Origin of the sequence: Chromohalobacter sp. 48-RD10 (genome assembly GCF_029889785.1) — a bacterium.
Lineage (GTDB): Bacteria > Pseudomonadota > Gammaproteobacteria > Pseudomonadales > Halomonadaceae > Chromohalobacter.
Map to the genome: position 1 here is coordinate 1 of NZ_JARANX010000016.1, position 45,820 is coordinate 45,820.

The following is a 45,820-nucleotide window of genomic DNA, read 5'->3' on the forward strand; positions in this document are numbered from 1 at the left end:
ACTACGCTGCTGGGCCTGCGAATAATGCGCCGTGCGATACACCGGCGCAGGAGGAAGCGACTCGATGCTACCCTCCGGCTGCTGGCGCAGGGCATCCAGGTGCGCGTCCAGGGCGGTCATCTGGGCATCGCGACAACCGCCCAGCAGCACCATTCCGACCAGCGCCGCAAGCAGGACATCCCAGCGCCTGGAGGTCGTCAGCCATTCAATCATCGTCACGCCCCTCGGCCTTGGGATCAGCGTCTTCGCGATAGCTGTAGGTACGGGCCAGTAGCGACAGACGCAGCGTATCGCCATCGCCCACTGGCGACAGCGAGAAGTCATGCAGGGTCACGATACGCGGCAGTGCCGCCACGCTGGACAGGAAGGCGGCAATGTCGTGATAACCGCCTCGTACCTGGATATCGAAGGGCTGCTCGATGTAGAAGTCTTGCGGCACCGGCGAGCGCAACCGGATCGACTCGATGGCGAGTCGATGGTCCTGCGCCGCATCGCTGATGTCATCCAGCAGCGCCGGGACCTCCGTATCGGAGGGCAGCATTTTCAACAATGCTTGCATGCGCGTGTCGAGCTCCGCCATCTGCATGCGCATTTGCTCGAGATTAGACGCCTGATAGGCACGGGTTTCATATTTCCGGAGCAGCTCGCCCTCGCGCCCCTGCAAGCTCTCCAGAGTTTCCTGGCGCGACGCGGCGACGTACCACTGAGCCACCCAGAAGACGGCCAGAAACAGCACTACCAGGCACATCGCCTGCAGCAACGCCGGCCAGGTACCGGCTTCCTTGAGATCCAGGTCGCGCCACTCGACCTCGCGCAACTGCCGCCACTGTGAGCGCAGACTCATGGCGCCTCCTTGGCATCACGGCGAGGCGTACGCGCCTCGACACTGAGGTTGAAACGCTTCAGCGTCGCATCGTCGCCGGCCGACTGCACGTCGGAAAGCACCGGCGTGCCGAAGTCTGGCGAGGCGGCCAGTTGCCGCAACTGCTCGGACACACGTCGATTGGAACGCGCCAGACCACTCAGCTCGAGTCGCTCGCCCTCCCGCACCAAGCGGTCGTAATGCACGCCATCGACCAGCGTTGCCGCCAACTGATCGAAGATGCGCACCGTCTGTGGACGGCTGAACTGCAGCTCGCGGATCAGGCCGATCTGCTCGAGCATCCGTCCTCGCAATTCGCGATAGTCCTTGACCGTGTCGATGTCTTTTTCGAGTGCTTCCATGCGGCGCTCGATCAGGGCCAGGCGGCCACGCTCGGCATCGATCCCCGCCTGATACCAGCGCGATACCCCCAAGGCGCAGAGCAGTGCCAACACCGCTACGCCTACCAAGGCCATGTAAAAGCGCCGCGTACGCCGCTGCCGATGCGCTTCACGCCACGGCAACAGATTGATTTCGATACTCATCGCCGCCCCCTCATCGCCAGGCCGCACGCAGTGAGCATCGCCGGTGCATCGCTGGCAAGCGCCTGCACGTCGACGCGTGACGCCACCCGCATACGCTCGAACGGGTTGGCCATCACTACCTTCAGCCCGCTTTGCGCCTCGAGGCGTTCACGCAGCCCCGGAATGACACTCGAACCACCCGCCAGAATCAGGCGCTGGATATCACGCGGCTGTCCCGAGGTATGATAAAGCTGCAGCGAGCGGCCGATTTGCTGAATCAGCATGTCGATGAACGGCGTCACCACCTCATGCCCGTAGTCTTCGGGCAAACCACCGCGTTTCTTGGCCAGTCCCGCCTCTTCGAGGCTCAGGCCGTAGCGCTTTCGGATCTCCTCGGTCAAGTGACGACCGCCCAGCACGTTGTCGCGGGTATAGGCGATGCGCCCGTCGATGAGCACATGGAAGGCGTTCATGTTGGCGCCGATATCGACCAGCGCAGCACACTCTCCCGCCTGGCCAGACGGCGTCTCGTCACGCAGCAGCTCGCTGGCCGCACGCTCCATGGCAAAGGATTCCACGTCGACCGCGGCGGGCTCGAGGCCGGCACGGCGAAGAACGTCGGCAAGATGGTCGACGTCCTGCAGGCGACACGCCACCAGCAAGACATCTTGCTGGTCGGGGTAGCGAGCGTTGAGTCCCACGCGCTGGAAATCGAAGGCGACTTCATTGAGCGGAAACGGGATATGGCGCTCGGATTCGAGCTGAATGCGGGCCTCGACCTCATCGTCGCTGAGGGTCACCGGGTAGGTCAGCGTCTTGGTGATCGTGGCACTGGCGGGCACTGCCGCCACCGCGTGCCGTGAATACGGACGCGCATGCTCGACCGCACGCGTCAACGTCGCGGCCACCTCGTCGAGATCGCGGATGCGCCGCTCCACTACCGCGCCTTCACGCAATGGGCGCACGGCGTAACTGGCGATACGCTGGCCCGCCCCCGCATGATCGAGCTCGATCAATTTGACGGTGGCCGAGGTTATATCCACCCCCACCAGGCCCTGCTGGGATTTTTTAAACCGCCACACTGTCATACCCCTGCAATATTCTTCGGCATGGCGTGGCGCTCGGTATTGTCGTTCATCGAGCCAACCCGCTGCCCCTGTAACGGGCAAGCCGCTTTGTTATCAGCGTGCCACACTATCGTATGAGGCACGCCACATTGCGTAAGGTTACATTATGTATACTGCCGTGACAGTCGATTTGCATCAACGCTAGCCCCCATGCGGCTGCGTTCTTATAATGCCAATGGCAAAGGATTGCACCATTCATTGCGGCCAGACCGCCACCCGAGACGACGGAAAACGCCTTTTCATGAAGCTTTTCAAACGCTTGTTAACGTCCATCCTATGGCTAATTGTGTCTTTGGGGCTGGGCTGCGTACTGGCCATCATCGGCGCCGGTATCTATTTCGCCCCGGGCTTGCCCGATGTTCGTCAATTGCAGGACTTCGAACTGCAGACACCGCTACGCGTTTACACGCGTGACGACAAGCTGATCGGCGAGTTCGGCGATCAACGCCGCATGCCGGTCAGCTACGATGACATTCCCCAATCCTACATCGACGCGCTGTTGGCGGCCGAAGATGCCAGCTTCTTCGAACACCCCGGCATTGACCCCAAAGGGCTTGCTCGCGCGGCGATGGAGCTTGCCACCAGTGGCAACATTCAATCGGGGGGTAGCACCATCACCATGCAGGTAGCGCGTAACTACCTGTTGACGCTGGACCGTACTTTCACGCGCAAGATTCGCGAGATCCTGCTGTCGCTGCAGATGGAACAGGTACTCGACAAGCAGGAAATTCTCGAGCTCTACGTCAACAAGATCTATCTCGGGAATGCCGCCTACGGCATCGGGGCGGCCGCCGAAGGCTACTACGACAAACCGCTTGCTGAGCTCGACTTGCCGCAACTGGCCATGCTCGCCGGCCTGCCCAAGGCCCCCTCGGCGCTCAATCCCCTGAACAACCCCGAGCGCTCGTTGATTCGCCGCAACTGGGTATTGCTGCGCATGCGCGAACTCGGCTTCATCGACCCGATTCAGTACCAGGCCGCCGTCAAGGCCCCGGTCACGGCTCACCGAGCGCATTCGCAGTTCGAAGTCGAGGCTCCCTATGTCGCCGAAATGGCGCGCCAGTATGCCGTGGAACGCTTCGGTGACGATGCCTATACCGACAACTACCAGATCAAGACGACCATCGACAGCCGCATGCAGGCCGACGCGCGCGACGCGTTGGTCAACGGGCTCATCGATTACGATACTCGCCATGGCTGGCGTGGCCCCGAAAAAACCGACATTCCCTCCAGCTTGGTGGAAGCCCAGGACCGCACGGATTCTCAAGGGCTCGAAGAAGAGTTATCCGAATCTCCCGAGGTCATGGAAACCGCACGCCAGGCTGCCAAGAGCAGCGAAGAGTCGGTCGAGGGAATCGACGGGGATGTCAGCAACTGGGTCAAGGTGCTCGACCGCACCTCCCGGCATGGCCCACTGGAGCCGGGTATCGTCGTGGAAACCGAGGGTCGCCAGATGCGCGTCCTGACACGCGAGGATGGCGTGGTAACACTCGGCTGGGACGGGCTAGACTGGGCGCGCACGTACCACAGCGCCGAGTGGCGCGGCGAGACACCGGACAACGCCGAAGCCATCGCCCAGCGTGGCGACCTGATTCGCGTCATGCACACCGAGGATGGCGACTGGCGTCTCTCCCAGGTACCAAGCGCCCAGGCCGCGATCGTCATCATGGATCCTCAAACCGGCGCTATTCGTGGCCTTCAGGGTGGTTTCAGCTTCTCGTCGAGCAAATTCAATCGCGCCATCCAGGCGCAGCGCCAGGCAGGCTCGATCTTCAAACCCTTCATCTATCTCGCCGCACTACACAACGGGATGAACGCCGCCACGATCATCAACGATGCGCCTGTGGTCATGTCCGATGTCGGCGGCGACTGGCGTCCCGAAAACGCCGAGGGCAAATTCCGCGGCCCCACACGATTGCGTGTCGGCCTCTACCAGTCGCGCAACCTGGTCACGATTCGTGTGCTGCAGTCGCTAGGCCTGGATAACACGCTGGAATTCCTGACGAACTTTGGCTTCTCCAAGGACCGGCTGCCACATGGCCTTTCGCTCGCCCTGGGCAGCGCGTCGCTGACACCGCTGGAAATGGCCAATGCCTATGCCGTGCTGGCCAACGGCGGCTTCAAGGTCGCGCCGTGGTATATCCAGTCGGTTACTCATGGCAGCAAGAACGCGTTGGTTGAAGAGGCCAACCCCGTGGTGGCATGCCAGGAGTGCGACCCCGACCAGAAGACCGTCGCACTCGACGGTGAAACCCGCCGCATCGCCGAGCGCGTAGCCACGCCCGAAGAGATGTACATCATCCGCGACATGATGCGTGACGTCATCGAAAAGGGCACGGGACGCGGCGCATTGGATCTCAACCGTCCTGATATCGTCGGCAAGACCGGCACCACCAACGATCAACGTGACGCCTGGTTCTCGGGCTTCAACGACGACCTGGTGGCCACCGTTTGGGTCGGCAAGGACGACAATTCCACGACCGGTGAATACGGCTCGCAAGCCGCCTTGCCGATCTGGAAGTCGTTCATGGGGCAGGCGCTTCAAGGCCAACCCGAAAGCATGCCCTCGCGCCCCGACGATATCGTCAAAGTCCGCATTGATCCCGAGACCGGACTGCGCCTGCATAACGACCAATCGGGCGGCATGCAGGAAATCTTCCGCAAGGACAATCTCCCCGACTACAAGCCGCGTTCGATCCAACCCGAACTCGAGGACAGCAGCGGCTCACAAGGTACCGGCACTTACGATGCCATTTTCTAGTCGACACTCCATGGGTGGCCTTGCAGGCCACCCCCATGAACGCGCCAGCTCCCACGCCACTGACCGACAACCGTTTTTGAAAGGGAGTCCATCATGCTCGTGTCGCGAGACTCGCGATGGCTATTGCTGATCATGCTGTTCGGTTGTGCCATTCCGGTGCACGCCGATCTGTTCTACGCACCGCCTGCACCGCAGGACGATGCCCCCAAGATGAGCGGCGAGGCCGAACTCGGCTATACGCACCTCTCCGGAAACAGTAACAGTCAAACATTGCTCGCCAAGGGACGCCTCACCTGGCTGACGGGTCGCCATACGCATACTCTGCGTGGCGAGACGCGCAGCGTTCAGGAAAACGATGAAACCAGCACCGAGCAGTACCTGCTGGGCGGCCGCGAGCGTTATGAGCTGGAGGGCCCTCACTACCTGTTCGGTTTCGGACGCTGGGAAAAAGATCGTTTCAGCGGTTACGACTTCCAGTTCACAACTATCGGTGGCTATGGCCGCCAGTGGCTCGACGGGCCGACGCACACACTGTCCACGGAATTCGGCCCAGGCTATCGTCACGATGCCTACCAGGACGGCGATGAAGACGATCTGGGCTTGGCCTATGCTGCACTCGACTATCGCTGGAACATCTCGGAAGGCGCCTACTTCGAGCAGGCAGTTTCTGTAGAGGCGGCCGAACCCAACACCACGACGCGCTCGATTTCGTCGCTGACCTCCCAGCTCAATTCGCACCTGGCGCTCAAGATGTCTTTTGAGGTCAAGAACAACACGAATCCACCGGATGGCGCCGAAGCCAACACCGATCGCACTACCTCGATGTCACTGCTCTACAGCTGGTGACACCGACCAACGCAGCCCCACAACTACTAAGGGCCGCTCCCCTGAGCGGCCCTTAGCTATCATGCCTGTTCGGCGCGCGACTATAGCGGCCCGTAAACGTCCTTGATGCTGGTCAACGGATAATGTGCCGGATAGGGTTTGCGTGCCACGCCGCTATCTACCGCCGCTTGCGCCACTGCCGAAGCGACTCTGTCGAGCAACCGGGAATCCAGCGGCGTGGGAATGATGTAACCGCGCCCGAACTCCAGCGATTCGATGCCATAGCCATCCAGCACCTCGCGGGTCAACGGCTCACGCGCCAGGTCCTTGAGGGCATGCACGGCCGCCACTTTCATTTCTTCATTGATACGCGTGGCGCGAACGTCCAACGCGCCACGGAAGATGAAGGGAAAGCCCAGCACGTTATTGACCTGGTTAGGGTAATCGGAACGTCCGGTGGCCATGATCACATCATCACGAGTCTCGTTGGCCACGTCCGGATGAATCTCGGGGTCGGGGTTGGAGCAAGCAAAAACCACCGGACTTACCGCCATTCGCTCGAGCTGCTCGGGCTTGAGCAGGTTGGGACCGGACAGCCCCACGAAGACGTCGGCGCCCTCGATGGCATCATCCAGCGTACGCCGCGACGTCTCGGTGGCGAACATTCCCTTGTACTGGTTGAGATCGTCACGCTCACTGTGCACCACGCCTTTGCGATCGAGCATATAGATATGCTCGGCGCGAGCGCCACACGAGACCAGCAGATTCATGCAGGCGATGGCCGCCGCGCCCGCGCCCAGGCAAACGATCTTGGCATCTTCGAGGGGCTTGCCAGCAATATCCAGGGCATTGAGCAGCCCTGCGGCCGTGACGATGGCCGTGCCGTGCTGATCATCGTGGAAGACCGGAATATTGCACTGCTCGATCAACGCTTGCTCGATCTCGAAGCACTCCGGCGCCTTGATATCCTCGAGATTGATGCCGCCCCAGGTATCGGCGATACGTGCCACGGTATCGATGAAGGCCTGCGGGCTCTCGGCATCGAGCTCGATGTCCACGGAGTTGATGCCCGCGAAGCGCTTGAACAGCACGCCCTTGCCTTCCATGACCGGCTTGCTGGCCAAGGGGCCTAGATTGCCCAGACCAAGGATTGCGCTGCCGTCGGAGACCACGGCTACCAGATTGCCCTTGCCGGTATACAGATAGGCGTTTTCCACGTCCTTGGCGATTTCGCGACACGGCTCGGCCACCCCGGGGCTATACGCCAGGGCCAGATGTTTCGATGTCTCGGTGGGCTTGGTCAGTTCGACGGATAACTTGCCGGGAGTTGGCTTGGCGTGATACTCCAGCGCTGCCTGTCTTTTTTCGTCACTCATGAGCTTTTTCCAATCGTCTGCATGGAGGCATGATCGCCAGAATATAGAAAAAGACTTCGCCAAACAACTTGTGCCAAGTTCGCGACATTAAAGACTTTTAAGCGAACTTTTGAAGCAATTGCCATCCATTTATTGAAACTTATGCCCGACTAACCAGGCATAAAACAAACCTTATCAGAGCGTCGTTTTCGACTTTTCAAAAATAAAAAAACCCGCCATTTGGCGGGTTTCTCGAACGTCGGCGATAGCGCCTACATAACGGCTTCTTGAATCAGCCGCGCTTGATCGCTGCACCGAAACGCTTGTTGAAGCGCTCGACACGACCACCGGTGGTCGCCTGCTTCTGCTTGCCAGTGTAGAACGGGTGGCACTGCGAGCAGACATCCAGGTAGAAGTCGTCTTTGGCCGTGGAGCCCAGCTCGAAGGTCGCGCCACAGGAACAGGTGGCGGAGACCTTCTTGTATTCGGGATGAATCGCTTGTTTCATTTTGCTGCCTCACGCTATGGTGCGCCGCCACCTGGTCGATGCCAGGCACCGCACACGGGTTGATAAAGATGCAACCGATTGATTCGGCATGCGACCCTGACGATACTCGCCTTGGCCCACAGCCGAAGGGGCACATATTATAGCAGCGCCTTGACATCGCTGAAAAGGCACGTAGCGCCTGCAACGCCATGTGCCGCCACCCTTTCGGAGGACTCTTGTCGAGCACCGATCATACGCCGCGACTACTCAGAGTTGCCCTGCCCACGCCGTTGCGACGCCTCTTCGACTATCGCCCCTGTCGCGAGACTCCCGCCTGTGGTTGGCGCCCAGGGCTTCGCGTCAAGGTGCCATTCGGACGTCGCCAGCTCATCGGCGTAGTGGTCGAGTGCCCCGAACGCAGCGACGTGCCGGACGCACAGCTCAAGGCCGTGCTGGCGTGTCTCGACGATGCTCCCCTGCCCGGTGACTGGTGGTGGTTGTGTCGCTTCACCGCACGCTACTACCAGCATCCGCTGGGCGACACCATCACCCAGGCACTCCCTGTCGCCTTGCGCCAGGGACGGCCACTGCAGGCCCGTCACCAGGAGCGCTGGATAGCGCGCGACGGCGATACCGGCACGCTCGAACGCGCGCCTCGCCAGGCCGAACTGCTGGCGATGCTGCGCCAGCACCCACGCGGCTTGATAACTCGCGCGGTCACCGCGCAAGGCTTCACCCGCGCACAGCTCGAAGGCCTGCAGGCCAAGCATCTCGTCGAGTGCCACGAAGAGCGACTGACGACCACCGAGGAAGAATCCAGCTCGCAGCTCGCCGAACCCTCGTTGCCACTGACCCGCGAACAGGCGGGCGCCCTTGCCGAGATTCACGAAGGTCTCGAGCGTTATCATCCGTGTCTGCTGTACGGCGTCACCGGCAGCGGCAAGACCGAGGTCTACCTGCAGCTCATCGAGGCGGTGCTCGCGCGAGGCCGCCAGGCGCTGGTGCTCGTGCCGGAGATCGGCCTGACACCGCAAACACTGACCCGTTTCCGGCAACGCTTTCGAGTCCCGGTGGTCGCTCTGCATTCGGGACTCACCGACCTCGAACGTCTGGATGCCTGGGATGCCGCGCGTACCGGCCGAGCCCCGATCGTCATCGGCACCCGCTCGGCGGTCTTCACTCCCCTGGCCGCTGCCGGGGTGATCATCATCGACGAGGAACACGACGGCTCCTTCAAACAACAGGAAGGCCTGCGCTACCACGCCCGTGACTTGGCCATCGCCCGCGCCCACCGCGAGAACATCCCCATCGTGCTGGGCAGCGCCACACCAGCACTGGAGACCCTCGCCCAGGCCCGTAGTGGCCGCTACCGCCATCTGCGTCTGACGCAACGCGCCAACCGGCATGCCCCGGCACGTCTGGAGCTGACCGACCTACGCGGACGCCATCGTCAGGGCGGCTTGATCGCCCCCGCCATCGAGGCAATCCGCCAGACCCTTAACGCGGGCAACCAGGTGCTGGTTTTCATCAATCGGCGCGGTTTCGCTCCCTCTCTGGCATGCCACGCGTGCGGCTGGCTAGCCGAGTGCCCACATTGCGATGCTCGCATGACGCTGCACCGTCAGCCCCAGGAACTGGTCTGCCATCATTGCGACTTTCACCGCCCGCTGCCCGATGCCTGCCCGGAGTGCGGCAGTGGCGACCTGCGCCCACTGGGCAGCGGCACCGAACGCACCGAGGAAACGCTGGCCGCCTTATTTCCCGAGACGCCCGTGCACCGCATCGACCGTGACAGCACTCGGCGCAAGCAAGCCTTCGAGGAGATCCTGCGCGAGATTCGACGCGGCGAGCCCAGCCTGCTGGTCGGCACCCAGATGCTCGCCAAAGGCCATCACTTGCCGCATGTCACGCTGGTGGTCGTGGTCAACGCCGACGCTGGCCTCTACGCCAGCGACTTCCGCGCCCTCGAACACAGTACTCAACTGCTGGTGCAGGTCGCCGGTCGCGCTGGCCGCGCCGAGCATCCTGGACGCGTGCTGGTCCAGACCCTGCATCCCGACGACCCCAACCTGCGCCTGCTCGCCGACAGCGGCTATGAAGCGCTCGCCGGCCAACTGCTGGAAGAGCGTCGCCTGGCCGGCCTGCCCCCCTACCGCCATCTCGCCTTGGCACGTTTCGAGGCGGCACGCGAGACGCACGTCGCCGACGTCGCCGGCAACGCCGCCGAGGCGCTGCGTGAATGGCTGGCCGCCCAGGGATCGACCGTCACCTGCCTGGGCCCGGTACCTGCGCCCATGGAGCGCCGCCAGAACCGCTACCACATGCAAGTGATGCTCTCCGACACGCGACGCAGCAGCCTGCACCGCGCCTGCGCCTGGCTCGTGCAATGGCTGGAGAATCATCCCGATGGCCGACGCGTGCGCGCCTCGCTGGACATCGACCCGCAAACCTTGAGTTGAGCCACCCCCGACAGTGCGTCTGCCTCCGCCGGCGGGTATGGCGCGCTTGGGTTTAAAGGCGGCGGCCAATCGCCGATAATGACCGACCCAACGCTCTTAGCGCAGCCTGGCGCTCGCCGGCCTGTCGCGCGCCAGACACAGGACATCGGAATTTCATGAAAGAGACCATCATCGAGCTGCTCGAGGCCGCCGGCACGCAGCTCAAGCAGCAAGGCATTCTGCCCGCGGACACCCCGCTGACCGTCAAGGTCGAGCCTACCAAGGACAAGGCCCATGGCGACTACGCGAGCAACCTCGCGCTGACGCTGGCCAAGCCAGCCGGCCGCAAGCCACGCGAGCTGGCCGAGGCGCTGGTCGCAGCGCTGCCGGAAAGCACCGCCATACGCCAGGTCGACATCGCCGGCCCCGGATTCATCAACTTCTTCGCCGCCACCGAGGCCATCGCTCAGGTCGTGCCCAGCATTCTGGATGCTGGCGATACCTTCGGGCGCAGCCTGAGTGGCCAGGGCCAACAGGTGCAGGTGGAATTCGTCTCCGCCAACCCCACCGGGCCGCTACACGTCGGCCATGGGCGTGGTGCCGCCATCGGCGACTGTCTGTGCCGGCTTCTGGAAGCCACCGGCTTCGATGTCACTCGCGAGTTCTACTACAACGATGCGGGTGTCCAGATCCACAATCTCGCCCAATCGGTGCAGGCCCGCGTGAGAGGTCTCACGCCAGAGACCGCCGAGTGGCCCGAGAACGGCTATCGCGGCGCCTACATTGTCGATGTCGCCAAGGCGTATCTGGCCGGCGAGACGATTACTGCCGATGACCGAGAAGTCACCGGCAAAGGAGATGCCGACGATCTCGATGCCATCCAGGACTTCGCCGTTGCCTACCTACGTCGCGAGCAGGACCTCGACCTCAAGGCGTTCGGTGTCGCGTTCGATGTCTACTTCCTGGAGTCCTCGCTGTACAACGACGGCAAGGTGGACGCCACGGTGAAAGCGCTCGTTGACGGCGGCCATACATATGAAGAAGACGGCGCGACCTGGCTGCGCACCACCGACTTCGGTGACGACAAGGATCGGGTGATGCGCAAGAAAGACGGTGATTACACCTACTTCCTGCCGGACGTCGCCTACCACCACGACAAGTGGCAGCGTGGCTTCACCACCGTGATCAACGAGCAAGGCGCCGATCACCACTCCACGGTCACCCGGGTGCGGGCCGGCCTCCAGGCGCTGGAAACCGGCATCCCCCAAGTTTGGCCGGACTACGTGCTGCATCAGATGGTGCTGGTCACGCGCTCCGGGGTCGAGGTCAAGCTCTCCAAGCGTGCCGGCAGCTACGTGACCCTGCGCGATCTAATCGATGAGGTGGGCCGCGATGCCACCCGTTTCTTCCTCGCCGCACGGCGTGCCGATTCGCAGTTGACCTTCGATATCGATCTTGCCCGCTCACAGTCCAACGACAATCCGGTCTATTACATCCAGTACGCTCATGCGCGCGTGTGCAGCATGATGCGCCGCGCCGAATCCGACGCCAAGGCCTTCGATCATGCGCTGGGCATGCAGCATCTGAATCGGCTCGACACCGGGCAGGAGAAAGAGCTGATGAACCGCCTGGCACGCTACCCGGAAGTCGTCGAACGGGCCGCCCAGACCCGCGAGCCACAGCAGGTTGCCCAGTACCTGATGGACCTGGCCTCCGATTTCCACACCTGCTACAACGCGGTCAAAGTCATGGTCGACGACGATGAATTGCGCAATGCCCGATTGGCACTGGGCCTGGCCACGCGGCAAGTGCTGCGCAACGGCCTCGACCTGATGGGCGTCAGTGCACCCGAGGAGATGTAAGCATGGCTCGTCGCCCTGCCCAGAAAGGAAAAAGCAATTCTCGCGCTACGTCACGCGGCGCCACCAGTCGCAAGCGCCAGACCAAGTCATCGCGCGCGGGACTCCCTGGATGGCTATGGGGCGTAGTCGGCTTGATCGCCGGCTTCGCGCTCGCCCAATACTTCCAGCAGTCGGCCCCGGAACCGGTCGCCACGGTAATGCCCAAGTCCTCCAATAGCGCCTCGTCCGGCAGCGATTCGGCGGGTAATACAGGCGATGGCGCCTCATCAAGCGGTACTGCCAACGAGGACGCCGCCGAGTCGCGCATGCCGACCTTCGAGTTCTATACCTTGTTACCGGAATCGGAGGTCATCGCACCCAAGGTGGATAACACCGCAGTGCCCAGTCGCGATGGCGAGAGATCGCCGGACACCAGCGACGACCGTGCTGACGACCGTGCTGACGAGGTGGTGGCCGATCCTTCAGCCGATGGGCTCAAGTACATGCTGCAGGCGGCCTCGTTTCGCAAGGTCGCCGATGCCAAGCGTCTCGCAAGCCGGCTTCAGGATCTCGGACTGATCGCCAAGATCACCGAAGTGCAAACCTCCAACAACGAAACCTGGCATCGTGTTCAGGTCGGCCCCTACCAAGACACGAATGAGCTGACGCGCGCCCAGGATCTGATGGTGACACAAGGCATCGAGCCACTGCTGATCAAGCTGCAGAACTGAAGGAGTGACCGGGCGGCTTGATTTCCCTGTTTGCCGCCCGCATTACCGTAAGCACAATGGCATGCGTCGCCACCGTTTTATCGCCTGGGGGCCACAGGCGCCTCGGCAATCAAGTCATCGGGTGCCCGACACCCCACAAGGAGCTCCCATCCATGACCACGATCGTATCCGTACGTCGCGGCGAACATGTCGCCCTCGCCGGCGATGGTCAGGTTTCGCTCGGCAACACGGTGATGAAGGGCAACGCCAGCAAGGTACGCCGCATTCACCATGGCAAGGTGCTGGCCGGTTTCGCCGGCGGCACGGCCGACGCCTTCACCCTGTTCGAGCGCTTCGAGGCCCAGTTGGATAAGTACCAGGGACATCTGGTCAAGGCCGCCGTCGAGCTTTCCAAGGAGTGGCGCACCGACCGTGCCCTGCGGCGTCTGGAAGCGATGCTCGCCGTGGCCGACAAGAACGCTTCGCTAATCCTCACCGGCAATGGCGACGTCGTCGAACCCGAACGCGGAATCATCGCCATCGGCTCCGGCGGCCACTACGCCCAGGCCTCCGCACGCGCCCTGCTCGAGAACACCGAGCTCGACGCGCGCGCCATTACCGAGAAGTCGCTCGAAATCGCCGGCGATATCTGCGTCTTCACCAATCAAAACATCACCCTAGAGGAGCTGTGAGTCACGCTCACCGCTCCCGGGCAGCATAGGGCTTCGTCATGACACAGATGACTCCCCGCGAGATCGTCCACGCACTGGATCAGTACATCATCGGCCAGCAGGAAGCCAAGCGCTCGGTGGCCATCGCCCTGCGCAATCGCTGGCGCCGCATGCAGCTCGACGACAGTCTGCGCGGCGAGGTAGTGCCCAAGAACATCCTGATGATTGGCCCCACGGGGGTCGGCAAGACAGAGATCGCCCGCCGCCTGGCCAAGCTGGCCGGGGCGCCATTCATCAAGATCGAGGCGACCAAATTCACCGAAGTGGGCTATGTCGGCCGCGACGTCGAGTCGATCGTCCGTGACCTGGTCGAGATGGCCATGAAGATGGTCCGCGAGCAGGCCAAGGAAGAAGTCGCTCACAAGGCCGAGGACGCCACCGAAGAGCGCATTCTCGACGCACTTTTACCCCGGCCGCGCGGCAGCGAGTACGACCATGCCCACGACGACTCCTCGACACGTCAGACCTTCCGCAAGAAACTTCGCGAAGGTCAGCTCGACGACAAGGAGATCGACATCGAGGTCACGCCTCAAGGCGGTAATGTCGATATCTCTGCGCCGCCGGGCATGGAAGAGATGACCAATCAGCTGCAAAGCATGTTCTCCAACATGGGCAAGCAGACGTCGGAGTCGCGTCGCGTGACCGTCGAGGAAGCAAGGCGATTGCTGCACGACGAAGAAGCCGCCAAGCTTGTCAACGAAGAGCAAATCAAGAACCGCGCCATCGAGGCGGTCGAGCAGAACGGCATCGTCTTCCTCGACGAGATCGACAAGGTCGCCAAGGGGGGTGACTCAGGCAGCGGCGGCGATGTCTCCCGCGAAGGCGTACAGCGCGACCTGCTGCCGCTGATCGAGGGGTCGACGGTGTCCACCAAGCATGGCATGGTCAATACGGACCATATCCTGTTCATCGCCTCGGGAGCGTTCCACCTCTCCAAGCCATCGGACTTGATCCCCGAATTGCAGGGGCGCCTGCCGATCCGTGTGGAACTGCAAGCGCTGACGCCGGATGACTTCAAGCGCATCCTCACCGAGCCATCCGCAGCACTGACCCGACAATACCAGGCGCTACTGGCCACCGATGGCCTGGAGGTGAACTTCACCGATGAAGGCATCACGCGCATCGCCGAGATCGCCTGGCAGGTCAACGAAGGCACCGAAAACATCGGCGCCCGGCGTCTGCATACGGTGATGGAACGCCTGCTCGAGGAGCCATCCTTCCAGGGAGGCGACATGGCAAGCCCGCTGACCATCGATGCCGCCTATGTCGACGAGCAACTCGGCGAACTAGCCACCGACGAAGACCTGTCGCGGTACATTCTCTAAGACGCGGCTACGCCGCTCGAAGTCGGAAGACCGGCGCTTCGCGCCTCGGAAGAAGGAAGAGGAACCTCTACCCTGACGTACCTCTTCCTTCTTGCTTCTTCCGTCTTCCTTCTCACCGGAGGTGTTCATGTCCGCACCCGTTCCCACACGCATCCATTACCACAAGCAAGCTCGCGAGCTAGAGCTCGGCTATGCCGATGACACATCCTACCGTCTGCCGACGGAGCTGTTGCGCGTGTTCTCGCCCTCCGCCGAGGTTCGCGGCCACGGCCCGGACACCGCTGTCCTGCAGGTTGGCAAGAAGGATGTCGGCCTCCAGAACATCACCCAGGTCGGGCGTTATGCCCTCAAGCTGCACTTCGATGATGGCCACGACAGCGGCCTGTACAGCTGGGACTACCTCTATGAAATGGCCCACCATCAAGAGCAATGGTGGGCCGATTACCTGCGCCGTCTCGAGGAAGCCGGTGCCTCACGCGAGCCTTCCACCATCACCATCAAGGAGTTATAAGACACCCCGGCGTGGCGACAAACGCCGGGGCCGACGTTACAATACAACTCCACTTCCACGCACCGCGCGGGCACTCCACGCCTGCCCAAGGAAAGGTCATGGACAAGCGCACGACCCACTTCGGTTATCAGGAAGTTCCGATCGAGGAGAAAGCCGACCGGGTGGCGCAAGTCTTCCATTCGGTCGCCGCCCGCTATGATGTCATGAACGATCTCATGTCGTTCGGCGTGCATCGCCTCTGGAAACGCCTGACGCTCGAGCGTGCCGGTGTCCGCCCCGGCCATCACGTGCTCGATATCGCTGGCGGTACCGGCGACCTTGCGCTCAAGTTCTCGCGCCTGGTCGGTCCTCGCGGTCGTGTGGTCCTCGCCGACATCAACGCCTCGATGCTGCATGTGGGCCGCGACAAGCTGCTCGATAACGGTGTCGGCGACAATGCCGAATACGTGCAGGCCAATGCCGAAGCGCTGCCCTTCGCCGACAACAGCTTCGACTGCATCACCATCGCCTTCGGCCTACGCAACGTCACCGACAAGGAGGCCGCGCTGCGTTCCATGGCGCGCGTGCTCAAGCCTGGCGGCCGCCTGTTGATACTGGAATTTTCCAAGCCGGCGAGCGCTGCGCTGTCGCGCCTCTACGACGAATATTCCTTCCGCGTCTTGCCGCGTATGGGCGAATGGGTCGCCCAGGACGGCGAGAGCTATCGCTACCTGGCCGAATCGATTCGCATGCATCCCGATCAGGAAACCCTCAAGGCGATGATGGAAGACGCCGGGCTCGAACGTGTCGAGTACACCAACATGACCGGGGGCGTCGTCGCCCTGCACCGTGGCATCAAACTATGAGGCCGTCATGCCGGTGATGCTCACTCCCCTGCTGGCCAGCGCGGAAACGTTGATCAACGGGCTGCTGGCACACGATCCCGCTTCGCCCTCGCGCTTGGAACAGCTTGCCGGACAGTGCATATCGCTGCGTCTGGAACGCCCGTCCCTGGCGGTGCTGGTGTGTTTCGACACCCACGGCATCACCCTGCTCGCCCAGCACGATCCCGACGAGGCCGATAGCGACGTGGTCGTCGAGCTGGATGTCGAGACCCTGGGCGCGCTGCTGAGTGGCGAACGTGTCGAGGCGCTGATGTTCGCCGGGCGGCTGTCGGTGCGCGGACGCACACATGTACTCGAACGCGCCAGTCAGTTGCTCAGTGATCTGGAAATCGACTGGGAAGCCGAGCTCGCAAACTGGCTAGGCGACATGCCCGCGCATAGCCTGTCGCAAGGCTTGCGACGCCTGAACCGCTTCGGCCTGCGCACACGCGGCGAGTTGCGACGCGACGTGCATGAATACCTGACCGAAGAAGCACGGCTACTGCCCAGTCGTACGCAATGGGAGATCGCCCGCGAGCATCTGACGCAACTAGGCCTGGCCACCGACCGACTCGAAGCGCGCCTGGACCAGCTGGTCCGCGAAATCGAACGTCGCCGACAGGAGGAGCACGCGTCGTGAGTTTGCGGTTGTTTCGTATCGGCTGGGTGATCGCGCGTTTCCGCCTCGACACCCTGATTCCCGCAGCGCGCCTCCCCGGCATACTGCGCGTGGCGATGAAGCTCTCGCCACTGCGCTTGCTGCCCACCGGAGCGCATACTCGGGGCAAGCGCCTACGCCTGGCGCTCGAAGACCTGGGCCCGATTTTCGTCAAGTTCGGCCAGATGCTATCCACCCGCCGTGATCTTCTACCGCCGGATATTGCTGACGAACTCAAACGTCTACAGGATCAGGTACCGCCGTTTCCCGGCGAGCAGGCCCGTGCGCTGGTAGAAGAAGAACTCGGCATGGACATCGATGCCGCCTTCGCCGAGTTTACTCGCGACCCGCTTGCCTCGGCCTCGATCGCCCAGGTGCACGGCGCGCGCCTGCACAGCGGCGAAGAGGTAGTGGTCAAGATCATTCGCCCCAACATCGATGGCGTGATACGCAAGGACATCGGCCTGCTGTATACCTTCGCGCACCTGCTCAAGCGTGTTCCCGAAGCCAAGCGTCTACGTCCCGTCGAGGTCGTTGCCGACTACGAGGCCACGCTGTTCGATGAACTGGATCTGCACAAGGAAGCGGCCAACACCTCGCAACTCAAGCGCAACTTCCGCGATTCGCCGCTGCTTTACGTGCCGGCGATTCACTGGTCGCTGACACGCAAGCAGGTAATGGTTCAGGAGCGTATCCACGGCATTCCGGTGGCCGACATGGACGCCCTGCAAGCGGCCGGCATCGACTTGCGCCGACTCGCCGAGCGCGGTGTGGAGATCTTCTTCACCCAGGTGTTTCGCGATAACTTCTTCCATGCCGACATGCACCCCGGCAATATCTTCGTGTCCGCCGACAATCCGCACGATCCGCAGTACATCGCCATCGATTGCGGGATCGTCGGCAGCCTGACCCGCGAGGACCAGGATTACCTGGCCCGCAACCTGCTCGCTTTCTTCCGCCAGGACTACTACGAAGTCGCCGTATTGCACATCGAATCGGGCTGGGTCGGCGAGGACACCCGCGCCAACGAGTTCGCCGCCGCCATTCGTGCGGTCTGCGAGCCGATTCTCGAGAAGCCGCTCAAGGACATTTCCTTCGGCCAGGTGCTGCTGGGGCTGTTTCAGACCGCGCGGCGCTTCAACATGGAAGTCCAGCCGCAGTTGGTGCTGTTGCAGAAAACGCTGCTCAACATCGAAGGGCTCGGCCGCCAGTTGTACCCGGACCTGGACTTGTGGAGCACCGCCAAGCCTTACCTGGAACAGTGGATGAAGGAGCGCGCCGGGCCACGCGGCTTCTGGGACGCCTTGACCAAGCACGCGCCCGAACTCTCGCGACAGTTGCCCGAGCTGCCCGTGCTAGCCCACCAGGCCCTCACCCGCAATGAAGACAGCCACCGCCAGCAGCGCCAGCAAACCGAGGCGCTCAATGCCTTGCGGCGGCGCTTGCGCGGTGCCGGAACACGGGCGCGACGGCTACGCTTCGGAACGCTGTTGGTTGCCATCGCTTTAGCTTGGCAGCCTCTCTGGGAATGGGCGCATAATCAGCCCTGGCCAGTGCTCACCGCCGCCGCGCTCGGCCTGCTATTGATTGCCTGGCGTTAACATCCCCTCTCAGCGCGCAATGTTGCTGCTATCATCTACCCATCATCCTCTTTGTCTCGGAACCGTCACATCATGAGTGATACGCTTTCCCAGCTATCGGACGTCCTGGCCGCACGCCGCCATGCCGCCCCCGACAGCTCGTACGTTGCCAAGCTCCATGCCCAGGGCCTCAACAAGATCCTGGAGAAAGTTGGTGAGGAGGCTACCGAAACCCTGCTTGCCGCCAAGGATGCCGAACACGGCGACGATAAAACGCGTCAGGCATTGGTCGCCGAAACCGCCGACCTGTGGTTTCATAGCCTGGTGATGCTGTCGCATCTGGACATCGATCACCAAGCCGTTCTGGACGAGCTGGCCCGTCGCTTCGGCGTCTCCGGCCTGGACGAGAAGGCGGCACGACAATCACGCTAATCGGCTCGGCCACATCCGAGCATGAAGGAGAGCTCCCATGTTAGGTGGAATCAGTATCTGGCAACTGCTGATCGTTCTCGGCATCGTCATCCTGATCTTCGGTACCAAGAAGCTCCGCAACCTCGGCAGCGACCTGGGAGGCGCCGTTAAAGGCTTCAAGAGCGCCGTCGGCGAAGAGGAACAGCAAAAAGCGCAAGACGACGAGGACACGAGGCAGCAGCGTGTCGAGCATGAGGCAAACGACGAGACGCTCGACACCCAATCGAAAGCCTCTCCATCGTCCAAGGCCGACGAAACCTCCGAGCGGAAGTAACCGCCATGTTCGATATGGGCTTTCTCGAACTGATGATCATCGGTGTCGTGGCCCTGTTGGTGCTAGGGCCCGAGCGTCTGCCCACGGCGGCGCGCACCGTGGGCCTATGGATCGGCAAGATCAAGCGCACAGTGTCCGGCATGCAGCGTGAAATCAACGCACAGCTGGAAGCCGAGGATCTGCGCCAGAAGCTCAACGAGCAACAACGCAAGCTCGATGCCGGTCTGCACAAGGTCCGCGACGGGGTCGAACGCCACGCCGACGACACCGATACGCATCACGCCAGATCACGCCGGGACCCGGCGGCACCTGGACCGGATGATGACGCCTCGGCGGCACGTCCTGCCACCTCCCGTGAAACACCCGATGCCTCGTCCGCCAAGGATTCCAACACCCCATGAGCGATACATCGTCTCGCGAGCCGGAGGAGCACGCCCAGACACCCCTGGTCGAACACCTGATCGAGCTGCGCTCGCGGCTAGTCAAGGCGGTAGCCGTGATCGTCGCCATCTTCGCGGCGCTTTACGCCTTCTCCAATGACATCTACAGCTTCGTTGCCGACCCGCTGATGGCGCTCTTGCCAGAAGGCGCGCAGATGATCGCCACCGAGGTGGCCTCACCGTTCCTGGCGCCTTTCAAGCTGACGCTGTTCACGGCCTTGTTCATCGCCGTTCCCTTCGTGCTCTACCAGGCCTGGGCATTCATCGCGCCGGGCCTCTACCGGCACGAGAAGACGTTGGCATTTCCCCTGCTCGCCTCGAGCATCCTGTTGTTCTACGGCGGCGTGGCCTTCGCCTATTTCGCGGTCTTCCCCCTGTTGTTCGACTTCTTTGTCCACACCGGGCCGGAGAACGTCACGGTCATGACCGATATCAATCAGTATCTCAATTTCGTGCTCAAGCTTTTCTTCGCCTTCGGTGCGGCCTTCGAGATTCCCATCGCCACTTTCCTGCTGATCTGGACCGGCGCGACCAGTGTCGAGAGTCTCGGCAAGAAACGCCCCTACGTGCTCGTCGGCTGCTTCGTGGTCGGCATGCTGATGACACCCCCGGATGTGGTCTCCCAGAGCCTGCTCGCCGTCCCCATGTGGCTGCTGTTCGAGATCGGCATTCTCTTCGGCCGCCTGGTTCCGCGTCGCCGGCACGACACTGATGACGAGTCACATAGCGAAAGCTGATATCCCGATAGGTGGACCGCTCTTCTAGCCCGCCGCCACTGTCATATATCTGTCACAAAGGAGCGTCATACTGTCGCCCCAATAGTTGGTCACCCCCGACGACAGGGAGCTCATGATGGACGGTACGCGCTCTTCCGATGTTCCCCTCGGTAGCGACAACGTCACCTCTCAGGAGGGCGGTGAAACACCCCCGCTTCGCGTCAACCGCACGCGCACGGGCATTCACGCCAAGCCCGCGCCATCCCCCGGGGCCGATCTCGACGATCCAGTACTGTACTTCAACCGTGAGCTCTCGCACCTGCAGTTCAATATCCGTGTACTCGAGCAGTCCCTGGACCCTTCGCATCCGCTGCTCAACCGGCTGATGTTCCTGCTGATCTTCTCTTCCAATCTGGACGAGTTCTTCGAGATTCGCGTGGCCGGACTCAAGCATCAGATCGCCCTGGCCCGCGAGGAAAGCGGCGCCGATGGCATGCCGCCACGCCAGGTGCTGACCGAGATATCGCGCATCGCCCACGAGCAGGTCGAGCGGCAATACCACATCCTCAACGAGACGTTGATTCCCGCGCTCGAGGAACAGGGCCTACGCTTCCGGCGCCGTACGCAGTGGACCGAGGCCCAGGCCGATTGGGTACGCGAGTATTTTGCCGAGGAGATCATGCCGGTGATCAGCCCCATCGGCCTCGACCCTTCGCATCCCTTTCCGCGCCTGGTTAACAAGAGCTTGAACTTCATCGTCGAACTCGAAGGCACCGATGCCTTCGGTCGTGAAGGGGGACTTGCCATCCTGCCCGCACCACGCTCGCTGCCACGCTTGATGCGCCTGCCACGCGAGCTGAGCGAGGCTGGCTATACCGAATATGTCTTCCTGTCGTCGATGATCCACGCCCATGCTCAGGAGGTATTTCCCGGCATGCAGGTGCGCGGTTGCTACCAATTCCGCCTGACGCGCAACGCCGATCTGGCCGTTGACCCCGAAGACGTTTCGGACCTGGCCTCGGCCTTGCGCGGGGAACTGCTGGCACGACGCTATGGCAGCGGCGTACGCCTCGAGGTGGCCGATAATTGCCCCGACCGGTTGACGCACTTCCTGCTCACCCAGTTCGAACTCGAGGCGGCGGATCTGTACCGCGTATCCGGCCCGGTCAACCTTACCCGGCTGATGTCGGTACTCAGCGACGTCGACCGCCCCGATCTTTTGTATCGCACCTTCACGCCCGGTTTACCGCGTCAGGTCAAGAGCGACGTCAGCCTGTTCTCGCAGATCGCCCAGAACGACATTCTGCTGCACCATCCCTTCCAGTCGTTTGCACTGATCGAGGACTGGCTCCAGGAGGCCGCCAGCGATCCGGACGTGCTGGCGATCAAGCAAACCCTGTACCGAACCGGCGCCGATTCGCCCATCGTTAGCGCCCTGGTCGATGCCGCACGCAACGGTAAGGAAGTCACCGTGGTCATCGAGCTGCGGGCGCGTTTCGACGAGGCCGACAACCTCGCGCTGGCATCGCGTCTTCAGGAAGCCGGCGCCATCGTCATCTACGGCGTCATGGCCTACAAGACCCATGCCAAGATGCTCCACATGGTCCGCCGTGAACGCGGTGCGCTGCGCTACTACGCGCATCTAGGCACCGGCAACTATCACTCCAAGACCGCCAAGTTGTACACCGACTACAGTCTGCTCACTGCCAACGAGACGCTGTGCGAAGATGTTCACAAAGTCTTTCAGCAGCTCTCGGGAATGGGCAAACCGCGTCAGATCGATACGCTCCTGCACGCGCCGTTCGTGCTGCACGACCGCCTGGTGTCGATGATTGATCGCGAAGCGCGCTACGCGGAAAAGGGTCACAAGGCACAGCTGATCATCAAGTGCAATTCGTTGACCGAGCCGCAGCTGATCCGCGCGTTGTATCGCGCTTCGCGCGCCGGCGTGCAGTGCGACCTGATCGTTCGCGGCATGTGCTGCCTGCGCCCCGGGATCGAAGGAATCTCCGACAATATCCGGGTGCGCTCGATCATCGGCCGCTTCCTGGAGCACACCCGCGTTTTCCACTTCCACAATGGCGGCAAGCCCGAAACCTGGTGCTCCAGCGCGGACTTCATGGAGCGCAACATGTTTCGCCGCGTGGAGACCTGCTTCCCACTGCTCGACAAGAAGCTCGCCCAGCGCGTGCGCAAGGACCTGACAACTTACATGGTAGACAACTGCCAAAGCTGGGAGCTACAAACCGATGGTCGTTATCGCCTCCTCGACGCCGGCGATGCCGAACCTGTCAGCACCCAGGAAACCCTGCTCTACGCCTACGCCGCCAAGCCCTGACCTCGAAGCTCGAAGCTCGAAGCTCGAAGCTCGAAGCTCGAAGGCAGCCTAAAACAAAACGCCTCCGCCGCAATAAGCGACGGAGGCGTTGTTTCTTTTCAGCGTCCAGCCAAGTAGCGGCGCTTGTATCGCTTTCAGTTATACCCCGACCTGGCCACCATCGTCTTTCTGGATCACGACCGTGGCCGCCCGTGGACGCACGTTGTCAGCGGCAGCGCGCGTGGCATCCTGCGTCGCGGCATCGGGGTTCGCCGGCCAATTGCCGGGGTGCTGGATATTGATAAATAACGCTGTCTTGTCGGGCGTAGCGAAGATCCCCGTTACTTCGCAGCCATTGGGGCCGACCGCGAACCGCTTGAGATGCTGCTGATTGCCGGCATCCACCACCGAGGCTTGGCCACTATCGTGTGATAAGGCATTCGGCACCACCGCCAGCACTTGGTCGTTGGTCTGCTCGGCGACGCCATCGTAGCCATTATCGGTCTCGATCCAGAGGATGCCCTGGCCATCGCCCCGCGCGTCATACCACAGTCCATCGGGGCTGGCGAACTGGTTATGTTCGGTCAGCCCTGAGAGGTTGGTCGTGTCGTCCGCGGCGGCACCGAACACGAACACCTCCCAGTCGAAACGCGTGACATCATCGCCTCGCTCCCGCCAACGCAGAATCTGACCACTTTCGTTATCGGCCCGTGGATTGGCGGCATTGGTGGGAGCCGTGGCATAGCCAGCACCCGCAGCATCGATATCGCCGCCGTGGGTGTAGGTCGGCTGAGTATTCTCCGCTGTACGGTCGGCGTTGTTGGTCAACGTCATGTAGACCTCACCGGACACAGGGTCGACGGTCCCCCATTCGGGACGGTCCATCGGCGTAGCACCGAGCAGATCGGCGGCGTCGCAGGTATGCACGATGACGCCTGCCCGATCGTCCTCCGCCAGCGATAGGGCCTGCGCCAGCGTGCGCCCGTCTGCCACGCGCGCATCCGGTTCGAGGGGCAGCCACTCACCACTGCCATCGGCGTTGAATCGCGCGACGTAGAGCGTGCCTTGGTCCATATATTTGGCGCCCAAGGCCAAGCGATCGTAACCCTCACCGGGACGATTGGCATCCGTCGGATCCCATTTGGCATCGGAGACGAACTTGTAGATATATTCATTGCGCGAGTCGTGCCCGGAGTAGAAAACTACCGGCTCTCCCGCGGTTAGTTTGCCAGGCCAGCAGCCCTCGTGGCGAAAGCGTCCCAGCGCGGTGCGCTTCACCGCCCGGGATTGACCAGCGTAGGGGTCGATCTCCACGACATAACCGAAGGTGCGTGTCTCGTTACGATAGTCGTTCCGAGGCTCCTCACCCTGCGGTGTGACATCGAAACGCGCGAACTCGTCCTCGCGCTCGCCATCGGTGCCGGCGGCGGTCTCCCAGCCATAGCGGCCGCGTTCGGTGGGCAGCCCCAGGCGCGCATCATCGATATTCAACTCGCCTCGGTTGACGAAGACCTCAGGCCAGTTTTCCTCGCAGGTCAGGTAGGTGCCCCATGGCGTGAAGCCATTGGCACAGTTGTTGTTGGTGCCTCGCGTGCGCGTGCCATCCGCTGAATAACGGGTTCTGACATAGTCGCTGCCGGCCACGGGCCCTGCCAAGTCCATCGGCGTAGCGCTGGTGAAGCGGCGATTGTGGGCGTCGCCGAGCACATGTACCCAGTGGCCATCTTCCTGCTTGCGAACCCGCACGATGGTGACGCCATGGGCGTTGATCTCGGTGCGCACCTCGTCGGCGGGACGCTGGCCTGCATCGGCATTCGTCGGCCCACCGCGCGGCGCCCAGAGCGCCTTCTGGTCGATGTACTCGTTGTTGAGGGCCAGCAGGAAGTCTCGCGAGGCATTATCCTTGCCCAGCGGGAAGGCATGCATGCCGTCGTGATGCATCCCCACGCTGCGGGCCTGTGTCTCGGCGGTCATCTCCTGCTCGTGATGCCAAGTCGGCCCTTTCTCATCCAGCGGCGTGCCCCAGGGAATCAACACCTGGGCGGTATAGCCCTCGGGCACTACCACGGCATCAGTGCGCGAGCCACGCAGCGATTCGAATGCCAGCGCCAGCGGCGTCTTCTGGGCACCGCTTTCCTGCGCCCTGGCCATATTGAGACCGCCGAAGCCACCCAACATACCCAAGGCGGCCAGGCTCAGGCCGCCGCGCATGATGTCGCGTCGCGACACATGGCGTGCCATCACCGATGAAAACGGCTCGTTATTGCTAGGATTCAGGTTGCTGTGATTCTCGATTTCCTTGCTCATGGTCTCTCCTCACGGCGATCGACCGACAGGATCGTCGGGCACAAGTTATATGTGCCTTACCTTAGAGAGACGATATGACAGAAGGATGAAGTCCTTCAGGCTCGTGAGTCACGCAATCGCTCGGCGGCCAATGTCAGCAGGTGCTCGGTACCTTCCCAACCCAGGCAGGCATCGGTGATGGAGACGCCATAACGCATGGCCCCCGGCTGCAACGGCTGTTTGCCTTCGTGCAGGTGGCTTTCCAGCATCACGCCGATCACATCGCGATTGCCAGCCAGACGTTGTTCGAGCACATCGAACATGACCTCGATCTGGCGGCGATGGTCCTTGCGTGAATTGGCATGGCTGCAGTCGATCATCAGGCGCGGCGCGATGCCGGCGTTGTGTAGCTCGCGGCGACAGGCATGCACCGAGTCCGCATCGTAGTTGGGCTTGCCATGTCCGCCCCGCAGCACGATGTGGGTATGCGGGTTGCCCTCTGCCTCGCGCATCGCCGGGCGCCCGGTATCGTCGAGGGCGAAATGACGGTGCGGGTGCGCAGCGGACTGCATCGCAGCAATGGCGACATCGACGCTGCCATCAGTACCGTTCTTGAAGCCTACTGGGGCGCGCAGGCCACTGGCGAGTTCACGATGGATCTGCGACTCGGTAGTACGCGCCCCGATGGCCACCCAACTGAGCAGGTCCTCCAGGTATGGCGCGGCCATCGGCTGCAGCAATTCGGTGGCCACGGGCATGCCCAGGGCAGCGATGTCACGCATCAAGCGCCGCGAAACCTCCAGGCCCTGCGCCATGTCGTCACTGCCATCCAGATGCGGATCATAGGCGAACCCCTTCCAACCCACGGTGGTACGCGGCTTTTCGACATAGACGCGCATGACCATCAGCAAGCGGTCATCAAAGCGCGCGGCAAGCTCGCTAAGCTTTTCGGCGTATGCCAGCGCCGCGCGCGGGTCGTGAATCGAGCAGGGCCCCACCACGACCAGCAGGCGATCATCGCGGCCATCGAGAATGGCCTGGATCTCGCCACGCTGGCGTTCGATCTGCGCCTCAAGATCACTTTCCAGAGGCAGGCGCTGCTTGAGTTCACCCGGTGTGGGCAAGGGCTGATGAGAGGGTGCCGTAGCAACCTCGGAGTGTTGGGGCATCGTCAAGGGTGCGTTCATGTCGAGTCTCTTGTCTGGGCTGTCCGTCACGGGCAGACAGCGGAACTTCGTGTTCGGTGGATACCACCCAGCGTTTCACGGTCGGAGGTGGCCGCTAGAGCCGACCGGACGTCGCTAAATCGCCAATAATATAGTGCCTGCGTGCTCTGCCATGCGCCGCCGATCTCGAACATGTTTCGCTCCTATGCCATTCGTCAAAAAGGGATGGATTAAACGCAAAAACCCCCGATCGGGTTGCCGACCGGGGGTTCGAAGACGCTGGAGGCAACCCGGGGTGGGGCGTGCCTCACGGCGTATCAGGTCATGAGACCCTATCGCCGGGCACGCCGGGGCTAAACCAATACCAATAGCTAAAGCCAAAGAACGCGCGCACGGCACTTTCCGCTGCCTGAATCGGCAGGGAATGCATGCTTGCGGTGGCTGATGCTATCGACATGGGTTGACTCCTGAACATGCCCTCATCCTACACGGCTGTCGCCATTTGACAAGCCCGCGGCAGGGCTATCGCTCATCGCAAGTGACGGCCGCCGTCGACAGGCAGTATCGCACCGGTCACGAAATCGTTGTCGAGCAGATAACGCAGCGTCTGATAAATGACCCCCGGCCCCGGCACCTTGGCCATCAACGACTTAGCCTTGGCCTTCTCGGCATAGGCTTCGTCGTCACCGTCGCCCAGCATGATCAAGGCCGGCGCGATGGCGTTGACCTGAATACTCGGCGCGTACATCGCGGCAAACGACAGGGTCAGATTGTCCAGCCCCGCCTTGGTCGCCGCATAGGCGGCGTGCTTGCGTGAGCCCTTCTGGCTGACGTAATCGGTCATGTGGATGATGTCGCGCTGCGGTTCCTGGCAGGCATCCAGCAGCTCGCGGGCATGCAGGTTGATCAGGTACGGGGCCTGCATGTGCACGCGAAACAGGCGTTCGAAATTGGCGCCGGCATCGTCGTCTAGGCTGTCCGGCGCCCAGTCGCTGGCATTATGGACGATGGCACGCAGCGACGAGGTCTGTGCCTTGAGGCGTGCGAGGAAGTCGTGAATGCCCGCCTCGCTGGAAAAGTCCGCCGGCAGGGTCACCGCCCCACGCCGACGCAATCCCTCCAGAGACTCACGTTCTCGACGGTAGCTCATGATCACCGGCTGGCCATCGTCGAGCAGGCGCTCCACACAATGGCGCCCCAGGCGCTGGGCGCCACCCGTGACGAGAATCGGTGATTGGCTCATGCGTCGTCCTCCGCGCGGCGCTCCCCGGGCGATAGCGGCACGCGCTCGGGCGTATCGTCCGGCAGTGGAATCAGCGGCACACGCGGGGCATAGGCAAAGACATCCGAGAAGACTCGTTCAGGATCAAGCCCCAATGGCGCCAGCGTATCGACACACGCATAGACCATGCCCGGAGAGCCGGAGAGATAGACATCGTCACCGGACACGTCCCCCAGCGCGTCGGCAAGGATCGCATCGATACGCCCGACGTGGCGTGTCACGCCCGTTGGCGTGCTCAATCCGGGGTCGCTCTCCTCGCTGACGGTGTGCATCTCGACATGCGTATGCTCGGCGGCCCATTGCAGCGCCAGGCTTTCCAGATACAGATCCCGTGGATGCTTGACCGCCCACCACAACCGAATCGGGCCCGGATGCTCGTTGGCCAGCGCAGCCTCGACGATGGCCTTCATCTGAGCGAAACCGGTGCCTGCCGCAATCAGGGTCAGCGGCCGCCGGCTGTGCGTATCCAGTACGCAGCCGCCATTGGGCAGACGCACCGTCAACTGGGCGGCATGCACTAAGATTTCGCGCAAGCGTGCCGAGTTGCTGCGTTCCGGCCAATGCTGGACGTGCAACTCGATGATGCCGTCGTCGACATGGGCGTTGGCGATGGAGAACGGCACCCAGGTATCGTCGTCCAGCTTGAGTTCCAGATACTGGCCAGGGGCATGCGCGATCGCCTCGCGGCGCCCCGTCAGATGGACGCGAAATACGTCGGTCGTCAGGTCCTCGACCGACTCGACATGGCAGCTCAGCGTCTTAGGCGTCATCGTGTCCTCGTTCGTCGCTCTGGGGCGAATGGCGGGGTGCCGGTGGCGGCGTCGTGATGCCGTATTCCTCCCAGCGCGCGTCGACACGCTGCTTGACGGCATCATCCATGACGATGGGCGTGCCCCACTCGCGGTCGGTTTCGCCTGCCCATTTGGTAGTGGCATCGAATCCCATCTTCGAGCCCAGGCCTGGTACCGGCGAGGCGAAGTCGAGATAGTCGATCGGCGTGTTCTCGACCATGACCGTATCGCGCGCCGGATCCATGCGCGTGGTGATGGCCCAGATCACGTCTTCCCAGTTGCGCGCGTCGACATCGTTATCGAGCACGATCACGAACTTGGTGTACATGAACTGGCGCAAGAAGCTCCAGACGCCCATCATCACGCGCTTGGCGTGGCCCGGGTACTGCTTTTTCATGGTCACCACCGCCATGCGGTAGGAACAGCCCTCCGGTGGCAGGTAGAAATCGACGATCTCAGGAAATTGCTTGCGCAGGATCGGCACGAACACTTCGTTGAGTGCCAGGCCAAGGACGGCGGGTTCGTCCGGCGGCCGCCCCGTATAGGTGGAATGATAGATCGGGTCGCGGCGATGCGTGATGCGCTCGACGGTGAAGACCGGGAACGTCTCGACCTCGTTGTAGTAGCCGGTATGATCGCCATAAGGGCCTTCCGGCGCCGTATCGTCGGGGTAGAGGTAACCCTCGAGAACGATTTCGCTGGACGCAGGCACTTCTAGATCGGCATGGCCGCACTTGACCAGCTCGGTGCGCGAGCCGCGTAGCAAGCCGGCGAAGGCGTATTCGGAAAGACTGTCCGGCACCGGCGTCACCGCACCGAGAATGGTCGCCGGATCGGCGCCCAGCGCTACCGCCACCGGGAACGGTTCGCCCGGGTGGGCTTGCTGCCATTCCTGAAAATCCAGCGCTCCGCCGCGATGCGAGAGCCAGCGCATGATCAGGCGGTTCTTGCCCAGTTTCTGCTGGCGGTAGATGCCCAGATTCTGGCGCTCCTTATGGGGCCCCTTGGTCACCACCAGCGACCAGGTCACCAGCGGCGCCACATCGCCCGGCCAGCAATGCTGGATCGGCAGTTGGTCGAGATCGACATCATCGCCTTCGCGGATCACTTCCTGGCATGGCGCCTTACGCAACGTCTTGGGCCCCATGCTCATCACCTGCTTGAAGATCGGCAGCTTTTCCCAGGCATCGCGGAAGCCTTTGGGCGGCTCAGGCTCCTTGAGAAACGCCAGCAGTTCGCCGACCTCGCGCAGCGCGGCTATCGAGTCCTGTCCCATACCCAGCGCAACACGTTCAGGCGTCCCGAACAGGTTGCCCAGCAACGGCATGGCATGTCCCTTAACGTTCTCGAACAGCAACGCCGGTCCGCCCGCGCGCAGCGTGCGATCACAGATCTCGGTGACCTCCAGGTAAGGATCGACCTCCGCCGTGATTCGCTGGAGCTCGCCACGTTCCTCCAGCGCCGCGATGAAATCGCGCAAGTCCCGATATTTCATGTGGTTTTCCGTGCCAGAACGCGAAAAGGGCAGCATAACATGCCGCCCTTTCATTGACCGCCCATCGGCCTTCAGTCCGGCGATATCTTGCACGCGTCAGCCGAGGCAGGCCAGCATCAACGTTTTTTCATGGCCTCGAAGAACTCGATATTCGTCTTCGTATCCTTCAAGCGATCGATCAGGAACTCGGTCGCGGCCACGTCTTCCATGGGATTGAGTAACTTGCGCAAGATCCACATGCGCTGCATTTCTTCCTCGGAGGCAATGAGGTCCTCGCGCCGGGTACCGGAACGTCGAATGTTGAGTGCCGGATAGACGCGCTTCTCGGCCAGCTTGCGGTCCAGATGGGCTTCCATGTTACCCGTACCCTTGAACTCCTCGAAGATCACTTCATCCATCTTCGAGCCAGTGTCGACCAGCGCGGTGGCGATAATCGTCAGACTGCCGCCCTCTTCGATGTTGCGTGCCGCACCGAAAAAGCGTTTGGGCTTCTCCAGGGCATGGGCATCGACACCACCGGTCAACACCTTGCCGGAAGACGGCACCACGGTGTTGTAGGCCCGGGCCAGGCGTGTAATGGAATCAAGCAGTACCACCACGTCGCGCTTGTGCTCGACCAATCGCTTGGCCTTTTCGATGACCATCTCCGCCACCTGGACGTGCCTAGCGGGAGGTTCATCGAAGGTCGAGGCCACCACCTCACCACGCACGGTGCGCGCCATCTCGGTGACCTCTTCGGGACGTTCATCGATCAGCAGCACGATCAGATGGCATTCGGGATTGTTGCGCGTGATCGACGTCGCGATGTTCTGCAGCATCAGCGTCTTGCCCGCCTTGGGCGGGGACACGAGCAGACCACGCTGGCCCTTGCCGATGGGCGACGTAAGATCGATTACCCGCGAGGTCAGGTCCTCCGTCGAGCCATTACCGACCTCCATCACCATGCGTTCCTGCGGGAACAGCGGCGTCAGGTTCTCGAACAGGATCTTGTGCTTGGCGTTTTCGGGCCGGTCGAAGTTGATCTGGCTGACCTTGAGCAGCGCGAAATAACGCTCCCCTTCCTTCGGCGGTCGAATCTTGCCGGCGATACTATCGCCCTTGCGCAGGTTGAAGCGACGGATCTGCGACGGCGAGACATAAATGTCATCGGGGCCGGCCAGATAGGAGCTGTCAGCACTGCGAAGAAAGCCGAAGCCATCCTGCAGGATTTCCAGCACACCATCGCCATAAATGTCTTCACCACTTTTCGCATGCTTCTTGAGAATGGCGAAGATGATGTCTTGTTTACGCGAACGTGCCAGATTGTCGATGCCCATTTCCCGGGCAATATCCAGCAGTTCGGGAACGGTTTTTTGCTTGAGTTCGGTAAGATTCATCGGTTTCGTCAGAGATTGCTCGTGTCGGCGAGGCAATGGGATTGCCGGACAAAAGACAGGAGGCGGTTGTGCGCCGCGCGGTGCGTTCAGAGGGCCCCAGGACATCCGTTCCACTCGCCGCATTCATGCTTCAAGGCATCGCCGCGCGAGGGATTGGCGAAAAACGGTATTGAGAGATTCGGTTCGCGTCGCCTGGCGCCATGCCTAGCTCCTCATCGGGAGGCTTGGCGAGACAAGAATACTTGGGGCGATCTGACGACTTGGAGGACCGCGACGGCTATGCCGCGTTAACGGTCAGGAAGCATTCGGAACAGGCGAACGTCTCGATGGTAGTCAAGGCGTCAGCCAAACGCAAGCCCACTTTGCTCATGCGTGATGCCGAGGCGCAACGACGCGTCTTATCGGGAATTGGCCATCTCCATGACACGGCCTCAATTCGCGAGCTGGTGATCGAGCCATGTCTCGAGTTGCGCAGCGGACAGCGCCCCCACGCGCGTAGTATCCAACCCCGCATCGGTAAAAAGCGCCAGGGTCGGCATGCCGCGCACACCGTACTTTTGGGCCATGGCCGTATTGAGGTCGACATCGCACAGCGCGACCTGCAACGTCGTCGCACGCGCGCCGGCCAGGGCGGACAGGCGCGGGCGCAATTCGACGCAAGGGCCACACCAGGACGCCACGAAAGCCACCAGGGTGGGTGTAGCTGCTTCCAGAACGCGGGCCTCGAAGGTGTCGTCCGTCACCTCGAATAGCTGTTCGGACATGCGCCGTCTCCTGGACATTAGGCCAATTCATCATTCCCCATTGGACGCCGCATGGCGACAATTGACAAGCCTCGGGCGCCCCCGCAACCTTGCCATACTTCTGTGAAAAGGATCCTCGCATGAGCAGCCGCCATCCGGCGCCAAGGCGTCTTGCCGCCATCGACCTCGGCTCGAACAGCTTCCACCTGCTGGTCGCCAATCATTACGCCGGTCAGCTCCAGGTCGTCGCCAAGCTCGGCGAGAAGGTACAGCTGGCAGCCGGGCTCGACGCCGAAGAGTACCTCGATGACGCCGCTTCAGAGCGAGCCCTTGCCTGCCTGGAGCGCTTCGCCCCCTACCTGAGTGGCCTCGACGCTGGCGACGTGCGCATCGTGGGCACCAACGCCTTGCGCGCGGCATACAACCGTCAGACGCTGATCGACCGAGCCGAGGCGCTGATCGGCCATCCCATCGAGATCATCGCCGGCCGCGAGGAAGCGCGCCTTGTCTATCTGGGCGCCGCACATGCGTTGGCGGAAGTACACGGACGCCGACTCATCGTCGACATCGGCGGCGGCTCCACCGAGCTCATTATCGGCGAGCGTTTCGAGCCCCTGGCGTTGGAAAGCTTGCACATGGGCTGCGTGGCCTATACGCGACGCTTCTTCGCCGACGGCGCGATCACCGAGCGGCGCTTTCGCGATGCCGAACTCGCCGCGCGTTCGGAGCTCGCCAACATTCGGCGCCCCTATCAAGAGCTCGGCTGGCAGGACCCGGTCGGCTCCAGTGGCACCATCAAGGCCATCGCCGCCGTGCAGGCCGCGAGCGGAGACGCGCCGGAAGGTATGATCACGCGCCAGGGACTACAGAACCTGCGTAGCCGACTACTAAAGTGCAAGAAGCTCGACAAGGTCGTCATGGAAGGGCTCAAGAGCGACCGAGCCCGGGTATTTCCGGCGGGCGTGGCGATTCTGTGCGCCATCTTCGAGGCCTTCGAACTCGAACGCATGCGCTACTCGGATGGCGCCCTGCGCGAAGGCGTGCTGTATGATCTTCTCGGCCGCAATACCGCCGAGGATTCCCGAGCCTCGGCGCTACTCACGCTGCGTCGGCGTTTTGACGTCGACACGCGTCAAGCAAACAATGTGCGCGCCACTGCCGTGCAACTCTGCGAGCACGTCGCCGACGTCTGGCCGTTGAGCCAGGAGCAGCGTCAGTTCCTGGCCTGGGCCGCCGAGTTGCACGAAGTTGGCCTCGCGGTCTCACACAGTCAGTTTCATCGCCACGGCGCCTATCTGCTCGAAAACTCCGACCTGGCCGGTTTTTCGCGTCCCGAGCAACAGTCTCTGGCCTTTCTGGTGCGCGCCCATCGACGCAAGTTTCCCGCCAAGGAACTCGATGCCCTGCCTGCCGCCACGCGATCGACCTATGCACGACTAGCGCGACTTCTGCGCCTAGCGGTGGCCCTCAATCATTCGCGCCCCGAGGCGCCCGTCCTCGATGTCCGCCTCCAGGCCGATGGCGAGACCCTATATGTGTATCTCGATCAGGCCAGCGACCGACCGCTGTTGATGGCCGACCTCGATCAGGAAGCGCGCTATCAACGCAATGCCGGCTTTTCGCTGGTTATCGATGCCTAGACGCATCAGCATCATCAGGCATCGCCCGCAGCCGCCAGCCTTCGGCGGCGGCGATGCCCAGCACCCCGACCAGGGTATCGTCCTCCCAGGCCAGCCACAGGCGTTCGCGCTGCCACGGTGGGACGCGGCGCTCCTGCAGCAAGCGCTTGAGATCGCGCCGCCCGCGCCCTGGGAGACGCAGCGTCTCGCCACCCCGACGCAAACGCAGCGTGAGACTGACATCACGCGGAGGATCGGGAAGCAGTTGCCACGCCAGCGGACCCAGCGGTGTCACCAGGGGCGCGCGGCCATCCCAGGTCAGGAAGGTATCCGCCACCGGTGGTGCGTCCAGCGGTGCCAGCAGATAGAGATGCCCTCGCCAGCGCCTGGCCTGCGCGCCTGGCCAATCGATATGGACCTGGGCATCGTCGCGGGCCTGCAATTGATCGAGCAAGCTTTCGAGGCGCGCGCGCGGTGGCGTGGGCAGGGAGAGTCGCCGACAGGCATGGCGTACCAGCAGACGCTGGCGGGGCCGGGAAAGCGCCAGGAGATCCGCCACCGGCAAGCAGGCAGCATCGTCTCCCAATGCCTGCAAGGTGTCTTCGGCCAGTTCTTCCAGCAGCGCATCGCTCTCGCCTAGGTGCTCGGCGGTGCGCGCCAGCGATGTCGCCGCGCCCGGCCAGCGTGCCGCCAGCGCTGGCATGACCGTGTGGCGCAGATAGTTGCGATCGAAGCGCTCATCGGCGTTGGACGGATCCTCGACCCAACGTAAATCGCGTGTCGCGGCTTCACGCTCCAGCGCTGCACGCGCCACGGATAGCCACGGCCGGACCATGTAACGCTCCTGCCACTCGCGCCTCTCCGGCATGCCCGCCATGCCGCGCAAACCACTTCCGCGCAGTCCCGCCAGCAACAGGCCTTCGGCCTGATCGTCGGCATGCTGTGCCAGCAGCAGGGTGTCGCCCGGTGGGACACGGCGCGCATACGCTGCAAGCCGCGCCTCACGGGCATGAGCCTCGAGGCCGTGCTCACCACGTACCACCGTGACACGTTCGACGAAGAGCGGCACGCCCAGGCGTGAACAAAGCGCTCGACAATGACGCTCGAAATCCTCGGCGGCCGGCTGCAGGTGATGATTGACGTGCACCGCATAGAGCGGCCGTGGGTGACGACGACACGCCGCCACCGCCAGCATCAGCATCAAGGAGGAATCCAGGCCGCCTGACAGCGCCACCCAAACGCAACGCCCCGGCGAGGTCATCGCCAGGGCGTCGTCGACAAGGGCATCGGGGGAAGACGATGTGTTATTGGGGCGCGCCATAACTCATCAGTCGCTCATAGCGACGCGACAACAGGGCGTCCGTCTCCATGGCCTCCAGCCGCTCGAGGCTCGCGCCGAGGGCGTCCTTGATGCCATCGGCCATCTTCTGCGGATTGCGGTGCGCGCCCCCCAGCGGCTCCTTGATCAGGGTATCGACGAAGCCCAGCTCCTTGAGGCGCTCGGCGGTAATACCCATCGCTTGCGCCGCCTCGGAGGCCTTTTCGGCACTCTTCCACAGGATCGAGGCACAGCCTTCCGGGGAAATGACCGCATAGGTCGAATACTGCAGCATCTGCAGCTCATCGCAGACACCGATCGCCAGGGCGCCACCGGAGCCACCCTCGCCCACGACGGTGGAGATGATCGGCGTCTTGAGGCGCGACATGACCGCCAGATTGTATGCTATGGCCTCGCTCTGGCCGCGCTCCTCGGCGTCGATTCCCGGATAGGCGCCGGGAGTATCGATGAAGGTCAAGACCGGCATCTGGAAGCGCTCGGCCATTTCCATCAGCCGGCACGCCTTGCGATAGCCTTCCGGGCGCGGCATACCGAAGTTGCGCCGCACTTTCTCTTTGACATCACGCCCCTTCTGATGACCGATGACCATCACCGGTTTATCATCGAGGCGCGCCACGCCACCCACGATGGCGGCGTCATCGGCAAAGTGACGATCGCCATGCAACTCGTCGAAATCCTCGAACAAGTTGTCGAGGTAATCCAGCATGTAAGGACGCTGAGGATGACGCGAGAGCTGCGATACCTGCCAGGCGCTGAGGTCGCGAAAAATCGATTCGGTGAGCTTGTGATTCTTGTCTTCAAGCTTGCCGATTTCGTCGCTCAAGCTGATACGGCTGTCGTTACCGACCAGACGTAGTTCATCGATCTTGGCTTCCAGCTCGGCGATCGGCTGTTCAAAGTCCAGGTAGTTGGGATTCATAGAACGTCTACTTTGTGGTCTTGGGCAGCCCGGGGCCGCACGTCCGATGTCGCGCGAGGCGACGCTGTGACGGACAGGGCATGGCGCCAACCGGCCGTAAACCGGCATTATCGCACCCTGAACGCATCACGCAAGACACCACGCGCCAGCACCATGGCCAGCGATGACGGAATCACCCACGATAACGCAGCGTAACCGCCTCCTGTCCCTCCACTTCGCGCAGGGCGATAAGTAAGTCGTCGCTGGGCGATACGCGCCAGGGCTCACCCAGTTCCAGCACGCCGCTGGCCTGGGGGTTGCGGTAGCGCACGCGTACCGGCAGCCCCTGAGGATCCCGCCACCGCGTCAGGCTATCTTGCAAATTGCGCGCGAAACGTCCATTGAGACGCGTGCCGTCCACCGCGAGTTCCACGGCCTCGCCATAGCGCGTGCGCGCATCGACCATCGGCGTCACTTCCTTGCCACGCAGGCGCAGCCCGCCTGAATAATCATCGGTGCTTACTTCGCCTTCGATGATCAGGACGTCATCGGCGCCGAGCTTGCCACGCATCTGCTCGTACATCTCGCCGAATAGCGAGGCCTCGATACGTCCGGTACGGTCATCCAGGGTAATGAAGGCCATGGTGTCGCCGCGCTTGGACTTCATGGTGCGCATGGCCACCACCAGCCCCGCGACACGCTGCGACTCGCCGCGTTGGGGTTTGAGATCGACGATGCGTGTCGACACGAAGCGCTTGAGCTCGCTTTCGTACTCGTCGATGGGATGGCCGGTCAGGTAGAGGCCCAAGGTATCTTTCTCGCCGGCCAGGCGCTCTTTGTCGGTCCACTCGCGGGCATGCTGATAATCGGCGTATACATCGCCACTTTCCGGTTCGACGAAAGCATCGCCGAACATGTCGATCATCCCCGCGCTGGCATTGGCATTGCTCTGCGACGCCGCCTTGAGCGCGGCATCCAGCGACGCCACCAACACCGCGCGGGTCGGCCCCAGATTATCCAGCGCACCGGAGCGGATCAACGCCTCCAGCGTACGCTTGTTGAGGCGCTTGGCGTCGACACGGCGACAAAAATCGAACAGATCGTCGAAGGCGCCGTCGGCTTCGCGCGCTTCGACGATCGCACCGATGGGCCCTTCACCGACGCCGCGAATCGCGCCCAAGCCATAGACGACACGGTTTTGTTCGTCGACGGTAAACTTGTAGCTGCCCATATTGACGTCCGGTGGCGTGACCGTCAGTCCCTGCTTACGACACTCCTCGATCAGCGGCACGACCTTGTCGAGGTTGTCCATCTCGGTGGACAGCACCGCCGCCATAAAGGGCGCGGGATAATGCGCCTTGAGCCACGCCGTCTGGTACGAGACCAGGCCATAGGCGGCCGAGTGCGATTTGTTGAACCCGTAACCGGCGAATTTCTCCACCAGATCGAAGAGGTTGCCGGCCAGGTCCTTGTCGATACCGTTGGCGGCGCACCCTTCCATGAAGCCGGCGCGCTGCTTGGCCATTTCCTCGGGCTTCTTCTTGCCCATGGCACGCCGCAGCATATCCGCCTGGCCCAGGCTGTACCCCGCGATCACCTGGGCGATCTGCATCACCTGCTCTTGATAGAGGATGATGCCATAGGTGGGACCAAGCACCGGCTTGAGCAACTCGTGCTGGTAATCCGGGTGTGGATAGGCGACCTCGGCGCGACCATGCTTGCGATTGATGAAGTCGTCGACCATGCCGGATTGCAGCGGCCCCGGACGGAACAACGCCACCAGGGCGATCATGTCCTCCAGCGAGTCAGGCTCCAGACGCTTGATCAACTCCTTCATGCCGCGCGATTCGAGCTGGAAGACTGCCGTGGTCTCGGCCTTCTTGAGCATATCGAAGGTCGGCACGTCATCGAGCGGGATCGACGCGATATCCAGCGGCCCCTGACCTTCGCGGGCGCGCACCGTATCGACCATCTCCAGCGCCCAGTCGATGATCGTCAGCGTGCGCAACCCCAGGAAGTCGAACTTGACCAGCCCGGCTTCCTCGATGTCATTCTTGTCGTACTGCACTACCAGCCCGCTGCCGTCTTCCTCACACAGCAGTGGCGAGAAATCGGTCAGCTTGGTGGGCGCAATCACCACCCCGCCGGCGTGCTTGCCGGTGCCGCGCGTAATCCCCTCGAGCTGGAGCGCCATGTCCCAGATTTCCTGGGATTCCTCATCGTTGTCCAGGTATTCCTTGAGCGACGGCTCCTGCTCGATGGCCTTGGTCAGCGTCATGCCAACCTCGAAAGGGATCAGCTTGGATAGTTTGTCGCCCATCGAATACGGCTTGCCCTGGGCACGGGCCACGTCGCGCACCACGGCCTTGGCGGCCATGGTGCCGAAGGTCACGATCTGCGAGACGGCGTCTCGCCCATAACGGCTGGCCACGTATTCGATGACCCGGTCGCGCTTCTCCATGCAGAAGTCGACGTCGAAGTCGGGCATCGACACGCGTTCCGGGTTGAGGAAACGTTCGAACAGTAGATCGTACTCGAGCGGGTCCAGGTCGGTGATCTTGAGGGCGTAGGCGACCAACGAGCCAGCTCCCGAGCCACGCCCTGGCCCCACCGGAATGTCGTTATCCTTGGCCCACTGGATGAAGTCCATGACGATCAGAAAGTACCCGGGGAAGCCCATCTCGAGAATGATATTAAGCTCGAAGTCGAGCCGCTCGCGATAGCCCCCCTCGTACTCACTGAGGTCGCGCCCGGGATAGATCGGCGTCTCGCCGGTAAAGAGTTTTTCGAGCCGCTCGGTGAGGCCATCGTGGGAGATCTTGCGGAAGAAGCTCTCCATGCTCATGCCATCCGGCACCGAATACTCGGGCAGGAAGATTTCGCCCAACGGTACATCGACGTTGCAGCGCGCAGCGATCATCACGCTGTTCTCCAGCGCTTCGGGAAGATCGGCGAACAGCTCGGCCATTTCTTGCGGGCTCTTCAGGTACTGCTCTTCACTGTAGTGGCGTTCGCGTCGTGGATCGTCGAGCGCCTTGCCCTCGCCGATCGCCACTCGCGTTTCGTGGGCCCAGAACCCCTCGCGGGTCAGGAAACGGACGTCATTGGTCGCCACGACCGGTGTCTGGGTATCGGCCGCCAGTGCCACCGACAGATGCAGGCATTCCTCATCGTGTTCGCGCCCGGTGCGCTGGATTTCCAGATAGAACCGCCCGGGGAAGGCGGCGTTCCAGGCATCGCACAGCTCGCGGGCCGCCTGGCCGTGTTCGGTCAGAAGATGACGCCCGATCTCTCCTTCACGGGCACCGGACAAAGCGATCAACCCCGCGCTGCGCTCGAATATCCACTCCTTCTTGAGGATCCCCTGACCACGCTGCTGCCCCTCGCTCCAGCCCTGAGATATCAACTCAGTGAGATGGCGATAACCGTCGTTGTCCATCGCCAACAGCGTCAAGCGGTAAGGATGCGCCTCGTCGTGAGGGTTTTCCATCCACAGGTCGGCGCCGATGATCGGCTTGAGGCCCGCGCCTTGCGTGCCCTTGTAGGCCTTGACCAGGCCGAACAGGTTGGAATCGTCGGTCACGGCCACGGCCGGCATGCCGCTTTCGGCCGTCGCCTCGATCAGCGGCTTCAAGCGCACCAGGCCATCGACCAGGGAATATTCACTGTGCACACGCAGATGAACGAAAGGCGTAGTCATGACGAGCTCTTGAGACGCAACGGACGATGCCGTCCGGGCGACACCTTCCTGAATGAATTGGGTAACAGCGTGATGTGGCGCTACGCCGGCAGCAGCTGCTTGACCGGCGCAAACGAGCGGCGATGCTCATCGAGCGGCCCCAGGCGCTCGAGCGCCTCGCGGTGCTCACGGGTAGGATAGCCCTTGTGGCGCGCGAGTCCATACTCGGGATGGCGCTCGTGCAGAGCGAGCATCTGAGCGTCGCGCGTCACTTTGGCCAGAATCGAGGCAGCGCCGATGGCGGCATGGCGCTGGTCGCCCTTGACCACGCACTGCCCTGGCACATGATGCCCCGGCATCCGATTGCCGTCCACCAGCAGATATTCCGCCGCCACCGGCAGGGCATCGATGGCACGCCGCATGGCCAGATGCGTCGCGTGGTGGATGTTGTGCGTGTCAATCTCGGCGGGCGACGCTTCGCCTATCGCGAAGGCCGTCGCGTGTTGGCGAATGGCCTCGGCCAATGCCAGGCGGCGTTTTTCGCTGAGAGTCTTGGAGTCGGCCAGCCCCTCGATGGGTCGCGCCGGATCGAGAATCACCGCGGCCGCGACTACGCTGCCCACCAAAGGACCGCGTCCCACTTCATCGACGCCCGCCAGACACGCGCCCTGATAATCGATCACCAACGGTGGCAGCTCCGTCATGCGTTCTCCTCCTGTCGCGGCAAACGACCGTGCGTGATCAAGCCGTCGATGGCCTCGGCAGCGCGCTCGCTGGCACCACGCTGGAGCGTAGCGTGCAAGTCTGCAAAACGCATCTCCATCGCCTGGCGCTTGGCGTCGTCACCGAGCCATTCGAGCAACGCCGCGCCGATCGCCTCACTACTGGCGGCGTCCTGTACCAGCTCGGGCACCAGGGTCTCCTGGGCAATCAGATTGGGCAGCGAGATCCAGTCGGTCTTGACCATGCGCTTGGCTAACCAGTGCGTGGTTGGCGCCATCTTGTAAGCCACCACCATGGGACGATGACAGAGCATGGCCTCGAGTGCGGCGGTGCCAGATGCGAGCAGCACCGCATCGGCGGCAGTCATTGCCTGACGCGATTCGCCATCGCACAGGACGACGATATCGCGCACCGGATGATCGGCCAGCAGTACCTCGAGTTCTTCGCGACGTGCCGGAGACGCCGCCGGCACGATCACCTGCAAGTCGGGGATACGCTCACGCAACCAGGCGACGCTCTCCAGAAATGTAGGTCCCAAAAAGCGGATTTCGTTACCGCGTGAGCCTGGCAACAACGCCAGCAACGGCGCTGTGGGCGACAACCCCAGTGCCGCGCGTGCCGCCTGACGATCGTTGACCAACGGCAGTTCATCGGCCAGCGGATGGCCGACGAAGGCCACCGGCACATCATGGCGCGCATAAAAAGCCGCCTCGAAGGGCAGGAAGGTGAGCATGGCATCGACCGACTGGGCAATACTCTTCACTCGGCCCTGGCGCCACGCCCAGACCGAAGGGCTGACGTAATGCGCAGTAGGGATGCCGACAATACGCAATTGGCGCTCGAGCCCCAGATTGAAGTCGGGGGCATCGATACCGATCATCGCGTCCGGCTGCCAAGCCAGGGCATCACGCCGCAAATGCCGTCGAACCTTGATCAGGCCAGGCAAGTGCTTGAGCACCTCGACCAGCCCCATGACCGATAGCGTCTCCAGTGGGTACAGCGAGTGCAAGCCTTCGGCGAACATGCGTGGACCGCCGATACCGCGAAACTCAGCGTCGGGATAGCGACGCTTCAGCGCCTGCATCAAGCCGGCGCCGAGGATATCGCCCGATAGCTCTCCCGCGACCAGGTAGATACGCATGACGTGCCTCGTTCAGCGCGTGATACCGCGCTGGGAATTCTTCAGCGACGCCAGGAACGTCGCGACTTCCGGGCCTTCGAAATCGTTTGCGAGACGCTCCAGCGCTTGCTCCATGGTCAATCCCTGGCGATAGACGGTGCGGTAAGCTTCTCCCAGCGCGCGCAGGGCCTCGCGCGAGAAACCGCGACGTTTGAGCCCCACCAGGTTGAGCCCATGCGCCTGCGCAGGATTGCCATTGACGATGATGTAGGCCGGGACATCCTTGGTGATGATCGACCCGCCACCGCACATGGCATGCGTACCGATATGGCAAAACTGATGGATCGCCGAGAGCCCCCCGAGGATAGCGTGATCGCCGATGGTGACATGTCCGGCCAAGGTCGCCTGGTTGGCAAGTATGCAATCATCGCCGATGACGCAGTCGTGCCCGACATGTGCGTAGGCCATGAAAAGATTGCGCGAGCCGATGACGGTTGCCTCTTTATCCTGCATTGTCCCGCGATGCAGGGTAACCCCTTCGCGCACGACATTGTCGTCACCCATCTCCAAACGAGTGGGTTCTCCGTCGTACTTCTTGTCCTGACAATCCTCGCCAACGGAGGCGAACTGGAAGATCCGATTGCGTTTCCCCAGGCGCGTGGGCCCTTTGAGCACCACGTGCGGACCGATCACCGTGCCTTCCCCGATTTCAACGTCGGGGCCGATCACGCAGAACGGGCCGATGTCGACGTCATCGGACACACGCGCACTGGGGTCGACGATGGCGTTGGGATGAATCAAGCGACTTTCCTCTCGGCACAGATGATCTCGGCTTCGCAGGCCAGCTCGCCATCGACCGTGGCACGGCAGGCGAATTTCCAGATCCCGCGCTTGCTCATGATGACGTTGGCTTCCAATCGCAGTTGGTCGCCCGGCATCACCGGACGCTTGAAGCGCACGTTATCGCTTCCTACGAGATAATAGACATAACCGTCGGCGGGCATCTTGTCGACGGTTTTGAACCCGAGGATACCGCATGCCTGCGCCATGGCCTCGATGATCAACACACCGGGCATGATCGGATGATGCGGGAAATGTCCATTGAAAAATGGTTCGTTGATGCTGACATTCTTGTTGGCGACGATCGACTCGCCGACCGTGATGTCCATGACGCGATCCACCAGCAAGAACGGATAACGATGCGGTAAATACTCACGGATCTCGTTGATGTCCATTACCATCGATACAACCTCTGAAATGACGAAGTGCCTGCCGTGGAGGCAGGCACACGAGGACGGAGTACTCCGCCTATCTGGGTGGGCTGGGATTATACAGATCCGCCTCGCTAGCAGCCATCAGCCTTGGGCGGCGCCCGAGGCATCCCGTTCCAGACGCGCCAGACGCTTGGCGAGATCGTCGAGCTGCTTGAAGCGCACCGCGTTCTTGCGCCACAAGCCATTGGGCATGGCGCCTGTCCCTGAGGAATACACCCCGGGCTCGTGGATGGAGTTGGTGACAAGACTCATACCGGTGACCTGAACGCCATCGCAAATCGTCAGGTGTCCCGAGAGACCCACGCCGCCACCCAGCATGCAGTGGCGTCCAACGCGGGTCGAACCCGCGATACCCACGCACCCCGCCAGGGCGCTATGATCGCCGACCTGCACGTTGTGCGCGATCTGCACCTGGCTGTCGATCTTGACGTCATTGCCGATCAACGTGTCTCCCAGGGCGCCGCGGTCAATGCTTGAGCAGCTACCGATTTCGACGTCGTCACCCACGATGACGCCACCCAACTGCGCGATCTTGTGCCAGCCCTGGCCATCATGCGCGAAACCGAAGCCATCGGCACCCACCACACAACCGCTGTGCAGAATGGCGCGCCGCCCGACACTCACGCCGTGATAAACAGTGACATTAGCATGCAGGCGAGAGTCGGCGCCGATTTCGCTGTGAGCGCCGATGATACTACCAGCGCCGATCACGCAGCCATCACCGATAACCGCGCCGGCTTCGATCACACACTGTGGGCCGACCGAGACTCGGGCCCCAAGATGCACGCTCTCGGCGACCACCGCACTGGGATGAACACCTTCCGGCGCCTGCCCCGCCAGCGGGTCGAACAGCCTGGATAGCTCGGCGTAACCGAGATAAGGGTTGTCGAGTTCGAGTCGCGCGCAGGGCACCTCAGCGCCATACGCGGGATGTACCAGCACGGCAGCCGCGCTCGTTTCAGGCAAGTATTTGAGATAGGTCTTGTTGGCCAGGAACGTAATATCGTCCGGGCCCGCATCAAGCAAAGTCGCCAGGCCGGTGACACGATGATCGCTATCGCCGACCAAGCGGGCCTTGAGACGTTCGGCCAGTTCACCGAGCGTGAAGGCGCAAGGAGTAAGGGTCTTCATGTGCGCTTGGAACCGCTAACCACGGGCGCCGGGAGCGCCCCATGGGCTCAGTTGAGCGAGTTAAAGATGCGGGTGACTTCCTCGGTGACGTCGAGGCCATCCTCTGAATATACCACCGCATCACGATCCACCACGAGGTCCAGGTCATGCTGCTCGACGACCTGTTCGATGGCGCGATCGAGCTTAGGCTTGGCCGACTGCATGAAGGATTGTTCCTTCTTCTGCTGCATGCTTTGAATCTGCTGACGCAACTGCTGGAACTCAGATCCCTTGGCACGCAACTCCTGTTGAGCGCTTTTGCGCTCAGCATCGGACATCACCGCGCCATCTTGCTGAAGCTTCTGTTGCAACTGCTGCAGCTCCTGACTCAGTGACTCGGCGCGCTGTTTCTTGTCGCCGATCTGATTCTTGAGCTCGTTCATCGAGCGCTGGGCGGCATCCGAATCCAGCAACGCCTGACGCCAATCGATAACGCCAACCTCGTTCGCCATGGCCGGCATGGACAGCACGCTCATCACCCCAAGACATAGGGCACCCGTCAATTTGCGCATCACACCCTCTCCTTGATTCATTATGGTCACTCGGTGCGGCGGCCACACCGCCGCACCTGGCGCATGACGCTGCATCAGCCTGCTTTAGAAGGTCTGACCCAGCGAGAACTGAAAGACCTGCGTATCGTCGCCGTCCTCGTCACTGATCGGCTTGGCGACGCTGAAGGTCAACGGCCCCACCGGCGTCAGCCAGGACAGCCCCAGCCCCACGCTGTAACGCAACTCACCCAGATCGACACCGCTGCTGCAGTTGGAACTCTTGCCTTCCGGCACGGCATAGCAGTCGGTCAGATAGGTGTTGCCGGCATCGAAGAACACGCTGGTCTGCAATGAACGGCGGTCCTCGACCCAGGGGAACGGATAGATCAGCTCGGCCGAGCCCTCGATGAGCACGTTGCCCCCCAGGGTGTCGTCGTCGCCGTCCTTACGCGGCGTGGTCTTCGGCCCCAGCGTATTGCTGGAGAAACCGCGCACCGAGCCCAGGCCACCCGCATAGAAGTTCTCGTAGAACGGGTAAGCATCGTCACCGACGGTGTTCGCATAGCCAACGTTGGTGCTGAACTTCAGTGACCAGTCGGGACGAAATTCAAACAGCTTCTTGCCTTCGTAGCGCGTCTTATAGTACTGCGTATCGCTCCCCGGCACGGCGGTCTCCAGCGACAGCTTCTGATAGCTGCCGTCGGTGGGCATGATGCCGCGATTGAGGTTGTTACGCGTCCAGCTGGCGGTGAGCTTGTAGTTCAGGAAGTCGTCGCCCTCGTCTTCCGTGTACTGGATGATTTCGGCCGGCGTGTCGCGATAGGTATCGAGCGACAGGTCCTCGACGCCGACACCGAAATTGAGGCGCGACAGGTCATTGATCGGATACCCGAAATTGATGCTCCCCCCGATGGCATCCGAGGAATAGGTCGAGATGTCATCGAAGTCTTCGTAATTGGTCTCGCGATAATAGAGATTGTAGCCGCGTGAGATGCCGTCCAGCGTCCAGTAGGGATCGGTGTAGCCAAAGTTGAGATTGGTGAAATAATCACCTTTCTGCGCATTGACGTTGACACGGTTACCGGTACCCAGGAAATTGCTCTGAGACAGCGACGCCCCATAGATGACTCCGGCGCTTTGCGAATACCCCAGGCTGGCCGAGACCGAACCGGACGGCTGTTCCTCGACGTTGTAGGTCACGTCAAGCTGGTCGGGCTCATCGGAGACGGGACGCGTTTCGACGTCGACCGAGCGGAAGAAGCCCAAACGCTGCAGACGCTCGCGGGATTGACTGATCTGATCGGTGGAAGCCGGCGCGCCTTCCATCTGGATCATCTCGCGGCGCAGCACTTCGTCTTGGGTCGTGGTATTACCCTCGAAATTGATGCGCCGCACATAAGCACGCCGCCCCGGCTCGACCTGAAAGGTGACGTCCACGGTATCGCCGTCGGCATCGACCTCGGGCACGCTGTTGATCTCGGCGAAGGCGAATCCTTCGGCGCCAAGACGCTTGCGCAAGGCCTCGGCGGACTCGGTCATTGCGCTTTGTGAG

40 protein-coding genes are annotated in these 45,820 nt (G+C 62.2%); 17 read left to right on the forward strand and 23 right to left on the reverse strand.

Going from position 1 to position 45,820, the window contains the following annotated elements:
• The 4 genes from OP496_RS13690 to pilM all read right to left on the reverse strand — a co-directional run.
• A partial coding sequence (locus tag OP496_RS13690) for a hypothetical protein (protein ID WP_280564277.1) occupies positions 1 to 213 on the reverse strand: 213 nt, incomplete at its 3' end.
• Positions 206 to 844 carry a type 4a pilus biogenesis protein PilO gene (locus OP496_RS13695; RefSeq protein WP_280564278.1) on the reverse strand — a complete coding sequence of 213 codons (639 nt, stop codon included), beginning with the start codon at positions 842 to 844 and terminating at the stop codon, positions 206 to 208. The genes OP496_RS13695 and OP496_RS13690, both read right to left, overlap by 8 nt.
• On the reverse strand, positions 841 to 1,407 hold the full coding sequence (locus tag OP496_RS13700) for a PilN domain-containing protein (protein WP_280564279.1): 567 nt from the start codon (positions 1,405 to 1,407) through the stop codon (positions 841 to 843). Before OP496_RS13700 ends, OP496_RS13695 begins: the two co-directional genes overlap by 4 nt.
• Positions 1,404 to 2,474 carry a type IV pilus assembly protein PilM gene (pilM, locus tag OP496_RS13705; protein ID WP_280562751.1) on the reverse strand — a complete coding sequence of 357 codons (1,071 nt, stop codon included), beginning with the start codon at positions 2,472 to 2,474 and terminating at the stop codon, positions 1,404 to 1,406. The genes OP496_RS13700 and pilM overlap by 4 nt, the downstream gene beginning before the upstream one ends.
• A gap of 280 nt (positions 2,475 to 2,754) precedes the next feature.
• On the opposite strand from pilM, the gene OP496_RS13710 reads away from it, so the two are divergent.
• Together OP496_RS13710 and OP496_RS13715 are read left to right on the forward strand one after the other, a co-directional pair.
• Positions 2,755 to 5,274, forward strand: coding sequence for a penicillin-binding protein 1A (locus OP496_RS13710; RefSeq protein ID WP_280562750.1), 2,520 nt, complete (start codon positions 2,755 to 2,757; stop codon positions 5,272 to 5,274).
• A gap of 93 nt (positions 5,275 to 5,367) precedes the next feature.
• Entirely contained in the window at positions 5,368 to 6,120 is a 753-nt protein-coding gene (locus OP496_RS13715; protein ID WP_280562749.1) for a DUF481 domain-containing protein, read from the forward strand.
• Between the two features lie 80 nt (positions 6,121 to 6,200).
• On the opposite strand, the gene OP496_RS13720 is transcribed toward OP496_RS13715, so the two are convergent.
• On the reverse strand, positions 6,201 to 7,475 hold the full coding sequence (locus tag OP496_RS13720; protein WP_280562748.1) for a malic enzyme-like NAD(P)-binding protein: 1,275 nt from the start codon (positions 7,473 to 7,475) through the stop codon (positions 6,201 to 6,203).
• Positions 7,476 to 7,746: 271 nt separating this feature from the next.
• Positions 7,747 to 7,962 (reverse strand): 50S ribosomal protein L31, encoded by a 216-nt coding sequence (rpmE, locus tag OP496_RS13725; protein ID WP_280562747.1) that lies wholly within the window; start codon positions 7,960 to 7,962, stop codon positions 7,747 to 7,749.
• 188 nt (positions 7,963 to 8,150) lie between these two features.
• Between rpmE and OP496_RS13730 the strand changes: the two genes are divergently transcribed.
• From OP496_RS13730 to ppk1, 14 genes are all read left to right on the forward strand, one after another.
• A complete protein-coding gene (locus OP496_RS13730; RefSeq protein ID WP_280564280.1) occupies positions 8,151 to 10,400 on the forward strand; it encodes a primosomal protein N' in 2,250 nt (749 codons plus the stop codon).
• A gap of 155 nt (positions 10,401 to 10,555) precedes the next feature.
• Positions 10,556 to 12,241, forward strand: a complete 1,686-nt coding sequence (argS, locus tag OP496_RS13735; RefSeq protein ID WP_280562745.1) for an arginine--tRNA ligase — start codon at positions 10,556 to 10,558, stop codon at positions 12,239 to 12,241.
• 2 nt (positions 12,242 to 12,243) lie between these two features.
• Complete coding sequence (locus tag OP496_RS13740; protein ID WP_280562743.1) at positions 12,244 to 12,951, forward strand: SPOR domain-containing protein; 708 nt, start codon at positions 12,244 to 12,246, stop codon at positions 12,949 to 12,951.
• Positions 12,952 to 13,103: 152 nt separating this feature from the next.
• Positions 13,104 to 13,622 (forward strand): ATP-dependent protease subunit HslV, encoded by a 519-nt coding sequence (gene hslV, locus OP496_RS13745; RefSeq protein ID WP_040239597.1) that lies wholly within the window; start codon positions 13,104 to 13,106, stop codon positions 13,620 to 13,622.
• 38 nt (positions 13,623 to 13,660) lie between these two features.
• Entirely contained in the window at positions 13,661 to 14,986 is a 1,326-nt protein-coding gene (hslU, locus tag OP496_RS13750; RefSeq protein WP_280562742.1) for an ATP-dependent protease ATPase subunit HslU, read from the forward strand.
• Between the two features lie 127 nt (positions 14,987 to 15,113).
• A complete protein-coding gene (locus OP496_RS13755) occupies positions 15,114 to 15,497 on the forward strand; it encodes a DUF971 domain-containing protein (RefSeq protein WP_280562741.1) in 384 nt (127 codons plus the stop codon).
• Between the two features lie 98 nt (positions 15,498 to 15,595).
• Complete coding sequence (gene ubiE, locus OP496_RS13760) at positions 15,596 to 16,342, forward strand: bifunctional demethylmenaquinone methyltransferase/2-methoxy-6-polyprenyl-1,4-benzoquinol methylase UbiE (RefSeq protein ID WP_280562740.1); 747 nt, start codon at positions 15,596 to 15,598, stop codon at positions 16,340 to 16,342.
• Between the two features lie 7 nt (positions 16,343 to 16,349).
• Positions 16,350 to 17,000, forward strand: coding sequence for an SCP2 sterol-binding domain-containing protein (locus OP496_RS13765; RefSeq protein ID WP_280562739.1), 651 nt, complete (start codon positions 16,350 to 16,352; stop codon positions 16,998 to 17,000).
• Positions 16,997 to 18,619 (forward strand): ubiquinone biosynthesis regulatory protein kinase UbiB, encoded by a 1,623-nt coding sequence (ubiB, locus tag OP496_RS13770; protein WP_280562738.1) that lies wholly within the window; start codon positions 16,997 to 16,999, stop codon positions 18,617 to 18,619. Before OP496_RS13765 ends, ubiB begins: the two co-directional genes overlap by 4 nt.
• 72 nt (positions 18,620 to 18,691) lie before the next feature.
• Positions 18,692 to 19,030, forward strand: coding sequence for a phosphoribosyl-ATP diphosphatase (locus OP496_RS13775; RefSeq protein WP_280562737.1), 339 nt, complete (start codon positions 18,692 to 18,694; stop codon positions 19,028 to 19,030).
• Between the two features lie 37 nt (positions 19,031 to 19,067).
• Entirely contained in the window at positions 19,068 to 19,343 is a 276-nt protein-coding gene (tatA, locus tag OP496_RS13780) for a Sec-independent protein translocase subunit TatA (RefSeq protein ID WP_280562736.1), read from the forward strand.
• Positions 19,344 to 19,348: 5 nt separating this feature from the next.
• Positions 19,349 to 19,744 carry a Sec-independent protein translocase protein TatB gene (gene tatB / locus OP496_RS13785; protein WP_280562735.1) on the forward strand — a complete coding sequence of 132 codons (396 nt, stop codon included), beginning with the start codon at positions 19,349 to 19,351 and terminating at the stop codon, positions 19,742 to 19,744.
• Positions 19,741 to 20,520: a twin-arginine translocase subunit TatC gene (gene tatC / locus OP496_RS13790; RefSeq protein ID WP_280562734.1), complete on the forward strand. Its 780-nt coding sequence runs from the start codon at positions 19,741 to 19,743 to the stop codon at positions 20,518 to 20,520. Before tatB ends, tatC begins: the two co-directional genes overlap by 4 nt.
• A gap of 115 nt (positions 20,521 to 20,635) precedes the next feature.
• A complete protein-coding gene (gene ppk1 / locus OP496_RS13795) occupies positions 20,636 to 22,837 on the forward strand; it encodes a polyphosphate kinase 1 (protein WP_280562870.1) in 2,202 nt (733 codons plus the stop codon).
• Between the two features lie 138 nt (positions 22,838 to 22,975).
• On the opposite strand, the gene OP496_RS13800 is transcribed toward ppk1, so the two are convergent.
• From OP496_RS13800 to OP496_RS13830, 7 genes are all read right to left on the reverse strand, one after another.
• Positions 22,976 to 25,123 (reverse strand): PhoX family phosphatase, encoded by a 2,148-nt coding sequence (locus OP496_RS13800; RefSeq protein ID WP_280562733.1) that lies wholly within the window; start codon positions 25,121 to 25,123, stop codon positions 22,976 to 22,978.
• A gap of 95 nt (positions 25,124 to 25,218) precedes the next feature.
• A complete protein-coding gene (locus OP496_RS13805; protein ID WP_280562732.1) occupies positions 25,219 to 26,289 on the reverse strand; it encodes a 3-deoxy-7-phosphoheptulonate synthase in 1,071 nt (356 codons plus the stop codon).
• A 508-nt stretch (positions 26,290 to 26,797) separates the two neighbouring features.
• Positions 26,798 to 27,511 carry a dihydromonapterin reductase gene (folM, locus tag OP496_RS13810; RefSeq protein ID WP_280562731.1) on the reverse strand — a complete coding sequence of 238 codons (714 nt, stop codon included), beginning with the start codon at positions 27,509 to 27,511 and terminating at the stop codon, positions 26,798 to 26,800.
• Complete coding sequence (locus tag OP496_RS13815; RefSeq protein ID WP_280562730.1) at positions 27,508 to 28,320, reverse strand: NAD(P)H-flavin reductase; 813 nt, start codon at positions 28,318 to 28,320, stop codon at positions 27,508 to 27,510. The genes folM and OP496_RS13815 overlap by 4 nt, the downstream gene beginning before the upstream one ends.
• Positions 28,310 to 29,836, reverse strand: a complete 1,527-nt coding sequence (ubiD, locus tag OP496_RS13820) for a 4-hydroxy-3-polyprenylbenzoate decarboxylase (RefSeq protein ID WP_280562729.1) — start codon at positions 29,834 to 29,836, stop codon at positions 28,310 to 28,312. The genes OP496_RS13815 and ubiD overlap by 11 nt, the downstream gene beginning before the upstream one ends.
• Positions 29,837 to 29,952: 116 nt before the next feature.
• Positions 29,953 to 31,212 carry a transcription termination factor Rho gene (gene rho, locus OP496_RS13825; protein ID WP_280562728.1) on the reverse strand — a complete coding sequence of 420 codons (1,260 nt, stop codon included), beginning with the start codon at positions 31,210 to 31,212 and terminating at the stop codon, positions 29,953 to 29,955.
• A 431-nt stretch (positions 31,213 to 31,643) separates the two neighbouring features.
• Entirely contained in the window at positions 31,644 to 31,976 is a 333-nt protein-coding gene (locus tag OP496_RS13830; protein WP_280562727.1) for a thioredoxin domain-containing protein, read from the reverse strand.
• 119 nt (positions 31,977 to 32,095) lie between these two features.
• Between OP496_RS13830 and ppx the strand changes: the two genes are divergently transcribed.
• Positions 32,096 to 33,595 (forward strand): exopolyphosphatase, encoded by a 1,500-nt coding sequence (ppx, locus tag OP496_RS13835; protein ID WP_280562726.1) that lies wholly within the window; start codon positions 32,096 to 32,098, stop codon positions 33,593 to 33,595.
• Here the strand turns inward: ppx and tilS are convergent.
• From tilS to bamA, 10 genes are all read right to left on the reverse strand, one after another.
• Complete coding sequence (gene tilS, locus OP496_RS13840) at positions 33,582 to 34,895, reverse strand: tRNA lysidine(34) synthetase TilS (RefSeq protein ID WP_280562725.1); 1,314 nt, start codon at positions 34,893 to 34,895, stop codon at positions 33,582 to 33,584. The genes ppx and tilS overlap by 14 nt on opposite strands.
• Entirely contained in the window at positions 34,879 to 35,832 is a 954-nt protein-coding gene (locus OP496_RS13845; RefSeq protein ID WP_280562724.1) for an acetyl-CoA carboxylase carboxyltransferase subunit alpha, read from the reverse strand. The genes tilS and OP496_RS13845 overlap by 17 nt, the downstream gene beginning before the upstream one ends.
• Positions 35,833 to 36,004: 172 nt before the next feature.
• Positions 36,005 to 39,511 (reverse strand): DNA polymerase III subunit alpha, encoded by a 3,507-nt coding sequence (gene dnaE / locus OP496_RS13850; RefSeq protein ID WP_280562723.1) that lies wholly within the window; start codon positions 39,509 to 39,511, stop codon positions 36,005 to 36,007.
• A gap of 80 nt (positions 39,512 to 39,591) precedes the next feature.
• Entirely contained in the window at positions 39,592 to 40,194 is a 603-nt protein-coding gene (gene rnhB, locus OP496_RS13855; RefSeq protein WP_280562722.1) for a ribonuclease HII, read from the reverse strand.
• Complete coding sequence (lpxB, locus tag OP496_RS13860) at positions 40,191 to 41,354, reverse strand: lipid-A-disaccharide synthase (RefSeq protein ID WP_280562721.1); 1,164 nt, start codon at positions 41,352 to 41,354, stop codon at positions 40,191 to 40,193. Before lpxB ends, rnhB begins: the two co-directional genes overlap by 4 nt.
• Before the next feature lie 12 nt (positions 41,355 to 41,366).
• Complete coding sequence (lpxA, locus tag OP496_RS13865) at positions 41,367 to 42,134, reverse strand: acyl-ACP--UDP-N-acetylglucosamine O-acyltransferase (RefSeq protein ID WP_280562720.1); 768 nt, start codon at positions 42,132 to 42,134, stop codon at positions 41,367 to 41,369.
• Positions 42,131 to 42,574 carry a 3-hydroxyacyl-ACP dehydratase FabZ gene (gene fabZ, locus OP496_RS13870; protein WP_280562719.1) on the reverse strand — a complete coding sequence of 148 codons (444 nt, stop codon included), beginning with the start codon at positions 42,572 to 42,574 and terminating at the stop codon, positions 42,131 to 42,133. Before fabZ ends, lpxA begins: the two co-directional genes overlap by 4 nt.
• A 114-nt stretch (positions 42,575 to 42,688) precedes the next feature.
• Positions 42,689 to 43,738, reverse strand: coding sequence for a UDP-3-O-(3-hydroxymyristoyl)glucosamine N-acyltransferase (gene lpxD / locus OP496_RS13875; RefSeq protein ID WP_040239560.1), 1,050 nt, complete (start codon positions 43,736 to 43,738; stop codon positions 42,689 to 42,691).
• Positions 43,739 to 43,785: 47 nt separating this feature from the next.
• Positions 43,786 to 44,289 carry an OmpH family outer membrane protein gene (locus tag OP496_RS13880; protein ID WP_280564283.1) on the reverse strand — a complete coding sequence of 168 codons (504 nt, stop codon included), beginning with the start codon at positions 44,287 to 44,289 and terminating at the stop codon, positions 43,786 to 43,788.
• Between the two features lie 84 nt (positions 44,290 to 44,373).
• A partial coding sequence (gene bamA / locus OP496_RS13885; RefSeq protein WP_280564285.1) for an outer membrane protein assembly factor BamA occupies positions 44,374 to 45,820 on the reverse strand: 1,447 nt, incomplete at its 5' end.

Excerpts from the sequence above, each read along its gene's own strand:
- OP496_RS13815 (WP_280562730.1), bottom strand. The coding sequence starts at position 28,320 with ATGACGCCTAAGACGCTGAGCTGCCATGTCGAGTCGGTCGAGGACCTG.
- tilS (WP_280562725.1), bottom strand. The coding sequence starts at position 34,895 with ATGGCGCGCCCCAATAACACATCGTCTTCCCCCGATGCCCTTGTCGAC.
- OP496_RS13730 (WP_280564280.1), top strand. The coding sequence starts at position 8,151 with ATGTGCCGCCACCCTTTCGGAGGACTCTTGTCGAGCACCGATCATACG.
- hslU (WP_280562742.1), top strand. The coding sequence starts at position 13,661 with ATGACACAGATGACTCCCCGCGAGATCGTCCACGCACTGGATCAGTAC.
- OP496_RS13805 (WP_280562732.1), bottom strand. The coding sequence starts at position 26,289 with ATGAACGCACCCTTGACGATGCCCCAACACTCCGAGGTTGCTACGGCA.
- lpxB (WP_280562721.1), bottom strand. The coding sequence starts at position 41,354 with ATGCGTATCTACCTGGTCGCGGGAGAGCTATCGGGCGATATCCTCGGC.
- tatB (WP_280562735.1), top strand. The coding sequence starts at position 19,349 with ATGTTCGATATGGGCTTTCTCGAACTGATGATCATCGGTGTCGTGGCC.
- OP496_RS13880 (WP_280564283.1), bottom strand. The coding sequence starts at position 44,289 with ATGCGCAAATTGACGGGTGCCCTATGTCTTGGGGTGATGAGCGTGCTG.
- OP496_RS13715 (WP_280562749.1), top strand. The coding sequence starts at position 5,368 with ATGCTCGTGTCGCGAGACTCGCGATGGCTATTGCTGATCATGCTGTTC.
- rnhB (WP_280562722.1), bottom strand. The coding sequence starts at position 40,194 with ATGACGGAGCTGCCACCGTTGGTGATCGATTATCAGGGCGCGTGTCTG.
- hslV (WP_040239597.1), top strand. The coding sequence starts at position 13,104 with ATGACCACGATCGTATCCGTACGTCGCGGCGAACATGTCGCCCTCGCC.
- lpxD (WP_040239560.1), bottom strand. The coding sequence starts at position 43,738 with ATGAAGACCCTTACTCCTTGCGCCTTCACGCTCGGTGAACTGGCCGAA.
- OP496_RS13775 (WP_280562737.1), top strand. The coding sequence starts at position 18,692 with ATGAGTGATACGCTTTCCCAGCTATCGGACGTCCTGGCCGCACGCCGC.
- OP496_RS13710 (WP_280562750.1), top strand. The coding sequence starts at position 2,755 with ATGAAGCTTTTCAAACGCTTGTTAACGTCCATCCTATGGCTAATTGTG.
- tatC (WP_280562734.1), top strand. The coding sequence starts at position 19,741 with ATGAGCGATACATCGTCTCGCGAGCCGGAGGAGCACGCCCAGACACCC.
- tatA (WP_280562736.1), top strand. The coding sequence starts at position 19,068 with ATGTTAGGTGGAATCAGTATCTGGCAACTGCTGATCGTTCTCGGCATC.
- OP496_RS13720 (WP_280562748.1), bottom strand. The coding sequence starts at position 7,475 with ATGAGTGACGAAAAAAGACAGGCAGCGCTGGAGTATCACGCCAAGCCA.
- OP496_RS13755 (WP_280562741.1), top strand. The coding sequence starts at position 15,114 with ATGTCCGCACCCGTTCCCACACGCATCCATTACCACAAGCAAGCTCGC.
- OP496_RS13700 (WP_280564279.1), bottom strand. The coding sequence starts at position 1,407 with ATGAGTATCGAAATCAATCTGTTGCCGTGGCGTGAAGCGCATCGGCAG.
- fabZ (WP_280562719.1), bottom strand. The coding sequence starts at position 42,574 with ATGGTAATGGACATCAACGAGATCCGTGAGTATTTACCGCATCGTTAT.
- folM (WP_280562731.1), bottom strand. The coding sequence starts at position 27,511 with ATGAGCCAATCACCGATTCTCGTCACGGGTGGCGCCCAGCGCCTGGGG.
- OP496_RS13800 (WP_280562733.1), bottom strand. The coding sequence starts at position 25,123 with ATGAGCAAGGAAATCGAGAATCACAGCAACCTGAATCCTAGCAATAAC.
- pilM (WP_280562751.1), bottom strand. The coding sequence starts at position 2,474 with ATGACAGTGTGGCGGTTTAAAAAATCCCAGCAGGGCCTGGTGGGGGTG.
- rpmE (WP_280562747.1), bottom strand. The coding sequence starts at position 7,962 with ATGAAACAAGCGATTCATCCCGAATACAAGAAGGTCTCCGCCACCTGT.
- rho (WP_280562728.1), bottom strand. The coding sequence starts at position 31,212 with ATGAATCTTACCGAACTCAAGCAAAAAACCGTTCCCGAACTGCTGGAT.
- ppk1 (WP_280562870.1), top strand. The coding sequence starts at position 20,636 with ATGGACGGTACGCGCTCTTCCGATGTTCCCCTCGGTAGCGACAACGTC.
- OP496_RS13740 (WP_280562743.1), top strand. The coding sequence starts at position 12,244 with ATGGCTCGTCGCCCTGCCCAGAAAGGAAAAAGCAATTCTCGCGCTACG.
- OP496_RS13765 (WP_280562739.1), top strand. The coding sequence starts at position 16,350 with ATGCCGGTGATGCTCACTCCCCTGCTGGCCAGCGCGGAAACGTTGATC.
- OP496_RS13845 (WP_280562724.1), bottom strand. The coding sequence starts at position 35,832 with ATGAATCCCAACTACCTGGACTTTGAACAGCCGATCGCCGAGCTGGAA.
- argS (WP_280562745.1), top strand. The coding sequence starts at position 10,556 with ATGAAAGAGACCATCATCGAGCTGCTCGAGGCCGCCGGCACGCAGCTC.
- OP496_RS13830 (WP_280562727.1), bottom strand. The coding sequence starts at position 31,976 with ATGTCCGAACAGCTATTCGAGGTGACGGACGACACCTTCGAGGCCCGC.
- ppx (WP_280562726.1), top strand. The coding sequence starts at position 32,096 with ATGAGCAGCCGCCATCCGGCGCCAAGGCGTCTTGCCGCCATCGACCTC.
- ubiE (WP_280562740.1), top strand. The coding sequence starts at position 15,596 with ATGGACAAGCGCACGACCCACTTCGGTTATCAGGAAGTTCCGATCGAG.
- ubiD (WP_280562729.1), bottom strand. The coding sequence starts at position 29,836 with ATGAAATATCGGGACTTGCGCGATTTCATCGCGGCGCTGGAGGAACGT.
- dnaE (WP_280562723.1), bottom strand. The coding sequence starts at position 39,511 with ATGACTACGCCTTTCGTTCATCTGCGTGTGCACAGTGAATATTCCCTG.
- OP496_RS13695 (WP_280564278.1), bottom strand. The coding sequence starts at position 844 with ATGAGTCTGCGCTCACAGTGGCGGCAGTTGCGCGAGGTCGAGTGGCGC.